Source organism: Algihabitans albus, assembly GCF_003572205.1.
GTDB classification, from domain to species: domain Bacteria; phylum Pseudomonadota; class Alphaproteobacteria; order Kiloniellales; family DSM-21159; genus Algihabitans; species Algihabitans albus.
This window is the reverse complement of sequence record NZ_QXNY01000006.1, coordinates 113575-169148: the sequence shown is the minus strand read 5'-3', so window position 1 is coordinate 169148 and position 55574 is coordinate 113575. Positions and strand designations below refer to the sequence as shown.

At 65.4% G+C, this 55574-nt stretch carries 53 protein-coding genes and 1 riboswitch (2 of these 54 only partly in view); of the genes, 17 read left to right on the top strand and 36 right to left on the bottom strand.

Going from position 1 to position 55574, the window contains the following annotated elements; all coding sequences use genetic code 11:
* Positions 1–471, bottom strand: partial view of an MOSC domain-containing protein gene (locus DBZ32_RS17575; protein ID WP_235830257.1) — the 5' portion only. 87 nt of this gene lie to the left of the window's left edge; 471 of the gene's 558 nt are visible here — the first part of the coding sequence; its start codon is at positions 469–471; its stop codon lies beyond the left edge, outside the window.
* Between the two features lie 11 nt (positions 472–482).
* Complete coding sequence (locus DBZ32_RS17570; RefSeq protein WP_235830256.1) at positions 483–1685, bottom strand: aminotransferase class V-fold PLP-dependent enzyme; 1203 nt, start codon at positions 1683–1685, stop codon at positions 483–485.
* Positions 1686–1774: 89 nt separating this feature from the next.
* Here DBZ32_RS17570 and DBZ32_RS17565 point away from each other — a divergent pair, with 89 nt between their 5' ends.
* Entirely contained in the window at positions 1775–2185 is a 411-nt protein-coding gene (locus DBZ32_RS17565; protein ID WP_162906821.1) for an ankyrin repeat domain-containing protein, read from the top strand.
* Here the strand turns inward: DBZ32_RS17565 and DBZ32_RS17560 are convergent.
* Both DBZ32_RS17560 and DBZ32_RS17555 read right to left on the bottom strand, forming a co-directional pair.
* Positions 2182–3069, bottom strand: coding sequence for a 2OG-Fe(II) oxygenase (locus tag DBZ32_RS17560; protein ID WP_208539289.1), 888 nt, complete (start codon positions 3067–3069; stop codon positions 2182–2184). The two genes, DBZ32_RS17565 and DBZ32_RS17560, sit on opposite strands and share 4 nt — an antisense overlap.
* 253 nt (positions 3070–3322) lie before the next feature.
* A complete protein-coding gene (locus tag DBZ32_RS17555) occupies positions 3323–4156 on the bottom strand; it encodes a lytic transglycosylase domain-containing protein (protein WP_162906820.1) in 834 nt (277 codons plus the stop codon).
* Positions 4157–4748: 592 nt separating this feature from the next.
* On the opposite strand from DBZ32_RS17555, the gene carB reads away from it, so the two are divergent.
* A complete protein-coding gene (gene carB / locus DBZ32_RS17550; RefSeq protein WP_119168545.1) occupies positions 4749–8009 on the top strand; it encodes a carbamoyl-phosphate synthase large subunit in 3261 nt (1086 codons plus the stop codon).
* A gap of 104 nt (positions 8010–8113) precedes the next feature.
* Positions 8114–8590 (top strand): transcription elongation factor GreA, encoded by a 477-nt coding sequence (gene greA, locus DBZ32_RS17545; RefSeq protein WP_119168544.1) that lies wholly within the window; start codon positions 8114–8116, stop codon positions 8588–8590.
* Here greA and bhcR read toward each other — a convergent pair.
* Entirely contained in the window at positions 8587–9438 is an 852-nt protein-coding gene (gene bhcR, locus DBZ32_RS17540) for an HTH-type transcriptional regulator BhcR (protein ID WP_119168543.1), read from the bottom strand. The genes greA and bhcR overlap by 4 nt on opposite strands.
* Positions 9439–9681: 243 nt before the next feature.
* Between bhcR and gcl the strand changes: the two genes are divergently transcribed.
* The 3 genes from gcl to DBZ32_RS17525 all read left to right on the top strand — a co-directional run bounded on the left by gcl (position 9682) and on the right by DBZ32_RS17525 (position 13418).
* Entirely contained in the window at positions 9682–11484 is a 1803-nt protein-coding gene (gene gcl / locus DBZ32_RS17535; RefSeq protein WP_119168542.1) for a glyoxylate carboligase, read from the top strand.
* 50 nt (positions 11485–11534) lie between these two features.
* Positions 11535–12332, top strand: coding sequence for a hydroxypyruvate isomerase (gene hyi, locus DBZ32_RS17530; RefSeq protein ID WP_119168541.1), 798 nt, complete (start codon positions 11535–11537; stop codon positions 12330–12332).
* A gap of 171 nt (positions 12333–12503) precedes the next feature.
* Positions 12504–13418 carry a 2-hydroxy-3-oxopropionate reductase gene (locus tag DBZ32_RS17525; protein ID WP_119168540.1) on the top strand — a complete coding sequence of 305 codons (915 nt, stop codon included), beginning with the start codon at positions 12504–12506 and terminating at the stop codon, positions 13416–13418.
* Between the two features lie 43 nt (positions 13419–13461).
* Here the strand turns inward: DBZ32_RS17525 and DBZ32_RS22570 are convergent, their stop codons facing one another.
* On the bottom strand, positions 13462–13971 hold the full coding sequence (locus DBZ32_RS22570) for an Lrp/AsnC family transcriptional regulator (protein WP_268877954.1): 510 nt from the start codon (positions 13969–13971) through the stop codon (positions 13462–13464).
* Between the two features lie 133 nt (positions 13972–14104).
* On the opposite strand from DBZ32_RS22570, the gene DBZ32_RS17515 reads away from it, so the two are divergent.
* Together DBZ32_RS17515 and DBZ32_RS17510 are read left to right on the top strand one after the other, a co-directional pair.
* A complete protein-coding gene (locus DBZ32_RS17515; protein ID WP_235830255.1) occupies positions 14105–15097 on the top strand; it encodes a mitochondrial fission ELM1 family protein in 993 nt (330 codons plus the stop codon).
* Between the two features lie 300 nt (positions 15098–15397).
* The gene (locus tag DBZ32_RS17510; RefSeq protein WP_119168539.1) at positions 15398–15763 is read left to right on the top strand and encodes a helix-turn-helix domain-containing protein; all 366 of its coding nucleotides are present in this window, start codon (positions 15398–15400) and stop codon (positions 15761–15763) included.
* A 15-nt stretch (positions 15764–15778) separates the two neighbouring features.
* On the opposite strand, the gene DBZ32_RS17505 is transcribed toward DBZ32_RS17510, so the two are convergent.
* The 4 genes from DBZ32_RS17505 to DBZ32_RS17490 all read right to left on the bottom strand — a co-directional run bounded on the left by DBZ32_RS17505 (position 15779) and on the right by DBZ32_RS17490 (position 20202).
* Positions 15779–16657 (bottom strand): FAS1-like dehydratase domain-containing protein, encoded by an 879-nt coding sequence (locus DBZ32_RS17505; RefSeq protein ID WP_119168538.1) that lies wholly within the window; start codon positions 16655–16657, stop codon positions 15779–15781.
* The gene (locus DBZ32_RS17500; protein WP_119168537.1) at positions 16654–17853 is read right to left on the bottom strand and encodes a CaiB/BaiF CoA transferase family protein; all 1200 of its coding nucleotides are present in this window, start codon (positions 17851–17853) and stop codon (positions 16654–16656) included. The genes DBZ32_RS17505 and DBZ32_RS17500 overlap by 4 nt, the downstream gene beginning before the upstream one ends.
* Before the next feature lie 173 nt (positions 17854–18026).
* Positions 18027–18710, bottom strand: a complete 684-nt coding sequence (locus tag DBZ32_RS17495; RefSeq protein ID WP_119168536.1) for an energy-coupling factor ABC transporter permease — start codon at positions 18708–18710, stop codon at positions 18027–18029.
* A gap of 56 nt (positions 18711–18766) precedes the next feature.
* Positions 18767–18978, bottom strand: a riboswitch (cobalamin riboswitch).
* Positions 18979–19035: 57 nt separating this feature from the next.
* On the bottom strand, positions 19036–20202 hold the full coding sequence (locus DBZ32_RS17490; protein WP_119168535.1) for an acyl-CoA dehydrogenase family protein: 1167 nt from the start codon (positions 20200–20202) through the stop codon (positions 19036–19038).
* 139 nt (positions 20203–20341) lie between these two features.
* On the opposite strand from DBZ32_RS17490, the gene DBZ32_RS17485 reads away from it, so the two are divergent.
* A complete protein-coding gene (locus DBZ32_RS17485; protein WP_119168534.1) occupies positions 20342–21052 on the top strand; it encodes a class I SAM-dependent methyltransferase in 711 nt (236 codons plus the stop codon).
* A gap of 92 nt (positions 21053–21144) precedes the next feature.
* Here the strand turns inward: DBZ32_RS17485 and dgcA are convergent, their stop codons facing one another.
* Together dgcA and dgcN are read right to left on the bottom strand one after the other, a co-directional pair.
* Complete coding sequence (dgcA, locus tag DBZ32_RS17480; protein ID WP_119168533.1) at positions 21145–22128, bottom strand: N-acetyl-D-Glu racemase DgcA; 984 nt, start codon at positions 22126–22128, stop codon at positions 21145–21147.
* Positions 22128–23132, bottom strand: a complete 1005-nt coding sequence (dgcN, locus tag DBZ32_RS17475; protein ID WP_119168532.1) for an N-acetyltransferase DgcN — start codon at positions 23130–23132, stop codon at positions 22128–22130. Before dgcN ends, dgcA begins: the two co-directional genes overlap by 1 nt.
* Before the next feature lie 256 nt (positions 23133–23388).
* On the opposite strand from dgcN, the gene DBZ32_RS17470 reads away from it, so the two are divergent.
* On the top strand, positions 23389–24765 hold the full coding sequence (locus DBZ32_RS17470; protein WP_235830254.1) for an MATE family efflux transporter: 1377 nt from the start codon (positions 23389–23391) through the stop codon (positions 24763–24765).
* Positions 24766–24777: 12 nt separating this feature from the next.
* On the opposite strand, the gene DBZ32_RS17465 is transcribed toward DBZ32_RS17470, so the two are convergent.
* From DBZ32_RS17465 to DBZ32_RS17430, 8 genes are all read right to left on the bottom strand, one after another.
* Positions 24778–25170 carry a hypothetical protein gene (locus tag DBZ32_RS17465; RefSeq protein WP_119168530.1) on the bottom strand — a complete coding sequence of 131 codons (393 nt, stop codon included), beginning with the start codon at positions 25168–25170 and terminating at the stop codon, positions 24778–24780.
* A gap of 336 nt (positions 25171–25506) precedes the next feature.
* On the bottom strand, positions 25507–27207 hold the full coding sequence (locus DBZ32_RS17460; protein ID WP_235830253.1) for a sensor histidine kinase: 1701 nt from the start codon (positions 27205–27207) through the stop codon (positions 25507–25509).
* A 9-nt stretch (positions 27208–27216) separates the two neighbouring features.
* On the bottom strand, positions 27217–28035 hold the full coding sequence (locus DBZ32_RS17455) for a response regulator transcription factor (protein WP_235830252.1): 819 nt from the start codon (positions 28033–28035) through the stop codon (positions 27217–27219).
* 25 nt (positions 28036–28060) lie between these two features.
* The gene (locus DBZ32_RS17450; protein WP_162906818.1) at positions 28061–28696 is read right to left on the bottom strand and encodes a hypothetical protein; all 636 of its coding nucleotides are present in this window, start codon (positions 28694–28696) and stop codon (positions 28061–28063) included.
* A 303-nt stretch (positions 28697–28999) separates the two neighbouring features.
* Positions 29000–29839, bottom strand: a complete 840-nt coding sequence (locus tag DBZ32_RS17445; protein WP_119168528.1) for an ABC transporter permease subunit — start codon at positions 29837–29839, stop codon at positions 29000–29002.
* Positions 29839–30792 (bottom strand): ABC transporter permease subunit, encoded by a 954-nt coding sequence (locus tag DBZ32_RS17440; RefSeq protein WP_119168527.1) that lies wholly within the window; start codon positions 30790–30792, stop codon positions 29839–29841. The genes DBZ32_RS17445 and DBZ32_RS17440 overlap by 1 nt, the downstream gene beginning before the upstream one ends.
* Before the next feature lie 22 nt (positions 30793–30814).
* Positions 30815–32011, bottom strand: coding sequence for an ABC transporter ATP-binding protein (locus DBZ32_RS17435; protein WP_119168526.1), 1197 nt, complete (start codon positions 32009–32011; stop codon positions 30815–30817).
* 37 nt (positions 32012–32048) lie between these two features.
* A complete protein-coding gene (locus DBZ32_RS17430; RefSeq protein WP_328587494.1) occupies positions 32049–33149 on the bottom strand; it encodes a polyamine ABC transporter substrate-binding protein in 1101 nt (366 codons plus the stop codon).
* A gap of 345 nt (positions 33150–33494) precedes the next feature.
* Here DBZ32_RS17430 and DBZ32_RS17425 point away from each other — a divergent pair, with 345 nt between their 5' ends.
* Both DBZ32_RS17425 and DBZ32_RS17420 read left to right on the top strand, forming a co-directional pair.
* Positions 33495–34769 (top strand): 3-deoxy-D-manno-octulosonic acid transferase, encoded by a 1275-nt coding sequence (locus DBZ32_RS17425; protein WP_119168524.1) that lies wholly within the window; start codon positions 33495–33497, stop codon positions 34767–34769.
* 108 nt (positions 34770–34877) lie between these two features.
* Entirely contained in the window at positions 34878–35363 is a 486-nt protein-coding gene (locus tag DBZ32_RS17420) for a YbjN domain-containing protein (RefSeq protein ID WP_119168523.1), read from the top strand.
* An 11-nt stretch (positions 35364–35374) separates the two neighbouring features.
* Here the strand turns inward: DBZ32_RS17420 and DBZ32_RS17415 are convergent, their stop codons facing one another.
* Both DBZ32_RS17415 and dusA read right to left on the bottom strand, forming a co-directional pair.
* Entirely contained in the window at positions 35375–36757 is a 1383-nt protein-coding gene (locus DBZ32_RS17415) for a serine hydrolase domain-containing protein (protein ID WP_119168522.1), read from the bottom strand.
* A gap of 136 nt (positions 36758–36893) precedes the next feature.
* The gene (dusA, locus tag DBZ32_RS17410; RefSeq protein ID WP_328587493.1) at positions 36894–37880 is read right to left on the bottom strand and encodes a tRNA dihydrouridine(20/20a) synthase DusA; all 987 of its coding nucleotides are present in this window, start codon (positions 37878–37880) and stop codon (positions 36894–36896) included.
* A 448-nt stretch (positions 37881–38328) separates the two neighbouring features.
* Between dusA and DBZ32_RS22695 the strand changes: the two genes are divergently transcribed.
* Complete coding sequence (locus DBZ32_RS22695; RefSeq protein ID WP_119168521.1) at positions 38329–38499, top strand: TIGR00366 family protein; 171 nt, start codon at positions 38329–38331, stop codon at positions 38497–38499.
* A 228-nt stretch (positions 38500–38727) separates the two neighbouring features.
* Here the strand turns inward: DBZ32_RS22695 and DBZ32_RS17400 are convergent, their stop codons facing one another.
* The 7 genes from DBZ32_RS17400 to DBZ32_RS17370 are packed head-to-tail and all read right to left on the bottom strand — an operon-like array spanning position 38728 to position 46870.
* Positions 38728–40701: a TRAP transporter permease gene (locus DBZ32_RS17400; RefSeq protein WP_119168520.1), complete on the bottom strand. Its 1974-nt coding sequence runs from the start codon at positions 40699–40701 to the stop codon at positions 38728–38730.
* A gap of 3 nt (positions 40702–40704) precedes the next feature.
* Positions 40705–41673 (bottom strand): TAXI family TRAP transporter solute-binding subunit, encoded by a 969-nt coding sequence (locus DBZ32_RS17395; RefSeq protein WP_119168519.1) that lies wholly within the window; start codon positions 41671–41673, stop codon positions 40705–40707.
* A gap of 32 nt (positions 41674–41705) precedes the next feature.
* Complete coding sequence (gene maiA, locus DBZ32_RS17390; RefSeq protein ID WP_208539287.1) at positions 41706–42350, bottom strand: maleylacetoacetate isomerase; 645 nt, start codon at positions 42348–42350, stop codon at positions 41706–41708.
* Complete coding sequence (locus DBZ32_RS17385) at positions 42350–43048, bottom strand: fumarylacetoacetate hydrolase family protein (protein WP_119168517.1); 699 nt, start codon at positions 43046–43048, stop codon at positions 42350–42352. The genes maiA and DBZ32_RS17385 overlap by 1 nt, the downstream gene beginning before the upstream one ends.
* A gap of 44 nt (positions 43049–43092) precedes the next feature.
* Positions 43093–44139: a gentisate 1,2-dioxygenase gene (gene gtdA, locus DBZ32_RS17380; RefSeq protein WP_119168516.1), complete on the bottom strand. Its 1047-nt coding sequence runs from the start codon at positions 44137–44139 to the stop codon at positions 43093–43095.
* Positions 44140–44150: 11 nt separating this feature from the next.
* Complete coding sequence (locus tag DBZ32_RS17375) at positions 44151–45728, bottom strand: benzoate-CoA ligase family protein (RefSeq protein ID WP_119168515.1); 1578 nt, start codon at positions 45726–45728, stop codon at positions 44151–44153.
* Positions 45725–46870, bottom strand: a complete 1146-nt coding sequence (locus tag DBZ32_RS17370) for an FAD-dependent monooxygenase (RefSeq protein ID WP_119168865.1) — start codon at positions 46868–46870, stop codon at positions 45725–45727. Before DBZ32_RS17370 ends, DBZ32_RS17375 begins: the two co-directional genes overlap by 4 nt.
* A 118-nt stretch (positions 46871–46988) precedes the next feature.
* On the opposite strand from DBZ32_RS17370, the gene DBZ32_RS17365 reads away from it, so the two are divergent.
* Together DBZ32_RS17365 and DBZ32_RS17360 are read left to right on the top strand one after the other, a co-directional pair.
* The gene (locus DBZ32_RS17365) at positions 46989–47408 is read left to right on the top strand and encodes an acyl-CoA thioesterase (protein WP_119168514.1); all 420 of its coding nucleotides are present in this window, start codon (positions 46989–46991) and stop codon (positions 47406–47408) included.
* Positions 47405–48148: an IclR family transcriptional regulator gene (locus DBZ32_RS17360; protein ID WP_119168513.1), complete on the top strand. Its 744-nt coding sequence runs from the start codon at positions 47405–47407 to the stop codon at positions 48146–48148. The genes DBZ32_RS17365 and DBZ32_RS17360 overlap by 4 nt, the downstream gene beginning before the upstream one ends.
* Positions 48149–48202: 54 nt before the next feature.
* Here the strand turns inward: DBZ32_RS17360 and DBZ32_RS17355 are convergent, their stop codons facing one another.
* Positions 48203–49039 (bottom strand): alpha/beta fold hydrolase, encoded by an 837-nt coding sequence (locus DBZ32_RS17355; protein WP_119168512.1) that lies wholly within the window; start codon positions 49037–49039, stop codon positions 48203–48205.
* 433 nt (positions 49040–49472) lie between these two features.
* Here DBZ32_RS17355 and DBZ32_RS17350 point away from each other — a divergent pair, with 433 nt between their 5' ends.
* The gene (locus DBZ32_RS17350) at positions 49473–50114 is read left to right on the top strand and encodes a TetR/AcrR family transcriptional regulator (protein WP_162906817.1); all 642 of its coding nucleotides are present in this window, start codon (positions 49473–49475) and stop codon (positions 50112–50114) included.
* A gap of 47 nt (positions 50115–50161) precedes the next feature.
* Here the strand turns inward: DBZ32_RS17350 and DBZ32_RS17345 are convergent, their stop codons facing one another.
* Both DBZ32_RS17345 and DBZ32_RS17340 read right to left on the bottom strand, forming a co-directional pair.
* A complete protein-coding gene (locus DBZ32_RS17345) occupies positions 50162–50743 on the bottom strand; it encodes a cupin domain-containing protein (RefSeq protein ID WP_119168510.1) in 582 nt (193 codons plus the stop codon).
* 36 nt (positions 50744–50779) lie between these two features.
* On the bottom strand, positions 50780–51520 hold the full coding sequence (locus tag DBZ32_RS17340; protein WP_119168509.1) for a dienelactone hydrolase family protein: 741 nt from the start codon (positions 51518–51520) through the stop codon (positions 50780–50782).
* 85 nt (positions 51521–51605) lie between these two features.
* On the opposite strand from DBZ32_RS17340, the gene DBZ32_RS17335 reads away from it, so the two are divergent.
* Positions 51606–52541 (top strand): LysR family transcriptional regulator, encoded by a 936-nt coding sequence (locus tag DBZ32_RS17335; protein ID WP_162906816.1) that lies wholly within the window; start codon positions 51606–51608, stop codon positions 52539–52541.
* Positions 52542–52715: 174 nt separating this feature from the next.
* On the opposite strand, the gene DBZ32_RS17330 is transcribed toward DBZ32_RS17335, so the two are convergent.
* The 4 genes from DBZ32_RS17330 to DBZ32_RS17315 all read right to left on the bottom strand — a co-directional run.
* Positions 52716–53525 (bottom strand): DODA-type extradiol aromatic ring-opening family dioxygenase, encoded by an 810-nt coding sequence (locus tag DBZ32_RS17330; protein ID WP_119168507.1) that lies wholly within the window; start codon positions 53523–53525, stop codon positions 52716–52718.
* A gap of 1 nt (position 53526) precedes the next feature.
* Complete coding sequence (locus tag DBZ32_RS17325; RefSeq protein WP_119168506.1) at positions 53527–53841, bottom strand: hypothetical protein; 315 nt, start codon at positions 53839–53841, stop codon at positions 53527–53529.
* Positions 53842–53942: 101 nt separating this feature from the next.
* On the bottom strand, positions 53943–54977 hold the full coding sequence (gene dmpG / locus DBZ32_RS17320) for a 4-hydroxy-2-oxovalerate aldolase (RefSeq protein WP_119168505.1): 1035 nt from the start codon (positions 54975–54977) through the stop codon (positions 53943–53945).
* A protein-coding gene (locus DBZ32_RS17315; RefSeq protein ID WP_119168504.1) for an acetaldehyde dehydrogenase (acetylating) crosses the window boundary here: on the bottom strand, positions 54974–55574 show its 3' portion. Its footprint extends 341 nt past the window's final position; the window shows 601 of its 942 coding nt (coding positions 342–942); its start codon lies beyond the right edge, outside the window; it ends in the stop codon at positions 54974–54976. Before DBZ32_RS17315 ends, dmpG begins: the two co-directional genes overlap by 4 nt.

Below are 55574 nucleotides of genomic sequence, written 5' to 3'. Positions count from 1 at the left end.
GACACCCATGACGCCGGCGAGGCGGATCAGGGCACCGTCGGAGTCGCGGTCCAGAACGGCCTTCATCAGGCCGGGCTGAAAGACATCGAGCTGGGCGCAGGGGTTGCGCAGGCCGGTGACCTCGACCAGCGCCTTCTCGCCGATCCGAAGCCGCGCCCCGGTCGGCAGGGCGAGAAGGTCGAGATTTCGGGTCGTGACGTTTTCGCCGATATCGCCCGGCTTCACGCCGAAGCCCCTGCCCGCCAGGACGTCGAACAGCTCGGCATGAACCAGATGAACCTGGCGCAGGTTCGGCTGACCGGCGTCGCGTGCCACGCGGGAGCGATGCTTGACCGTGGCGCCCTTGTGCGCATCGCCCTCGACGCCGAGGCCGGCCAGCAGACGGATCTCCGGCCGCAGGGTCTTGCTGAAGCGATGGCCGGCACGGGCGGCGACCGCCACAACTTCGGCAGCTTTCATCTGCAACGGCATCTTCCAGGCTCCTAGAGGGCCGCGAGAGCGGCGATCAGGCGGTCCATCTCCTCGGCGTCGTTGTAGTAGTGGACGCTGGCACGGACCAGGTCCGGCAGGCCGCGCCGGGTGGCGTCGAGCAGCGTGCCGTTGGGATCGCTGACGGAAAGGTTGATCGCCTGGTTGCGCAGCTTGGCGGCAACGTCGCTGGCCTCCCGGCCTGCAATGGTGAAGGTGCAGAGGCCGCAGCGCGTCTCGCCAAGATCCGTCACCTCGATACCGGAGACGGCCCCCAGGCGCTCGCGCAGCTCCGCCGCCAGGGCCGTCACGCGGGCCTCGATGGCCGGCAGGCCCAAGTCCAGCGCGTAGTCCACCGCCGCGCCCAGGCCGAGGACTGCGGCATAGTTGAACTCCCAGTTCTCGAAGCGGCGGGCGCCGTCGTACCAGACGAAGCGGTCCGGGGCCTCCCAACGGGCCGACCGCAAATCGGGAAAGGGCGGGTCCAGCCGCTCGAGCAGGCTGCGCCGGACATAGAGAAAACCGGTCCCGCGCGGCGCCCGCAGATACTTGCGCCCGGTCGCCGACAGCAGGTCGCAGCCGATGGCCTCTACGTCGATATCCAACTGACCCGTAGATTGGCAGGCGTCGAGCAGGAAGGGAATGCCCTTGGCGCGGGCGATCCGGCCGACCGCCGCCGCCGGATTGACCAGACCGCCGTTGGTCGGCACATGGGTGATGGCGATCAGCTTGACCTTGGGGTCGATCCGGCGCTCCAGTTCCTCCAGGTCGACCTGCCCGCTGGCGTCGCTCGGCACGGCGACCACCTCGATGCCGCGGCGCTGCCGCGCATGCAAATAGGCGATGTAGTTCGAGGCATATTCAGCTTCGGCCGTCAGAACCTTGTCCCCCGGCTGCCAGTCGAAAGCCTGGAAGGCCAGGTTCCAGGCCACCGTGGCGTTCTCGACCAGCGCGATCTCCTCGGCACCGCAGTTCAGCAGACGGCCGATGGAGCCGTAGACGCTGTCCAACCGCTCGGCGGCCTCGGCCCTGGCCTCGTAGCCGCCGATCTCGGCCTCGCGCCGCAGATGGGCGATCTGCGCCTCGACCACCGGTGTCGGCATCAGGGCCGCACCGGCGTTATTGAAGTGGGCGACCTTGGCACAGCCGGGCGTCTCGGCGCGCACGCGGGCAAGATCGATGGACTCCATGACGCTCGCGGTCGAAGTTGGACTCATAAGGCGGTGCTCCCGTTGCCGGCCTGCGCTTGACGCAGGGCCGTAGGCCTGGGAATAACCGGAAAGAGCTTTTGGAGGAAACCGTCGCGATGGCAGAGAGCCCTGACCTCTTTCACTTTCTGGAGAGGGGCGAGACAGACGCGCTCTTCGCCGCGCTGGACGAGGCCGGGGCGGCGGCCGACAAGGACGCGTCTTCGAGCGTCAACGCCCGCGACCGCTGGGGCTGCAGTCTGCTTTACTACGCCGCCGGCAAGGGCGATCCGGTCCTGGTCGAGGGCCTGCTGGAACGCGGTGCCGAGGTGGAGCGCGCCAGCGACGCCGGCAACACGCCGCTGATGATCGCCGCCGCGCGCGGCCACCTCAAGATCGTCAAGCGGCTGCTGACGGCCGGTGCCGACGTCGCACACAGCAACCGCTGGGGCTTCGACGCCCACAAGTGGGCCGACTGGTGCCCCAACGCGACAGAGGTTCAGGCCGAGCTTTTCGCCGCCAGAAGCTAGCTCTTCAAACGCCGGACCCAGGTCGCGGCCCGGTTGACGACGGATGCAGGAAGGTGCTTGCGCATCCTGCTTTTCACACGGTGCTGCAGGGAGGCAGCATCGTGTTCGTTCGTCGCCACCCACTGCACATAGTTGGTGTAGTCGATATCCGCCTTGGTCTCGTCCGTCGTGTAGTAGTAGGTCGCCAGAGAGTTGCGGCGCAGGCCGTCCGGACAGGCGAGCGGATGCGGATGGCCGTGGAAGGAGCGCCGGCCCGTGAAGAAAACCGCCATGCGGTTGAACAGGGGTTCGATCTTGGTCACGCAGGCGCTGGCGTCCTCGTTCCAGAGCTCCAGCGCGCCGCCGTACTCCGGCTTCCAGTCCGGCGTGCAGTAGTAAAGGCAGTTGATCACCTGGGACATCTTCTTGTCCGGGTGGCGCGAGGCGTCGACGTGCACCATCAGGCGGCCCCCCCGGCCGGTCGAGTGCAGACCGCAGCCGTGGAATCCCGGATCGGGGGACAGAAACTCGATCCCCGTCAAACGGCTGAGGAAGTCGCAGAAGACGCCGGACTGCAACCCGTACATCACATGGCGGATGTAGGGCGGAAAGGTTTCCTCATTGCCCGTGGTCAGCTTCTCGATCCGGCGATCGTTGCTGTGTTTCGCGTCCCCGGGCCCCGTGAGACGCCAGCCTGGATAGGCGCTGTCCGGGAAGGTCGAGGCGATCCGCCGGGCCACCTCGAGCGGCAGGAAGTCGTCGATGACGACGTGAGGAAAGGGCTTGGCGCTCTGAAACGCCTCGGCATGCCTGAGACCAAGGTCCCGCATGGCCTCTCGGGAAAAGTAGAAGAAGTCGGAACTCGGCTTCGCTTCCGATGGAACGCTGACATCGACGGTCGCCACGGCTGCATCCCCCTGCGTGCTTGTGCGCTTAATTGCGCAGCTTATGGTTGATGATACAGCGAAAGATTGTCTTTATTCAATATTTGAATCGCATTGCGTGAAAACCCCACGCCTCGCGCGGGGTCGGGGAGGCCGGTACGGGCGGCGACAGCCGTTGGCCTGGACCTGACCTCGCCCGAAGCCTTTCGACAGACTGGTCGATCGGGCCGGAGTCACCCGTCGGGCCGGGCGAACGACCGCCGGCTTGGCGGCCTTAACGGATGGCGCCGGGAGCCGCCTGATCGGCAAGACCGGCCAAATGCGCGTCGAGCGAGACGGCCGACGCTTGGGCCTTCGCAGCCTCGCGCGCAGCACGGCGGGCTTCCCGCGCCGCCTGGGCGGCGAGGCGCTTTTCCTCGTTCCAGTAGCGGAACACCTTACCGCGGTAGCGGTTGGCGAAAGCCGGCGTGGCGGAGTGATAGCGCCCGATGGCCTTGGTCCAGCTATTAGTCTTGGCCCGCAGATCAGTCAGAAACTTCGCCGCATAGGCGACATTGAAGGCCGGGTCGAAAGCCTGCGTGATCGACTCGAAGGCATCGGGATGGAAGTGCAGATTGATCTGCATGCAGCCAACGTCGATGTTGCGCACCCCACGGGCCTTCAGCGACTCGACTTCGGCGATGGCGGCGGCCTTGGTCGGCAGATAACGCCCCTTGCCCTCGGCCATGACCGTCCAGGGCCAGGCAAGATGTGCCTGCCGCTCCCGGCTCCAACGGCCCGACTCGGTGCGGGAAAGGGCGGTCAGCAGGTGTTTCGGCAGATTCAAGAGCTGCTCGGCCGCCGCGATGTTCCGGCCGCAGAGCTCCCACGGCGAAAGCGGCTGAACATGAGGGATGCCGCCAGGGACCGGCCCGGGACCCTCGTCTGCGACTCCGGCAGGAATTCCGCCGGATTTCGGCGCTTCGAGGGTCGCCAAGGCGGGAGTCGCCAGGGCAGCGGTGGCGCAGGCGAGGGTCAGCGCCAAAAGGCCCCGTCCGATCGGTGTTCGGGTCTGTGGTCCGATCTGTGGCTTGAGGCCGAATGGAAGTCCAAACGTGAGGCCGAGCATGGTCTTCTCCCGGATCGCGGCGCGCGTTTTCGAAGAAACCGCAGCAAACCGCGTGCCAATCTCCGTTCGGTTCCTGCCAAATCCAGGCGTGTCTCCGCCAAACCCTTGATTCGCCATATTTCTGCTGCATTGCAGCATGCGACGGTGGCAATGGTGTTCTCTAAATGCCACGTTACAGAAAGAGAATTTCAGCTAGATCAGCGTGATAGCTTTTTCCCTTGCCAAGTCGACGGACGAAGCCCAAATTGTGCAGTGCGACATGGGCGGCACCGTCCGCTGCTGCTCTGTCGTACGTCTCTAAGGGCGTTTCCTCCCTAAACTTGGGCCGTGCCTTCTGGCACGGCCCTTTTTTCTTTGGTGCCTCGCAGGTTTCCTTGGGCTGCCCGGCCGGACTCTCGCTCTTGCCTCTTCCCAAGCGCGCGCGCGCATGGCATAGGCCTGCCTTCAGCACAGACCAACCGATTTCGGGCTCCTGCCGGCGCGGCGAAGCGCGCTTCCGGCGAGGGGCCCTGCGAGCGCGACCAGCCCGATCCGAAACCGCAGCCTGACCTGAAATTCCTGCCTGTCCCGAAACACCTGCCGCAAAGACCTCATGCCGAAACGTACCGATATCCAATCCATCCTGATCGTCGGAGCCGGCCCCATCATCATCGGCCAGGCTTGCGAATTCGACTACTCCGGCGCCCAGGCCTGCAAGGCCCTGCGGGAGGAGGGTTACCGGGTGATCCTGGTGAACTCGAACCCAGCCACGATCATGACCGATCCCGGTCTGGCCGACGCCACCTACATCGAGCCGATCACGCCCGAGGTGGTGGCCAAGGTGATCGAGAAGGAGCGGCCCGATGCGCTGCTGCCGACGATGGGCGGACAGACGGCACTGAACACCTCGCTCGAGCTGTTCCGTAGCGGCGTGCTGGAGGAGTACGGCGTCGAGATGATCGGGGCCGACGCCGACGTGATCGACAAGGCCGAGGATCGTCAGCGTTTCCGCGAGGCGATGGATGCCATCGGCCTGAAGAGTCCCGTCAGCGTCGTCATCACCGACTATGAGGAAGCGGTGGCGGCCTTGGAGAAGACCGGCCTGCCGGCGATCATCCGGCCCTCCTTCACGCTCGGCGGGACAGGCGGCGGGATCGCCTACAATCGCGAGGAATTCGAGGAGATCGTGCGCGGCGGCCTGCGCGCCAGCCCGACCAACAGCTGCCTCATCGAACAGTCGGTTCTGGGCTGGAAAGAGTACGAGATGGAGGTGGTCCGCGACCGCGCGGACAACTGCATCATCGTCTGCTCCATCGAGAACATCGATCCCATGGGCATCCACACCGGCGACTCCGTAACGGTGGCGCCCGCGCTGACGCTGACCGACAAGGAATATCAGCTGATGCGCGACGCCTCGATCGCCTGTCTGCGCGAGATCGGCGTGGATACCGGCGGCTCCAACGTGCAGTTCGCGGTCAATCCGGCCAGCGGCGAGCTGGTGGTGATCGAGATGAACCCCCGGGTCTCGCGCTCCTCCGCCCTCGCCTCCAAGGCGACCGGCTTCCCGATCGCCAAGATCGCGGCCAAACTGGCCGTCGGTTACACCCTGGACGAGCTGACCAACGACATCACGAAAGTGACGCCGGCCTCCTTCGAGCCGACCATCGACTACGTGGTCGTCAAGATGCCGCGCTTCACCTTCGAGAAATTCCCGGGCTCCGAGCCGTCGCTGACCACCTCCATGAAATCGGTCGGCGAGGCGATGGCGATCGGCCGCTGCCTGCAGGAGGCGCTTCAGAAGGCGCTGCGCTCCATGGAGACGGGTCTCGAAGGCTTCGACGAGATCGAGATTCCGGGTACGCGCGGCCCCGACGGCAGCCTCGACAGGGAAGCGGTTGCGATCCACCTGGCAAAGCCCCTGCCCGACCGGGCCTTGAGCGTGGCCCAGGCGTTCCGCGACGGCCTGAACCTGGAGCAGATCCGGCAGGCGACAAAGTACGATCCCTGGTTCCTGCGCCAGATCGAGGAGATCGTCGCAGCCGAGGCAGTCGTGGTCCGCGACGGCCTGCCGGAGGACGCTCTCGGGCTCCTGCGGCTCAAAAAAATGGGATTTTCCGACGCGCGCCTGGCCAAGTTGACCGGTGTCGACGTCCAGGTGGTCGCGGCCGCCCGGCACGCACGCGACGTGCGCCCCGTCTACAAGCGGATCGACACCTGCGGCGGCGAGTTCCCCTCGTTGACCCCCTACATGTACTCGGCCTACGAGGGCGACGGCTGGGCGCCGCCGGCCTGCGAGGCCGAACCGACCGACCGCACGAAGGTGATGATCCTGGGCGGCGGCCCGAACCGCATCGGCCAAGGCATCGAATTCGACTACTGCTGCGTCCATGCCGCCTACGCCCTGAAGGAAGCCGGCTTCGAGACCATCATGGTCAACTGCAACCCGGAGACGGTCTCGACCGACTACGACACCTCCGACCGTCTCTATTTCGAACCGCTGACCGCCGAGGACGTCATCGAGATCGCCCGCGCCGAACAGGCCAAGGGTACCCTCAAGGGCGCCATCGTGCAGTTCGGCGGGCAGACGCCGCTGAAGCTGGCCGAGGACCTGGAGACCGCCGGAATTCCGATCCTCGGCACCTCGCCGGATGCCATCGACCTGGCCGAGGATCGGCGCCGCTTCCAGCAACTGCTCAGGACGCTGGAGCTGAAGCAGCCGGCCAACAGCACGGCCACGACGGTCGAGGAGGCGCGCAAGGTGGCCGCCGAGATCGGCTATCCGGTGCTGCTGCGCCCCTCCTACGTGCTGGGCGGGCGGGCCATGCGCATCGTCCACGACCAGCAGGAGTTGGACGACTACATCGCGACCGCCGTGCGGGTGTCCGGGCGCAATCCGGTGCTGCTCGACAGCTACCTTTCGGATGCCATCGAGGTGGACGTGGATGCCGTCAGCGACGGCGAGGAGGTCTATGTCGCCGGTATCATGGAGCACATCGAGGAGGCCGGGATTCATTCCGGCGACTCGGCCTGCGCGCTGCCGCCTCACTCGCTCTCGACCGAGATCCAGACGGAGATCGCCCGGCAGACGCGCCTGCTGGCGAAGGGACTGGAAGTCGTCGGCCTGATGAACGTCCAGTTCGCGGTGCGCGGCGGCGAAATCTACATTCTGGAGGTCAACCCGCGGGCCAGCCGGACCGTCCCCTTCGTCGCCAAGGCGACCGGCGTCCCCATCGCCAAGATCGCCGCGCGCGTCATGGCGGGCGAAAAACTGCGCGGCTTCGCCATCCCGGAAGCCAAGCGCCGTCACATCGCGGTCAAGGAAGCCGTCTTTCCCTTCGCGCGCTTCCCCGGCGTCGACGTGGTGCTGGGGCCGGAGATGAAGTCTACCGGCGAGGTGATGGGCCTCGACAGCGACTTCGCGAAAGCCTTCCTCAAGGCGCAGCTCGGCGCCGGCGTCGAGCTGCCGCGCAAGGGCACCGCGTTCCTGTCGGTGCGGGACGAGGACAAGCCGGCGGCGGCGAAGCTGGCGGCCGAGCTTTCGGATCTCGGCTTCGACATCGTCGCCACCAGCGGTACGGCCGCGTTCCTGGCCAACCAGGGTCAGCCGGTCGAGGCGGTCAACAAGGTGCGCGAGGGCCGGCCCCATGTGGTCGACCGCATCATCGATGGCGGCGTGCAGCTGGTCTTCAACACCACGGAGGACGCCAAGGCGATCGCCGACTCCTTCTCGATCCGACGGACGGCCCTGACGAACGGAATCCCCTACTACACGACCATTGCGGGTGCGGATGCGGCGGTACAGGCGATCGCGGCCCTGAAGTCCGGCCAGCTTGAAGTCGCGCCTCTACAGTCTTACTTTGTGGGATCGTTCTGACCCCCTACTGAGCGCCTCTGAAAGAGTGGCGCGCGGATGGGTTTCTTCTGTCAAAATACCCCCTTTTCGAACGGACAACGCCACTTCTGGTGACAGGTATCGCCATGACCGAGAAGTTTCCCATGACCGCCGAAGGCTTCGAACGCCTGGAGGTGGAACTGAAGCAGCTAAAGACCCAGGCCCGCCCGGACGTGATCAAGGCGATCGCCGAAGCGCGCGAACACGGCGATCTGTCGGAGAACGCTGAGTACCACGCCGCCCGCGAGCGCCAGTCCTTCATCGAGGGCCGGGTGGGCGAGTTGGAGGACAAGATCAGCCGCGCCCAGGTCATCGACCCCACGAAACTGTCCGGCGACACCGTCAAGTTCGGCGCGACCGTCACGGTTGTCGACGAAGACACCGACGAAAAGATGACCTATCAGATCGTCGGCGAACTGGAAGCGGACGTTAAGGACGGCAAGATCGCCGTCACCAGCCCGATCGCCCGCGCACTGGTCGGCAAGACGGAAGGCGATTCCGTCGAGGTCGCAACGCCGAAGGGCGCCAAGGCCTATGAAATTCTTAAGGTTGCCTTCATCTAGCTTGGGCTGCCGCCGGCTCCGACGTCGGCGTCCGGCCAGCGGCCCCCCATGGCCTGCGTGATCTCCTGACCGGCTGCGCGGACGCGCGGGCCATAGGTTTCGGCGCGTGCGTCCGTGACGCGCACGGAAGGGCCGGAGACCGACACACCGCCGATCGGCTCCTCGAACTCATTGAACACAGGGGCTGCGACGCAGCGCATGCCGGGATTGCGCTCCTCGTCATCGATGGCGAAGCCGCGTCCCCGGACAGCCGTCAGATCGTCGGCAAGCGCCGCCGCGCTGGTGAGAGTCTTCTCCGTGAAGCCCTCCAGTCCGCAACGGGCAATCAGGCGCTCCACCTGTTCCGGCGCGCGGTAGGCCAGGATAGCCTTGCCGATCCCCGAGGCGTGATAGGGACTGCGGGTTCCGGGACGAAAGAAGGCACGGATCGCCTCGTGCGTCTCGACCTGACTGACGAAGACCACCGCCTCCTCGTCGGCAACCGCAAGATTGGCGGTTTCCCCGGTCTCCTGCATCAGGAGCTGGATAACGGTCCGTCCGCGCTCGACCAGCTTACGGCGGCGCAGGAAGGTCGTGCCCATGCGGAAGGTCTCGACCCCGACGAACCAGAGCTGATTGATCTCGTCGAACTCGACCATGCCGTGTTGCTGCAGGGTGGTCAGCATGCGGTAGGCCGTCGAGGGCGCCAGACCGGCCGCGTCGGAGACCTCGGTCAAGGACAGACCGCTGCCTTCCGAGACCAGCTTCAAGAGCGTAATGGCGCGATCCAGAGACTGAACCTTGCCCTGCCCGGCCCCGCCTTCTTCGCTGCGTGGCCGGCCCCGCGACCGCTTTCCGTGAGTCGCCATGAAACCCTCCCCGGACGCCGAACAGGTCGAGTCTAACATTGGAAAAAATTTTTACTCACCGGAAAACGAGAAATCTGAAAAATGCGTTTTCCATGTCGATTCAATGCCTAACGTGATTTTTCCAATATATGGAAAAGTTTTCTGAAAAAATTGCAACGCCCACAAAGCCTCTCCATAATCCAGGCAACGTTCACAAGGCCGGAGCGTCGCACCCGGCCGAACACGACCTGGGAGGTCACGACCATGACGAGGATGCGCGCCGTCGACGCTGCGGTTCTGGTGTTGGAAAAGGAGGGCCTGACGACGGCTTTCGGGGTGCCGGGAGCCGCCATCAATCCGCTCTACTCCGCGATGAAGAAGCAAGGGGGGATCCGCCACATCCTGGCCCGGCACGTCGAAGGGGCTTCCCACATGGCCGAGGGCTTCACCCGCGCCAAGGCGGGCAACATCGGACTGTGCATCGGAACCTCCGGGCCGGCGGGTACCGACATGATCACGGGCCTCTACTCGGCCATCGCCGACTCCATTCCGATCCTCTGCATCACCGGCCAGGCACCGCGCGCGAAGCTGGACAAGGAAGATTTCCAGGCGGTGGACATCGCCGCCATCGCCGCGCCGGTCACCAAGTGGGCGGTCACGGTGATGGAACCCTACCTGGTGCCGATGGCCCTGCAGAAGGCCTGTCACCTGATGCGCTCCAGCCGGCCCGGTCCGGTGCTGGTCGACCTGCCGGTCGACGTGCAGCTCGCCGAGATCGACTTCGATATCGAGACCTATGAGCCCCTGCCCGCATTCAAGCCCGCCGCGACCCGCCAGCAGATCGAGAGGGCGCTGGAGATGGCGCAAACGGCGGAGCGTCCGGTCATCGTCGCCGGCGGCGGCATCATCAACGCCGACGCCAGCGATCTGCTGGTCGCGTTCGCGGAAATCACCGGCATTCCGGTGATCCCCACGTTGATGGGCTGGGGCACGATCCCCGACGACCATGACCTGATGGCCGGCATGTGCGGGCTGCAGACCAGTCACCGCTACGGCAATGCCAACTTCCTCGAGTCCGACTTCGTGCTCGGCATCGGCAATCGCTGGGCCAACCGGCACACCGGCTCGATCGAGACCTACACCAAGGGCCGGACCTTCGTGCATGTCGATATCGAACCGACACAGATCGGCCGAGTCTTCGCGCCCGACTACGGCATCGTCTCCGACGCCGGGGCGGCGCTCGAGACCTTCGTCGAGGTGGCGCGGGAGCGGGCCGCGGCGGGCAACCTCAAGGACCGTAGCGACTGGGCGGCGAGCTGCCTGGCGCGCAAGCGCACGCTGCAACGCAAGACCCACTTCGACCAGATGCCCCTCAAGCCCCAGCGCATCTACGAGGAGATGAACGAGGCCTTCGGGCGCGACACCTGCTACGTCACCTCAATCGGCCTGTCGCAGATCGCCGGGGCCCAGTTCCTGAGAGTCTACAAGCCGCGCAACTGGATCAACTGCGGCCAAGCCGGTCCGCTCGGCTGGACCCTGCCGGCGGCGTTGGGGGTGCGGGCCGCCGACCCGGAGCGCGACGTCGTCGCCCTGTCCGGCGACTACGACTTCCAGTTCCTGATCGAGGAGCTGGCGGTCGGCGCCCAGCATAAGCTGCCCTACCTGCACGTGGTGGTGAACAACGCCTATCTGGGACTGATCCGCCAGGCGCAGCGGAACTTCGAGATGGACTTCGAGGTCAGTCTGGCCTTCGACAACATCAACGGCCGGGCGGAGGACGAGGCGACCGCCGCCTATGGTGTGGATCACGTCGCCGTCGCGGAGGGACTGGGCTGCAAAGCCTTGCGGGTCAGAAGTCCGAACGAGTTCCAGGAAGCCTTCGCCCGCGCCAAGGCCCTGATGGCCGAGCATCGGGTGCCGGTGGTGATAGAGTTCATGCTGGAGCGGGTGACCAACATCGCCATGGGCACGGAGATCGACGCGATCAAGGAATTCGAGGACACTCTGGATCTGCCTGCGGAAGACACGCAGGCCGAGGCCGGGAAGATGCTCGAACCGGCCGAATAGCGGTGTTCGACAAGGAAAGAAACCGAAAAGACACATAAGGGAGATCCGTCATGCCCAAGTTCGCGGCCAATCTGAGCATGCTCTTCACCGAGCTCGAGTTCCTGGAGCGGTTCGCCGCCGCCGCGGCGGCCGGCTTCGAGGGGGTGGAATACCTCTTCCCCTACGACTTTCCGGCCGGGGACCTGGCCGCCAGACTGAAGGAACAGGGGTTGACCCAGGTCCTTCACAACCTGCCCGCCGGCGATTGGGGGGCGGGCGAACGCGGCATCGCCGTCCTGCCCGAACGGACCGAAGAGTTCCGCGCCGGCGTCGAGCAGGCCATTGCCTACGCCACGGCTCTGGGCTGCCGCCAAGTCAACTGCCTGGCCGGCATCGCGCCGCCCGAGGCCGACCCGGCGGAGCTGGAGGCGACCTTCGTCGCCAACCTCGCCTACGCGGCGGAGAAGCTGGACGCGGCCGGGATCAAGCTGCTGATCGAGCCGATCAACACCCGCGACATCCCCGGCTTCTTTCTGAACCGCACGCGGCAGGCGCTCGACATCATCGCGAAGGTCGGCTCCCCGAACCTCTTCTTGCAGTACGACATCTACCACATGCAGATCATGGAGGGCGATCTCGCCCCGACGCTGTCGGCTCACCTCGACCGCATCGCGCATATCCAGTTGGCCGATACTCCGGGCCGGCACGAGCCCGGCAGCGGCGAAATCAACTACCCCTTTCTCTTCGCCCATCTCGACGGCCTGGGCTATCGGGGATGGATCGGCTGCGAGTACAAGCCGGCGGCCGGCACCGAAGCCGGGCTCGGCTGGTTGCGCAGCGCTATGGCCCAGACGGCGGCCGCGGCCTAGACCGGAGAGCGATCAGGCGGACCCACTGGGTCGGTCCGGCGATTCCGTAGACTCCGATCCAGAGTCGAAAGATCAGAGTCCGTTTCTGACGATCGGCGGAAGCGAACCCGCTTTCCCCTACCGCGATCGCGCACTAGAAACAGAACAAGCCTCGTAAGGGAGACGTCCAAAATGGAAAAAATCGGTTTTATCGGCCTCGGCATCATGGGCGCGCCCATGGCCGGCCACCTGCTCGACGCCGGCTATGCCGTCGCCAGTTGCCTGCACCGCTCGCCGGCGCCACAGGAGCTGCTGGACAAGGGCCTGACTATCCTGGACGACGCCAAGGCAGTGGCCGCCGCCAGCGACGTCATCGTCACCATGGTGCCCGACACGCCACAGGTCGAAGCGGCCCTATTCGGCGCGAAGGGCGTCGCCGAGGGGCTGAGCGCAGGCAAGCTGGTCGTCGACATGAGTTCGATCTCCCCGATCGAAACCAAGGTCTTCGCCGAGAAGATCGAAGCGCTCGACTGTCACTATCTGGACGCCCCGGTCTCCGGCGGCGAGGTCGGGGCCAAGGCCGCCAGCCTGACCATCATGGTCGGCGGGCCGCAAGCGGCCTTCGACCGGGCCAAGCCGATCTTCGAGACCATGGGCAAGAACATCACGCTGGTCGGCGGTAACGGCGTCGGCCAGACCACCAAGGTGGCCAACCAGATCGTCGTGGCGCTGACCATCGAGGCGGTGGGCGAAGCTCTGGTCTTCGCGTCCAAGGCCGGAGCCGATCCGGCCAAGGTGCGTCAGGCGCTGATGGGCGGGCTCGCCGCCTCGCGTATCCTGGAGGTGCATGGCGAGCGCATGATCAAGCGCACCTTCGATCCCGGCTTCCGGATCGAGCTGCACCAGAAGGACCTGAACCTAGCTCTGCAGGGCGCGAAGGCGCTGGGCGTCAGTCTGCCGAACACGGCGACGGCCCAGGAGCTGTTCAACGCCTGCGCGGCGAACGGGGGAGCCGCCTGGGACCATTCGGCGATGGTCAAGGCTCTGGAGCTTCTGGCCAACCATCCGGTCGCCGAAGAGGGCAAGGCGGCGGAACAGGCAGCGTGACGGACGGCTTTTGACGCCCCTTCCGATCCCTGTCGACCTCCGCCTAGACCTCGTCGAACTCCTCGGCGGCCAAGGGTGCGTTTTCCGCATCGATCGGCACGCCGGGGCGGTCGACCGCCGAGCGAATCACCTGCAGCGTCAGCACCGTCGAGACGTGCGGAGCCGCCGTCAGCTTCTGGGTCAATTCGTTCTCGTGCGCCGTGTTGCGCGCCACCAGCTTGAGCGCGAAGTCGTGCGGCCCGCGCATCATGTGGCACTCGCGCACCTCCGGCCAGCTATCGACTTCCTGTTCGAAGGTGCGCAGAACCGATTCGTTCTGGCTGTCGAGTCCGACAAGCGCTAGGAACATCACTTCATAGCCGAGCGGTTCGGTCGCCACGTCGGCGTGGTAGCCACGGATGAAACCGCCTTCTTCCAGCGCACGCACGCGGCGCAGGCAGGGTGGAGCGGAGATGCCGGCGCGCTTGGCCAACTCCACGTTGGTCATGCGTCCGTTTTCCTGCAGGTCACGCAGGATGCGCAAATCGATCCGGTCGAGCTTGACCCGGCGCACGGCCACTAGCCTCCCAAGGTGATGGTGTGAAAAAACGAAAGAACTTGGCCGCCTTGCGGCTTCTCTGCGCAAGGATATTACCCATGACGGTCTGCTGTTCAAGGGCAGATCGCACAGGGGGAGCGGTGGCGGCGTGATCTCTGAAGGACCCGGTGGCACGGCCTCCTGCTGGGTCGTTACCGATGGGCGGAGCGGAATCGAGGTCCAGGCGCGCGGCCTCGCCGAGGAACTGGGCACGCGCCCCGTCATGAAACGACTGACGGCCCGCAAACCCTGGGTCTGGCTGCCGCCCCGCTTCTGGATAAACCCCTTGAACTGCGTCGCCGTGCGCGAGGGCGGACCGCTGACGCCGCCCTGGCCCGACATCGTCATCAGCACCGGCCGCCGCGCCGCCGCCGTCTCGGCGGGCATACGGGCGGCGGCACGGGCGGGGGGCGCACGAACCTTCGCGATCCACATCCAGCGGCCCTATCAGCCGCTCGACCGCTTCGACCTGGTGATCGTACCCCGCCACGACAGGCTGGAGGGCCCGAACGTGCTCGCTACCTTCGGCGCGCTGGGCCGCGTAACGCCGGATCGCCTCGCGGCGGCCAAGGACGCGTTGGCGCCGGAACTGGGGTCGCTGCCCCACCCGCGCATTGCAGTCGCGGTGGGCGGAACCAACAAGGTGTTCAAGATGGGTGTGCCGGAAGCCGAAGCCCTCGCCGGCCGACTCCGCCAAGCGCAGCGGCAGACCGGCGGCAGTTTGCTTGTCACAGTCTCACGCCGCACCGGCCCGGCCGTCATCGAAACCCTGCGCCGAGCGCTGAACGACCTGCCCGGCCGGCTCGACGACGGCAGCGGGGCGCAGAATCCCTACTTCGCCTTTCTCGGCACGGCGGACGCGGTGGTCGTGACTTGCGATTCCGTCAACATGGCCTGCGAGGCCGCGGCCACCGGCAAGCCCCTGCACGTCTTCGATCTGCCCGGCGGCTCGGCGAAGTTCGCCCGCTTCCACGGCGATTTGCGCGATGCCGGCATCGCGCGCCGCTTTACCGGGGAAATCGGGCACTGGGACTACCGGCCGCTTGCGGAAACATCCCGCATTGCGAGAGAAGTTCGCCCCCTCATAAACAGTAAACCCTAGCTGTAGAGCACCGGCATCCGCCCGAATAGCGTGTGGGACCGACTCGAAAATCGTATGTGATAGGCCATTTAGGGGATACCCCTTAGCGTGGTGGCATCACAACTTTGACACACCATGATTGTGCAACCCTACGTATTCTATCCTTAATGGCACTGGGGATTTGTTTGTCGATTATAAATCGGCTGAACATATCGCTTTCGCCGGTTGTCGAGCGGAGAAGATCCCGGCCAGGTAGAGTGCCTGCCGCAGACCAGTCGACCTCCGGCGCGCCGCAACCGACCACCGAAGGGTTATTCGAGCATGTACCACCCGACCGACGTTCATATCGGCCGGCGCCTTCGCGAGAAGCGCGTGGCCCTGGGCATGAGCCAGTCGGCACTGGCCGACAAGCTCGGGATTACATTCCAACAGGTACAGAAGTACGAAAGCGGCGCCAATCGCATGGGCGGCAGCCGCCTTTGGGACGTCGCCAACGTGCTGGGCGTGGCCGTCGGCTACTTCTTCGACGGCCTGAGTAGCAGCGGCGGCAAACCCATCGCGCAGAAGGACGACCTGCCGCTGAGCCGCCAGACGCTGGAACTCGCACGGGCGATCAACGCGATCCCCGAGGGCGATGTCCGCGATCAGGTGGTCAAGCTCGTCAAGGCTTTCGCGAAGACCGCCTGAGGCGCCGTCGGCAGGCTAAGGCGCCGCCCAGTCGACGCGACCCTGCATGCAGAGGCCGCGGCTCGGGCCTTCGATCCAAAGCTCGGCGCCGGTCTCGTCCGGCGTGCCGCAGACGACGAAGGGCGCGGTGTCGAAGACTGGCGCCAAGGCCCGGAACCGGAAGGCGCCGATGCGCTTGCCGGGCGCGTTTCGGCGCGCGAGATCGACCATGCAGGTCGCCAGCAGCGGACCGTGAACGATCAGGCCGGGATATCCCTCGACGCCGGTCGCATAGGGCCGGTCGTAGTGGATCCGGTGACCGTTGAAGGTCAGCGCGGAGTAGCGGAACAGCAGCAGCGCGCTCGGCAGGATCTCACGGGACCAGACGGCCTCCCGGTCGCTCGGCGCGCCGGGCCGCCAGGCTTGGCCGGGCTTCGCCGCCTCCCGGTAGACGATATCATGCTCCTCCTCCAGCAGCGGGCCGGCCGGGTCGCTGACGATATGGCGCAGGGTCACGAAGGCGAGTTGGCCGCTGCGACCCTGTTTCACCTCGATATCGGCGATCTCCGACTGCCTGGTCAGGGCCAGTCCGATGCGGATCGGGCGCAGCCAGGTCAGACGGCTGCCGGCCCACATGCGGCGCGGCAGGTCGATCGGCGGCAAGAACCGGCCTTTCGCAGCATGGCCGTCCGCTCCCGTCCCGGAGAGGTCCGGCACATCCCAGAAGTAGATCCAATGCCAGAGCTCCGGAAGCGCATCGCCGAGGGAGAGCGACGCCTCCGGCGACTCCAGCGTCGCCTGCAGCGCCGCCGCCCGATCCAGACCGGCGGTATCGTGCCGGACATGGATACGGCCGAGCCAGTCCCGCAGGTCCAACGGTACCGCGCCGCCGTCTTCGCTCACCTGCTCGCTCATCGAACGGTCTCCCCTTGCGCGGCCGCGTCCCGCGGCGCCGCGGCCTGCCCTCGCTCGGCGGCGAATTCGCGGCGCAGGGCGGCGCCCTGTTCGTCCAATGCCGGAACGGAGCCCAGGTTCACCGCTTCGCCGACCAGCCGGGCCGGCGGCGCCACCAGATCCAGATCCCCGGCCGGCGTCGCCACCACCGCGCGCCGAAGCTGCGGGTGGCCGGCGAGATCGGCCAGGCTGTTGACCCGGCCGTAGGCGATCTTCGCCCGCTCCAGCCGCGCGACGACTTCGGTCCGCTCGAGGCGCCCCCAGACGGCGGCGATCTCCGCGTCGAGGGCCGGGCGGTTCGCGACCCGTGCGGAGGTATCCGCGAAGCGCGGATCGCCGGCAAGATCCGGACGCTCCAGAACCTCCACGCAGAAGCGATGCCATTCCCGCTCGTTCTGGATCGACACCACCACCTCGCCATCGGCCGCCGCATAGGCGCCGTAGGGCGCGATGGACGGGTGGTTGAGCCCGACGCGGCGGGGCGCCTGGCCGCCGTGGCTCTGCTGCAGCAAGGGCACGGTCATCCAGTCGGCCAGAGCGTCGAACAGGGACACCTGGATCGCCTTGCCGCAGCCGCTTCCGGCCCGCTCCAGCAGTGCCTCCAACACCGCCATATAGCCATACATGCCGGCAGCGATGTCGCAGACCGAAACGCCGACGCGCCCCGGTCCCGCCGGATGGCCGGTGATCGCGGCAAGGCCCGTTTCGGCCTGGATCAGCAGGTCGTAGGCCTTCATATCGCGATAGGGACCTTCTTCGCCGTAGCCGGAGATATCCAGGGTGATCAGCCGCGGATCGGCCTCGCGCAGGGCCTGCGACCCGATTCCCAGCCGTCCCGCCGCGCCCGGCGCCAGGTTCTGGATGAAGACGTCGGCGCGGTCGATCATGCGCCGCAGCACCGCGAGGTCTTCGGGGTCCTTCAGATCGAGCGCCACGGACTCCTTGCCGCGATTGAGCCAGACGAAGTAGGCGCTCTCTCCCTTCGCGGTCCGGTCATAGCCGCGCGCGAAGTCGCCTTCCGGCCGCTCCACCTTGATGACGCGGGCACCGGCATCGGCCAGCTTGCAGGCACAGTAGGGCGCGGCCACGGCCTGTTCGACCGAGACCACCAGCAATCCCTGCAGCGTCTTGCGGCCCGGCCTCTCGTGGGGCGTCACGGCCTCCTCCCCTAACGGTCTCGCCGTCTATCGCGGCAGGTCACTCTAAGCCCGGCGAGGGACGACGCAAAGCCGCTGCGGGATCGGAGCCAGGAGGGGACACCGACCGGGAGACGCGGAACGCCTCTTCTCCTCAAAGCCAAGCGCCGTGCGGCGTCGGGAGGCGCGACGGCTCAGGTCGCCGGGTGATAGAGGCGGCGATACAGCAAGCCGCTCCCGACCAGAGGCGCGAGTACTTTGGCACCTGCGAGAACGGCGAGGTCGGCGAGCGGTTCGACCAGTACAATCAATGCATAAGCCGCCCCGAAGGACAGGACGTTGGAGACATTCTCGCCGCCGAAGCCCTGACCGTAGAAGGCCCAGAAGGCCACCCAGGCGATGATACCGCCCTGATAGGCCGAGGACAGCGCGAGAGCCTGCCAGTACTTGATCTCCACATAGGGCGTGTGCGCGGGAATGATCCGCTTGGCCAGGAGACCGATCAACCAGAGAGGCACGATCAGCGTGGTGGCGTTCATCGCGTACTGCGGCAGGTCGCCGGGCGCGAACAAGAGCCCCTGTAGCAGTAGCCCCGCCGCCAGACCGATCGCCGCCGGACCGGCGCCGAAGATCAGATAAAGTGTCGAGCCAAGGATGAAGTGAACTTCCGACACGCCCACCGGATAGTGCGGGAGGACCTCAAAGAAACAGAAGACCAGCGCCGTGGTGGCGATGGAGCGCGCCACGAGCGCGACGGCACCGCCATCGTTCCGAAGCGTGTCCAGCGCCATTTTTGCCGCGAGCCCGACGGCAACCGCGCCGGTTCCATAGCTGAGCGCGATCTTGGCGCCGTCGACGACACCGGGTTCGATATGCATGCTTCACTCCATCCTTGCCGCACCCACCGTGCGGGAGACTTGTCGATGGCACCGACCGGTGCCGGTTCAAGATGGCAGGTCTCCTGGCTCGCGGCTCGGCGCTTGTCCGCCCTTCCCGGCCGAACGGCCAGTGGATCTGCGGAGTCTGCTCGCCACTCACAGTTGCGGGGGCAGCCACGGCCTTGCCGCCCTCTCGGACGGCGCACCGTGTTCCCTATTACTCCGCCTCGCCGACCGGTCCGGCGGAACCATCGGGAGAGTCCTTAGAGCAGGCGAAGTCCCTCAGCAAGTCGTTTGACCTTTGCCGGATCAAGGGTCTCCCAGCCTAGTAGCTCTTGGGCAGGCCGAGCACCTGCTGACCCAGATAGGCGAGGATCAGGTTGGTGGAGATCGGCGCGACCTGATAGAGCCGCGTCTCGCGGAACTTGCGCTCGACGTCGTACTCCTCGGCGAAACCGTAGCCGCCATGGGTCTGCAGGCAGACCTCGGCGGCGGCCCAGGAGGCCTCGGCCGCCAGCAGCTTGGCCATGTTGGCCTCCGGCCCGCAGGCCTCTCCGGCGTCGAACTTGGCCGCCGCCTCGCGCACCATGCCCATGGCCGCGCGTAGCTGCGCGTAGGCCTTGGCGAGAGGAAACTGGACGCCCTGGTTCTCTCCGATGGCCTTGCCGAAGACCCGGCGCTCGGTCGCGTAGTCCCGCGCCTTGGTAACGAACCAGCGGCCATCGCCCAGGCATTCGCTGGCGATCAGGATCCGCTCGGCGTTCATGCCGTCGAGGATGTAGCGAAAGCCCTCGCCCGCCTCGCCGATCAGCGCCTCGCCGGGCACGTAGAGGTCCTCGAAGAAAACCTCCGTGGTGGAGTGGTTGAGCAGCGTGCGGATCGGCCTGATGACGACGCCCCGGCCGACGGCGCCGCGCAAGTCGATCAGGAAGACCGACAGGCCCTTGCCGCGCCGCGCGACCTCCTCCTTCGGCGTGGTGCGCGCCAGCAGGATCATGAGATCGGAATGCTCGGCCCGGCTGGTCCAGACCTTTTGACCGTTGACGCGGTAACCGCTGCCGTCGCGCGTCGCCGTGGTCGAGAGGTCGAGCGTGTCGCTGCCACTGGTCGGCTCGGTCACGCCGAAGGCCTGCAGGCGCAGGGCGCCGCGCGCGATCTCGGGCAGGTAGGTCGCCTTCTGCGCGGCGCTGCCGTGCCGCAGCAGCGTGCCCATGGTGTACATCTGGGCATGCGCCGCGGCGGCGTTGCCGCCGGAAGCGTGGATTTCCTCCAGGATCGCGCAGGCCGCCGCCAGCGGCAGGCCGGAGCCGCCGTAGTCTTCCGGAATCACCGCCGCGAGATAACCGGCCTCCGTCAGCGCCTGCACGAAGTCCGCCGGATATGCGCGCTCCCGGTCGCAGGCCCGCCAATAGGCTCCGTCGAATCGAGCGCAGAGCGCCCGCACCCCCTCCCGGATATCGCCGTAATCCTGACGTCCGAACCCGATCTCCATCGTCGCTCCACCCTACTTTCCGACCTTACTTCCCGACCCTCGTCGAGCCTCGTCCCCGGTCCGGCGCCGGTACAACCTTGATGAGACGACGGGTCGCGAGGGATAATAGCCCGTCTTCCTACAGCGAGCGCGAGGGACCATGAAAGCCGGAGTGACCATGACCGCCCCCCAGCGCCGCCATCGCGACGTTCTGGTCGAGAAAACGGTCCCAACCGGCAAGTCGGCCCTGGACATCGGCTGTGGCGACGGCGGGCTCGTCCGGGTTCTGGCGGGGGAAGGCGCGCTGGCGGTCGGCCTGGAGGTCTCCGAAGCCCAGCTTCGCAAGGCAAGAGCGGCCGAAGCCGTTCCGGGTGCCGGCTATCTGGCGGGTCAGGCCGAACATCTGCCTTTTCCCGACCGCCACCTGGATCTCGTGATCTTCTTCAACTCGCTCCACCACATCGCGCGCTACAAGATGGATCTGGCGATCGAGGAAGCGGCGCGGGTGCTGAAACCCGAAGGTCTGCTCTACGTCGCCGAGCCGCTGGCCGAGGGTCCTAATTTCGAGGTCATGCGGCACTTCGACGACGAAACGGACGTACGCGCCGCCGCCCATCGCGTCGTGCAACGGGCCGCGGCCGAGCGGCTTTGGCAGGAGTTGGAGGAAGAGGTCTACCTGACCAGCGCCGCCTATGCCGACTTCGCGGCTTTCGAGGAAGAGATGCTGCGGATCGATCCGACGCGCCGCCAGGCCTTCGTCGAACATGCCGCCATCGTGCGGGAAGAATTCGAGACGCACGGCGCGCGCGACTCCAAGGACCGGGTTCGCTTCGAGCAACCCATGCGGATCAACCTGCTGCGGCGGTCCTAGAGCGCGATCGTCTCAGGCGGAAGCGCTTCGCTTCCGCCTGAGACGTGAATCGCCCTCTCAACTGATGGTGAGAGTAGGATTTCACTATCTCGCTACCCCCAGAGCTCCGGCGCGGGCGGCTGAATCACGCTGCCGTCGATCCGCAAAGGCGGGTCGCGGTCCTCGGCCAGTAGCAGGGGACCGTCGAGATCGACCACCTGGGCACGCTGGGCCGGCAGGGTGGCGGGCGCCATGGCAAGCGAGGTCGCCAGCATGCAGCCGACCATCACGCCGAATCCAGCCGCCTCGGCCTCCGCGACCAGGGCCAGCGCTTCCGTGAGGCCGCCGGTTTTGTCGAGCTTGACGTTCACCATGTCGTAGCGGCCACGAAGCTGCGGCAGCGAGCTGCGGTCGTGGCAGGACTCGTCCGCGCAGAGCGGAACGGGCCGCGGCAGAGCGGCCAAGGCCTCATCGGCGCCAGCCGGCAGGGGCTGCTCGACCAGGGTTACGCCGAGCCGGGCCAGTTCGGGTGCAAGCCGCCCGTAGGACTCCGCGTCCCAGCCCTCGTTGGCGTCGACCACCAGCTTGGACGCCGGCGCGCCGGCCCGGACCGCCTCGACCCGCGCCAGATCTTCGGGCCCGGCCAACTTCAGCTTCAGCAAGGGGCGCCCGGCATTGGCCGCCGCCGCCGCGCCCATCGCCTCGGGCGTATCGAGCGAGAGGGTATAGGCGGTCGTGAGGGCACCGGGCTCGGCCAGGCCGGCGAGCTGCCAGACCCGGCGGCCCGCCTGTTTGGCCTCCAGATCCCAGAAGGCACAGTCCAGGGCGTTGCGTGCCGCTCCCGCCGGCAGAGCCTCTTGCAAGCCCCGCCGATCCAGATCCCCGGCCTCCAGAACGCCACGCAGGCCCTCGATGGCCGCCACGACGCCCTCGACGCTTTCGCCGTAGCGGGCGTAGGGCACGCACTCGCCCCGTCCCGTCCGACCCGCCGCCGCCAGCTCGACCAGCACCACCTCGACGGCCGTGCGGCTGCCGCGGGAAATGGTGAAGCTGCCGCGAGTCGGGAAGGACTCGCGTCGAACGGTCAAACCCGGCATCAGGCGCCCTGCAGCCGGTCGGCGATGGCGGCGACTCCGGTGCGGACCGGATCGACCGCCGGCAGCCCGAAGTCGTCGCTCAGTTTCTTCAACAGGTCGTCGCCGGCCTCGGCCGAGAGGCCGGAGGTGTTGATCGCGACCCCGACGAAGGCGGCCTCCGGGTTGGTCAGGCGCGCCGCCTCCAGATTGCGCTCCATGCAGAGCGCGAGATCCGGCAGGGGATAGTGCGGCAGGCCGCGCATGTGGCCGCGCGTCGGCTCGTGGCAGAGCACCAGCGCATCCGCCTGGGCGCCGTGCAGCAGGCCCATGGAGACACCGGCGAAGGAGGCGTGGAACAGCGAGCCCTGCCCCTCGACCAGATCCCAGTGATCCGGTTCGTTGTCGGGCGACAGCCATTCCACCGCACCGGAGATGAAATCGGCGACCACCGCATCGATCGAGACGCCCGAGCCGGCGATCAGGATGCCGGTCTGGCCCGTCGCCCGGAAATCGGCCTTCATGCCGCGCCGGCGCATCTCGGCCTCCAGCGCCAACGTCGCGTACATCTTGCCGACGGAGCAGTCGGTGCCGACCGCGAGCAGTCGCTTGCCGGGTCGTGCCTTGCCGCTGCCGACGTCGAAGTCCTCGGTCGGGTGACGCACGTCGAACAGCTGGCGGCCATGCTGCTCGGCGGCGGCCTTGAGCATGGGCACGTCCGCGAGCTTCTTATGCAAGCCGCTCGCGAGGTCCATGCCGAGCTGCAGCGCACGGTCCAGCACGTCGATCCACTCGGTGGAGATCCGGCCGCCCCGATTGGCGACGCCGACGATCACGGTCTTGACCCCGGCCTCGGCCGCTTCCTCCATGGTCATGTCGGGCAGCCCGAGATCGGCCTGGCAGCCCGGCAGGCGGAACTGGCCGAGGCACCAGTCCGGACGCCACTGAGCCACGCCCTGGGCGGTCTTTGCGGCCAACTGATCGGGCGCATCGCCCAGGAAGAGAAGATAGGGATGGGCGATTTCCATCGCGCAGACAGCCTCCTTTCGAATTCGCGGCAGAGCGCCGCGGCGCCCGAGACGGCAAGCCCAACGGGCGCGCAGTAGGGTCGCGGGCCCGCCGCTTGTTGCCCTCCGAAGACAGCGACTATGCTCCGCCCGACGTCCTGACACGAAACCGCCGGCACGGACAAGCGCATGTTCGACAATCGTCTCACCTTGCGAGACGTCATAGACGATGATCTGGCGGCCACCGCCCGCCGGCTTTTCTGGCGGGGCCGCAGGATTGCCCGCTGACCGAGGCCGCTCCGAGGCGGTCCCACCCACCCCGCTTCCCGGTGCGCCCGACCGGGGCTGGAACCGTCGGGTCCTCCGGATCGCCGGGCCGATCATCCTGTCCAACCTCTCGGTCCCACTTCTGGGCGCGGTCGATACGGCGGCCATGGGACACCAGCCCGACGCCGCCTACCTGGGCGGGGTCGCGATCGGCGCGCTCTTCTTCAGCTTCATCTATTGGGGCTTCGGCTTCCTGCGCATGGGCACGACGGGCTTCGCCGCCCAGGTCCATGGCGCCAGCGACGGCGACGAACTGGCCGCCACCCTGCTACGCCCCCTCGCGATCGGGGCCGGCCTCGGCGCGCTGATCGTGATCCTGCAGGCGCCGCTGGCCCGCCTGGCCTTGGAGCTGATGGATCCCGGAACCCAGGTGGCGCAGCTCGCGCGCGACTACATCGACATCCGCATCTGGGGCGCTCCGGCGACCCTGATGCTCTACGCGATCCTGGGATGGCAGCTCGGGGTTCAGCGCCCGGCCGCCGTCCTGCTGCTGCAGCTCCTGCTCAACGGCAGCAACATCGCGATCACCCTGCTGCTGGTGGTCGGGCTAGGCTGGCGGATCGAGGGCGCAGCCACCGGCACGCTGATCGCGGAGTACATGGCCCTGGCCTTCGGGCTCTGGCTGGCGCGGCGGGCACTGAAGGACCTGGCGGCGCGGGTCGATTGGTCTCGCCTGGGCGACCGGGTCCGGCTGGTCGCCCTGCTTCGGGTGAACACGGATATCTTCATTCGCACCGCCTGCCTGCAGGTGGTCTTCGCCCTCTTCGCGCGCAGCGGCGCGCAGTTCGGCGAAGCCACGCTGGCCGGCAACGCGGTGCTTCTGCAGTTCCAGTCCTTCCTGGCGTTCGGATTGGACGGCTTCGCCCATGCCGTGGAGGTGCTGGCCGGCAGCGCGGTCGGCGCCAGGAGCCGCCGGGCCTTTCGCAGCGCCGTGACGGTCTCCAGCATCTGGGCGCTGGCCTTTGCCGGTCTGTTCACGCTGATCTACGCCCTCGGCGGACCGATGCTGATCGCCCTCTTCACGGATCTGCCGGAGGTGCGGGCGGTGGCGGGAGCCATGCTGCCCTGGATCATCGCATCGCCGCTGATTTCGGTCTGGTCCTATCAGCTCGACGGCATCTTCATCGGCGCGACACGGACGGCGGCCATGCGCAACGCGATGATCCTGTCGCTGATCGGCTTCCTGGTCGCGGAGCGGTTGCTGACGCCGAGCTTCGGCAACAACGGCCTCTGGGCCGCTCTGCTGATTTTCATGGGGCTGCGCGGCCTTACGCTCGGGGCGTACTACCCCGGCCTCGAACGCAGTCTCGAGAAGAAGCGGATTTGAGGAGAAGCAGGCTTACGCAGCCTGAGGCAGGAGATCCACCAGCGAGGTCGCATCGGCGGCATGAAGCGCCATGTCGAGCAGGCCGTCGGTCAGAAGATCCAGTTCCCGGTGCACCATCGCGACCCGGGCGGACGAGAGCAGATCGTAACGCTGCTCGCTGATCAGCACTCGGGTCAGCTCCTGACCGATCCGCGCCTCGATGACGCTCTCGCAATTCGGTCCCGCCGGGCGCGGCCCGATGTAAAGCACCACCAAGCCAAGGCCGACGCGGTGCTCGGCAAGGAGCATGTCGCTGCGCAGGGTCTCCGCGAGATCCCGGCAGTCCAGAGGACCGCAGGCCAGATCGACGCGGACGGCGGTGGCCACCAGACGCAAGTCCGCCAAGCGTTCTACGGCCCGCGTCACGGCACCGCCAGAGCTGTAGGAGGATCGCGATGCCGGAAGGGGTGCCGGCCGGACTAGGGGGTAGCCCGGCCGGCCATTGGGGGCGTCGAGAGCGTGAACGACCGGTTGGGTCACGGTGGCTGGTGAAGTGACTATCCGCGCCATTTCGAGTCTTCGTCCCAAGTCTTTGGGCTCTTGGAGCGTCGGCCAGATTTGGAGGGGTCCGGTCGCTCTCTCGCCGCAGGTGCAAGAGAACTGTAAAACAGGGAAACACGGCCTAGGTGTGCCAAAGGTGTGACAGCATTGCGGAGGGAGGGGTCACATAAAACTTAACGAAAGATTAAGATAAACAAATAGTTAATGCGCCACGGGAAGGCGCATCGTGACCTCCAATCCGCCATCCCTAAGGTTGCGCGCCGAGACATCGCCTCCTACTGCTTGAAGGTTACGGCGGACGATCCAAAGTCCGATCCCGAGATGCGCTCCGCTTTCGCCGTTCGAGGCGCCGTTACCGCTCGCGGCCTCGGCCGTCTGCTCCTTGGCGGCGGCCAGCAATTGCGGCGTGCCGTTCATCTCTCCACGCAGCGAAACGTAGCGCTCGAAGATATGTTCGAGCTGCCCGTCCGGCACACCGGGCCCGCGATCGCGCACGATCAGCTTGGCGATGCCGTCCCGCATTTCCAGGATCACGTCGATCAGCTCGCCCTCCGGTGACACCTCGACGGCATTGTCCACCACGTTCTCGATCACGGTCTCGAGCAGGTCCTCGCCCGCGCGCACGATGACGCCGGGCTGCAGGCGTGCCGCGAACTTCAGACCGCGCCGCTCGTAAGCCTCGGCATAGGCGCCGAGCATACGCTGGGCCAGGTTCGAGAGGTCGATTTCCTGATTCGGCGGATCGAGCAGCTCGGCCGTGGTTTCCTCAAGCCGCCGGGCCGAGTTCACCAGATGATCGAGCCGGTCGATCGAGGTTTCCAAGACCTGCAGCGCGCGACGGCCTCGGGTCGATTCCTCGGGAATCAAGCGGTGCACCGGCTCCAGCGACTGCCGCATGATGGCGATCGGCGTCTTGAAGGCATGGGCGTTGTCCTCGGCCGCGCGGCGGATGTCGTCCGCCGAAGCCTGCAGCGAGCGCGTCAGGCGGTCGAACTCCTCGGCTACAGGACCCAGCTCGTCGACCCGGTTGGCCGAGGCGAAGGACCCGGCGTCGCGATGTCCGGTCCGGATCTCCCGCGCCAGGCGCTGGAAGCGCATCAGGTTGCGCCAGATCAACAGAAAGACGCCGAGGGTGAGCACGGCCATGCCGACGTAGATCAGGACGGCGGTGCGAACCTCCCAGGTCTGCCAGTAGGGCTGACCGATCGAGGTTCCGAGAAAGGCGCCGGAGTTCACGGTCACCACCGCCCAACAGCCGAGCGGGGTCGTGATCGGCGTGATCGAGGTCAGCAGCTCGATCTGGCCGTCCGGGTTGCGGTGGCGCAGCGCCACCGGCATCTCGCCTTCGCAGGACTCGACGAGGTTGTCGAGAACCCCGCGCTCGATCAACTGAGCCCGCTCGGCCTGCAGGACGGCGGGCGGAACCGGCGGATCGTTGGCGACGAAGTAGAATCCCTCCACGCCGGACTCCTGTTCCGGCTTGAAGAGAACCTTGATCCGAGTGTCTTCCGTGCCGAGCCGCCCGACGGCTCCAGGCAGTTCGCGCAACGGCGAAGGGTCCGTGCGCTCAAGCAGCGGGTTCAGGTTCTCGGCCACCAGACGGCCCTGCTCGCGGACGGACTCCAACAAGAGCCTCTGCTTCTCGGCATCGGCCTGCTGGAAGACGTCGTAGAGAATGACCGGAACGAGCGTGAAGACGAGAAGCAGAACGACCAGCTTGCTGACCAGCGAGCTGACCATGCGGCGCGGGCGCTTTTCGGTCCGTGGACGCGCCTCGCTCCGCGCAGGAATGGGGCTGGGAGCCCCGGCATCACGGGCAAGCGTGCTGGGCCTGTCTTCATCTTCAAGACCCACCACGGCGGCGCTTTCGTCGCGCCCGTTTGCCTCCGCCAGGGCTGCCATGGGCCTCCTTTAGGCGAGACCGCCGAGCGTCCCGGCCCCCGGGCCGTCACTGCTCTCCGACGGATCACGCCAGCGGTAGCCGAAGCCCGGGTAGTTTTCGATCTCCTCGAAGGTATCGTCGACGTCGCGGAACTTCTTGCGAATGCGCTTGATGAAGGCGCGCACGTTGGCGCGATAGCCATCCGCGCCGTAGCCGGCCACGAAGTCCTTGCCCCGCACCAGGTCGTAGATCTGCCGATAGGTGATGTCCGCCCCGGTCCGCGCCGCCAGGAAGTGGACGATGGCATACTCGGTCAGGGTGAGATCGACCTGATGGCCGTCCCAGAAGGCGCGGCGAATATCGGTGCGCAGCTCCAGCTTGCCGAGACGGAAGATCTTCGCTTCGCTCTCGGACTGGGTCTGGCCGCCCTGGGCCTTGGTCCCCTCGGTGATCAGCTTGAGGCGCTGGAGGATGATCGACAGGCGACGCGACTTCTCGATGAAGTCGACGGCGCCGAACTTCAGGGCCGCTTCCTCGTAGATCTGGTCGCTGAGCACGGTCAGGAAGATCACCGGCACCTCGACCCGCGCCTCGCGAAGACGGCGCAGGACGCCCAGGCCGTCCAGGACGGGCATGCGCCAGTCCAGCAGCACCACATCCGCTTCGCAGTCCTTGCCCAGCAGGTAGGCCAGAGCATCCTCGCCGTTGTCGAAGTCGGCAACGTGATACCCCTCCTCGGAGAGGTTCAGCCCGAGAGATTCCCGGAATAGATCGTCGTCGTCGACCAGGACGACGCGCTTGGCAAAACTTTCTTCCGGAAGGCTTCGCAGGGCCATGGCTTGATTCATATCTTTGTACTCCCGTCGGCAGTCTCTAGTTCGTCGACGGTGCCGCACCCGCGGTGCGCGGCACTTCACCCGATACGGCCGACAAGCCTGGGCGCAGCTGTTCTGCAGCGCCGGATCTTCCGTCCTCTTCGACAGGCTGGCGGTTTTGAGCGAGCAGCGCCGTGAAACAGCGCTGCGCCGACTGATCGCTGGGGGTAGGCTCGACCACCTCATAGGCGAGCGCGCGGTATTGCTCACCCCCAACTTGAGGATAGAAGAAGATACTGAGTACGCAGTCGGGACCATTATAGGACCAGATCTGAGCGGGCGGCTGAACCTCCTGCAGTGTCGGGCTGCCGAGCAGGGCTTCCAACTGATCGAAACCCAGACCGACCAGCGTCCCGACTTCGGTCGCGGTTTCCACCGCGCCGAGCGGCGCAGACATCGGCGGCGCCAGCGCGAGACCGTCCGGCGGCTCCGGCCGGCGCGGCGGCAGCGGCGGCGACCCGATAAAGGACGAAGACGGCAAATCGCCGATCAGAGGGTCGATATTCGTGTAGTCGCGCTCGGTCGGAACGTCGTCCCCGGGCAGACGGAAGGCGGCACAGGCCGCCAGCAGCGGCCCCAGCAGGCACAGCAGAGCCACTGCCCGAAGAGGGCTAGCGTCTGTCGTCTTCGCCATCTGCGGGCCGTGCTTCGACATGCTTCGCCCCGTCATTCGCTTGCCGCCACTGCGGCAGCACCGTTTGGGCCCGCGTCCGTCTCATCGCGCGCCCTCGAATTCGTCTGGTATTGGCCGCCGGCCGCTTTCTGTCACATCGCCAGCGGGCAATTTCACACCAAACAAATACCTCCACTGGGCGTGGCTGTTCTGTGACAAAGATAGGCGGCGCCTGCCCAAAGGGCCAGAGTTTCGCCGCATTTTAGCTTGTGACGAAAAGAAGCCATCTCCAAAAGTGCCACCGCGACTGCAACTTTTCGTCAGCTAGTCATGGGCCTGGAGTGCCTGTTGCGCGTCACGGGCGCGGGCCTTTTCCTGGCGGCTCATCATCACCCCGGCGATGACGACGAAGAGTGTGACAATCAGAATGATGATGGTGGCCAGAGCGTTGATATCGGGACTGACGCCTAGCCGCACCTTCGAGAAAATCACCATCGGCAAGGTCGAGGAACCGGGGCCCGAGACGAAGCTGGCGATCACCAGATCGTCAAGCGACAGGGTGAAGGCGAGCAACCATCCGGAGATCAAGGCCGGGGCGATGATCGGCAAGGTAATCACCAGAAAGACCTTGGCCGGACGCGCGCCCAGGTCCATCGCCGCCTCCTCGACCGAATCGTCGAGGCTCGAGAGACGCGACTGCACGATCACCGCGACGTAGGCCATGCAGAAGGTGATGTGGGCGATGGTGATGGTGTCCATGCCGCGGCCGGACGGCCAGCCGATCAACTCTTCGGCACTGACGAAGAGCAGCAGGAGCGACAGGCCGGTGATCACCTCCGGCATCACCAGAGGCGCGGAGACCATGCCGGAGAACAGCAGCCGCCCCCGAAAGCGTCCGAAGCGCGCCAACAGCAGCCCCGCCAAGGTCCCGAGCAAGACGGCGGCGGTGGCCGTCACCACGCCGATCTGGAGCGAGAGCAGCGCCGCCTCGAGCACCTGTTCGTCGCGCAGCAACTCCCCATACCACTTGGTCGAAAAGCCGCCCCAGACCGTGACGAGCCTGGACTCGTTGAAGGAGTAGACGATCAGCGAGAGGATCGGCCCGTAAAGGAAGGCGAAGCCGAAACACATGGCCATCAGCAGGAAGGTCGACCGCCGGCGCATCAGGCCCGCTCCCCTTGCTTCATCTGGTAGCGCTGAAAGATCATGATCGGCACGACCAGCAGCACGAGCATCGCGATGGCCACGGCCGAAGCGACGGGCCAGTCCCGGTTGCTGAAGAACTCGTTCCAGAGCACCCGCCCGATCATGAGGGTGTCGGGTCCGCCGAGCAGAGCCGGAATCACGAACTCGCCGACCGCCGGGATGAAGACCAGGAGGCAGCCGGCCACGATGCCGGGAAGCGACAGGGGCAGCGTCACGGTCAGGAAGGTCTTCCAGGGCCGGCAGCCCAGGTCGGCCGAGGCCTCCAGCAGCGAAGGGTCGAGCCGCTCGAGATTCGCGTAGAGCGGCAACACCATGAAGGGCAGGTAGGAGTAGACGATCCCGATGTAGACCGAGAAATCGTTGTAGAGCAGCGGAAGAGGCTGATCGATCACGCCTAGCCCGAGCAGCAGGTTGTTGATCAGGCCGTTGTCCCTGAGGATCCCGATCCAGGCGTAGACGCGCAGCAGGAAGGAGGTCCAGAACGGCAGGATAATCAGCAGCAACAGCACGTTGCGCCAGGCGGGACCCGAGCGTGCGATGCCGTAGGCCATGGGATAGCCGATCAGCAGGGCGATGACGGTCGAGATCGCCGCAATCTTCACGGAGTTGAGATAGGCCACGGCATAGAGCGAATCGGTCAGCAGAAACAGGTAGTTCCCGAAATTCACCGTGACCTGGTAAAGGCCGTAGCCGAGGTCCTCGAGCAGCTTGAAGGGCGGCCGCGCGATCGCCGCCTCGGACAGCGAGATGGCGAAAACGATGACGAAGGGCAGAAGAAAGAAAACCGCCAGCCACAGATAGGGCACCGCGATGACCAGCCCGCGTCCGGCGCGAGACCCCAGGAACTCTGCGAGGCGCCGCGCGAAGCCTTGCCGGCTCGCCTGTTCGGCTTGGAGGGCGTCGTCGAGCATCGCGGCGGGCGCTCCCCGGGCGTCAGCTTGTCAGGATGACGCCGGCGGCGCTGTCCCAGGTGAGGACCACATGATCGTCCCAGTCGACGTCCCGGCGCGCGGAGCGGGTCCGGTTCGGCGCCGTCGCCTCGATCATCCGGCCGTTGGCCAGACTCACGCGGTAGATCGTCTCGCTGCCCAGATAGCCCAGGCCCTCGACGACCCCCCGTGCGGCATTCCGCTCCGGCAAGGCGCCGCCGCCGTCCGGCCGGATGACGATCTTCTCCGGCCGGATGGCCACCCAGACCTTCTGCCCCTCCTGAACGGAGTAGCCGTGATCGATCTGGAGCTCGCCCTGCAACTCCGGACAATCGACCGCGACGAAGTCGTCGGTCTCGTAGCTGACGCGGCCTTCGAAGAGGTTGATCGAGCCGATGAAGTCGGCGACGAAACGGTTGCCGGGAAACTCGTAGATCTCGCTGGCCGTCCCGACCTGCGCGATCCGGCCCTCGTTCATCACCGCGATGCGGGTCGAGAGGGTCATGGCTTCCTCCTGGTCGTGGGTCACGACCACGAAGGTGATGCCGACCTCGTCCTGAATGTTCATCAGCTCGAACTGGGTCTGCTCGCGCAGCTTCTTGTCGAGCGCTCCCAGAGGTTCGTCGAGCAGCAGCACCTTGGGCCGCTTCACCAGAGCGCGCGCCAGGGCCACCCGCTGGCGCTGGCCGCCCGAGAGCTGGTGCGGCTTGCGCCTCGCGAAGTCGGAGAGCTGCACGAGGTGGAGCGCCTCGCTCACCCGGTCCCTGATTTCGCCGCGCGGCAGGCGCTCCTGCTTCAGGCCGAAAGCCACGTTGCGCTCGACCGTCATATGCGGAAAGAGGGCATAGGACTGAAACATCATGTTGACGGGCCGGTCGTAAGGGGCGATGCCCGCCATGTCGCTTCCGTCGATCAGGATCTGCCCGCTGGTCGGCCCCTCGAAGCCGGCCAGCATGCGCAGCAGCGTGGACTTGCCGCAGCCGGACGCCCCCAGCAGGCAGAAGAGCTCGCCGCGAAAGATCTGAAGGCTGACGTCGTCGACCGCGACGAAATCGCCAAACTTTTTCGTCACCCCGCGAATGTCGATGAAGGGAACCGCCGAGGGATCCCGCCAGGGCTCGTCCGCGAGGTCGACCGGAGGCCGGCGCCCGGCCTGTTGGGCTCCGGACTCCTGATTCACCGCGTCCTCAGCTTGAGTCATCCGGCGATCCGCCGCCTATGCAGGTCGGTCGAGCGCGCTAACGGCCCGTCTTCACACGGGTCCAGGCCCGGGTCTCCAGCCGCTTGTAGCGCGGGCTCTTGACGGCGGCGGCGAAGAGCTTCTCCTGCACCGCTTCGCTCGGGTAGATCGCGGGGTCCGTCCTGACCTCCTCGATCACCAGGTCCTTCGAAGCCGGCACGGCGTTGGCGTACCAGACGTAGTTGGTGATGCCGGCGATGTTCTCGGGCTCCAGCACGAAATCGATCCACTTGTGCGCGTTCTCGGCGTTGGGCGCATCGGCGGGAATCGCCAGCATGTCGAACCAGACCAGCGTGCCCTCCTCGGGGATGAGGTACTGGATCTCGACGCCGTTGCCGGCCTCCTCCGCGCGGGCCGCCGCGATGAAGACGTCGCCCGAAAATCCCATGGCCACGCAGATGTCGCCGTTGGCCAGGTCGTTGATATACTGAGAGGAATGGAAGTAGCGGACATGCGGCCGGATCTTGTCGAAGTGCGCCGTCACCTCCTCCAGGATCGCGGGGTCTTCGTGATGCGGGTCGTGGCCCAGGTAGTTGGCGACCACGTCCATAACCTCGTCGGCCGAGTCCAGAACGGTCACGCCGCAGGAACTCAGCTTGGCGACCGTCTCGGGATCGAACAGCAGGTCGTAGGAGTTGGGTACTTCACCGAGAATCTCGGTCACCTTCTCGACGTTCACGCCGATGCCGTTGGTGCCCCACTGGTAGATGGCGCCATAGAGATTGCCCGGATCGGCGGCCTGGACGCGCTCCATCAGCGCCGGGTCCAGGTTGGCGAGATTGGGAAGCTTCGCCTTGTCGAGCTGCTGCAGCGCACCGGCCTGGATCTGGCGCGCCAGGAAAGGCAGCGCCGTGGGCACGACGATGTCGTAGCCGGAGTTGCCGGCCAGCAGCTTGGCCTCGACGACCTCGTTGTTGTCGTAGACGTCGTAGGTGACCTCGATCCCCGTCGCGGCCTCGAAGTCCGCGATGGTGGTTTCGCCGATGTAATCGGACCAGTTGTAGATATTGAGCTGGCCTTCCGCCTTGGCGGCACCGGCGCTTCCGGCCATCAACGCCAGGCCGGAGGCAAGCAAAAGCATTCTTTTGGTGATCTGCACCTTTCCCAACTCCCGTGTCTGAGCCTCACCCGCGGCGGCCTGTTCGACGCCCGCTCGCTGTCATTAATTGGCGGCCATTCAGCACGGCGGGGGGCGCCCTTGTCAATCGCACCAGGTCCCAGAACCAGCCATGCGGCGGCACCGACCGACGCCCCTGCGACGGTTGCACCCGGCTCCGTTCCGCAGGCCGTCCGACGGCATGCTTGCGGATATCCTGGCTTACATCGGCGACGGTCAGTAGAAAGGCCCAATCGATCCGAACCCGGGTCGATCCACATCCGGTTCTCAGAATCCGGCCCCTCCACCCCGGTGCCCGCAGTCGCACCGCCGGACACCCGTCTCGCGATGCTCGCCACCGCCGCTTTCACCGCTTACCGATTGGCCTTCCGCCTGGCACGCCCCTACCTGCGGCGGGTCCTCGCGCGGCGCGCCGCCGCCGGCCGAGAGGAGGCCACGCGTCTGGGCGAACGCTGGGGCCGGACCGGTCAACCGCGACCGCCGGGCGACATCATCTGGATTCACGCGGCCAGCGTCGGGGAAACGGTATCCGTCGTGCCGCTGATCGAGCGCCTGCGGGAGGATCGGCCGCAGACCCATATCCTCTTGACGACGGTGACCACCACTGCCGCACGCCGGGCCGCGGCCCTGCTGCCGAGCGGCGCCCTCCATCAGTATCTGCCGCTGGACGATCCGGGCGCCGTGCGGCGCTTCTTCAATCACTGGCGTCCCGCGGCCGGCATTCTGGTCGAATCCGAGATTTGGCCGACCTTGATCCGAGCCGCCAAGGCACGCGGTCTGCCCCTGGCCTTGGTGAACGGCCGGATCTCCAGCCGGTCCGCCCGAAGCTGGTCCTACGCGACACCGCTGATCCGCGATCTCCTGAGCAGCTTCGACGTCGTCCTCGCCCAGACGCCAGGAGATGCCGAACGGCTGAGCCGTTTGGGAGACCGCCCGGTCGCCTGCCTAGGCAACCTGAAGTTCGCCGGGCCGCCCTTGCCCGTGGAGTCATCGGAGCTGGAAGCCTTGCGCCGGGACTTGAAGGAGCGTCCGGTCTGGCTCGCGGCCTCCACCCACCCGAGCGAGGAAACGGCCGTCCTCTCCGCCCATCGGTCGCTGGCCCCGGACCACCCCGGCTTGCTGACCGTGATCGTGCCCCGCCATCCCGAGCGCGGGCGCGAGGTGGCGGCCGAGGCCGAAGCGGCCGGATTGTCGGTGCAGCAGCGCAGCGGCGGCGCTCCACAGGCAACGGCGGAGGTCTACGTCGCGGACACGCTTGGCGAACTCGGGCTCTGGTATCGCCTCTGCTCCATTGCCTTCGTCGGCGGCTCTTTGGTCGACCGTGGCGGTCAGAATCCTCTGGAAGCGGCCCGCCTCGGCTGCGCCTTGCTGTTCGGACCCCACGGCGAGAACAACGCCGCGGCGGTCGCCGGCCTGACGCGGGTCGGCGCTCTGGAGCAGGTCGGCGATGCCGAGGAACTGACCGCCGCCCTCGGGCGATTGCTGGAGAATCGCGAGCTGCGCGAAGCCCGCTGCGCCGCCGGCCAGACCTTTACTCAGGCACAGGCGCACATCGTCGAGGATGTGCTGACCGCGCTGGAGCCGCTGTTGAAAAAGATCTAGCGGGCCGCCGCGGTCACGCTTCCTCCACGCTTGCTTCCTCGATGCTTCCTTCCGCGGCCAAGACTATGCACAATCCAGGTTTGTACTGTGCTTTGGGGGAGGCCCGAGATGCGGCTTTTGCTGTTCTGCGCTTTGATCTTCTGGTCGGTATCGGGGGCGGCCAGCCTTGCTCAACAACCCACCGCGCCCGTCTATACGGAAGTCTCCGGCGAGCAGCTGGCGACCATCCTGACGGACGAAGGCTACAGGGCGAAAGTCAGCGAGGATGACTACGGCGACCCGGTCATCGAGTCATCCGTGGGAGGCACATCCTTCCGGATCATCTTCTACAACTGCGACCTGGGCTCGGAGGGTTTCTGCGAAGACGTGATGTTCCGCGTCGCCTACAGCCTGCCGTCCGGCATCGATCTCGAGACGATCAACGCCTGGAACGAGGACAAGCGCTTCAGCCGGGCGTGGCGCGACGACGAAGACGATCCGATTCTCGAGCAGGACCTGGACTTCGCCGGCGGCATCACGCGCGAACGTGTCGTTACCAGCCTGAGCGTTTGGGAAAGCTCCGTCGGCCTGTTCGAAGACCACATCGACTGGTAGCCGCCCGGACGTCACGCCTTCTTCGTCTGCCGGCGCAGATCGCGGCTCATCGCCGCTTCGCTCAGGAGTTGCACGCCCCCGATCCAGACTTCGCGGATCGCCCCGTCGGGACCGCGCAGCAGTCGCGCCCCCTCGCCAGGACTCTGGAGCCCGCCGGCGAGCCGGATGCGGCCCTTATCCGGTCCCGTGACCGCGATCTCGCTGGCGTCCAGGAAGGGGTTCACGCCGGCCGGCGTGGCGATCTTCACGTGATTCTTCATCGCGACCAGATCGCAGGCACCCCAGAGGCCCCACCAGCGCCCGCTCCAGCCCTGCGTTTTCTTGGAGGGACCGCCGTGGGTGGCGAAGGTCCGCAGGATCTGTACCGCCCCGCCGGCCCAGAGATTGGCGAGCCCATCGACCGCGTTGGTGCAGAGCGACAGGCAAAGGTCGCGGCCAGGTAGGACCAAGGTGCAACTTATGGTGCCGGGAAAGGAACCGCTGTGGCCGAACCAGTCCCAGTCGCCGACCTTGCCGCGCAGAATGCCGAGGCCGTAGGAGCGTTCTATGCTGGAATGGGGATCGCGCCAGAGCGCGTGAACCATCTCCCGCCGGCTGGCCGGCGACAGAAGGCTGTCCGTCGCGGCCGGGTCGAGAGAGGCGAAGAAGCGAGCCAGGTCGGCGGCGGTCGAGACGAAGCCGCCGGCGGCCGCTAGGCTTCTGGTCTCGGCTTCGTTCGGCACCACCACGCGCCGGCCGAGCAGCAGTTTGCCGCTATGCCCCCTGGCGAAGGGCACCGACTTGGCGGGCGGTCCGTCGGGCTCGGTCTCCTTCAGCCCCGCGCGCTGGATCACTTCGCGGCGAATCCAGTCGCCGAAGGACTCGCCGGTGACCGCCTCGATCACCAGACCGAGCAGGGCGTAGCCGTGGTTCGAGTACTTCAACTGTGTGCTGCCCTCGATCACCGGCGGCTTGGACAGGGCGGCGCGCAGGGCCTTGCGGTCGGGAAAGGCGCGCCGGTTCATCCAGTGACCGGAATCCTCGCCATCGCGGACCAGACCGGCGCTGTGCGACAGCACCTGCATCAGCGTGACCTCCGCCACCTTGGGATGCAGTCCCTCGACGTAATCGCCGACAGGGTCGTCGAGACGCAGCTTTCCAGCCTCGCGCAACAGCAGAATGGCGCTGGCCGTGAAGGTCTTAGAGTGGGAGGCGGCGCGGAAGCGATGGCGGGGCGTCAACGCGCGGGTCTTCGAGAGATCGGCCTGGCCGAAGGCCTGCTCCCAGATCACCTCGCCCTTGTGCGCGACCGCCAGGGAACAGCCCGGCTGTTCCGTCGCGCGCATTTGGAACTCCAGCCACTGCGGCAGGTAGTCCAGGGCAGCCGATAGCCATGCGGGTCGGGCGCGCGCCATCTTGTTCGCTCTTTCGTCCGGGAAGTTGGGGCGGTACCGGAGATCGGAAGTCCCGATGGTATATCGCCGACGAACGACCGGCAAAGCATCGTGACGCGAGGGCCTCGTCTAAAAATCAGCAGACACTGGAGAGGGTTCAGGCGGCCAGCCGGCGGGCCAGCGCCTCGGCCACCGGGGCATAGGCGAGGTCGAGGATCTCTGGCCCCGCGTCCTCCGAACGCATGCGTTCGCTCAGTTCGCGCCGCCAGGCCCGCGCGCCCGGCAGACCATTGAAGAGGCCGAGCAGATGGCGGGCGATGGCCTTGGCCGGCACGCCATCCTGTCGCTGCCGCTCGATATAGGCTTTCATTTTCTCGAGCACCGCCTGGCGCGTAGGGTCCGGACCGTCGTCCCCGAAGAAGCGGCGGTCGACCTGGGCGAGGACCCAGGGGTCCTGATAGGCGGCCCGTCCCAACATCACGCCGTCGACCTGTGCAAGCTGGGCCTCGGCCTGGTCGAGATCGGTGAGACCGCCGTTCAACACGACCGTCAGGTCCGGCCGCTCCTGCTTCAGCCGCTGCACGACGTCGTAGCGCAGCGGCGGGACCTCCCGGTTCTCCTTGGGGCTCAAACCCTGGAGCCAGGCCTTGCGGGCATGCACGATGAAGGTCTCGGCCCCACCCTCCCCGGCGACCACCTCCACGAAGCTGCGGAAGTCGGCGTAGTCGTCCTGCGCGTCGATGCCGATCCGGCACTTCACCGTGACCGGCAGCCGGGTCGCCGAGCCCATGGCCGCGATGCAGCGCGCCACCAGCGCCGGCTCCGCCATCAGGCAGGCGCCGAAACGCGCGTTCTGCACGCGGTCGCTCGGACAGCCGACGTTGAGATTGACCTCGTCGTAGCCCCAGGCCTCGGCCAGGCGCGCGCAGTCGGCCAGGGCCGCCGGATCGCAGCCGCCGAGCTGCAGCGCCACCGGATGCTCGGACGGATCGAAGGCCAGAAACCGCTCCGCCCGGCCATGCAGCAAAGCGCCGGTCGTGATCATCTCCGTATAGAGCCGGGCACGCCGCGAGATCAGGCGCAGGAAGTACCGGTCATGCCGGTCCGTCCAGTCCATCATCGGCGCCACGGAAAATCTATGCAATTGATCTTTCACGATTTTTCGGAACACCAAAGCATTGAGCCACACCGAAACTAGCCCATCTTGAGCTGAATTGCACACCTGTGGACGCCTTGTGATCTCTCGGTGCGCGCAGGGCCGCAACCACCTTGACCCATGTGCCCCTCGGGCCGTTGGCGCGTCCAGATCCGGCGAAAAGCCGCTACGCCTCCGAGACTGTCCGGACCATCGTGACGCCCAGCTCCGGGCCTTGGAAATGGAGTGCCGTGCGGACCACGGCGAGAGCATCTCTGCACACAGGCCGGAGGACATAGCGACCTTCGGCGACTTAATCGACCTGCACGTTACCGATCTGCAAGAGGTCAAGAAGCCGTTGCGCCGCTCGAAGGCCACGCCCTGCGGCGGCTGAAGGAGCAGTTGGGCCCGGCGGCACTGGGATCGGAGTTCTCCTACATCGCCAAGGTCATCACCCATGCCACCGCCGTGCACAGCATCGACGTTTCCAAGGAACAGGCCGTTCTGGATCATCCCGCTCTTGGCCATTGCAGGCCTGCATATGCGAGAGATCATGGGCTACTGCTTCATGGTCTTCTTTGCCGCCAGGCTCGTCCTGAGCGGGGCACTCCTGATCATCGGGGGCTAACCGATACCGTCCAGCCGGAGCCTCGCCTTTGACGGGTCTTCGGCGATCCTGAGCAGCGACATCCGATGGGTCCGATCCGACCGGAGAGAATGAGAAACTGGCAGAGTAGTAGAACTCAGGCAGCGAAAGACGTCGCCGCGCCCGTTCAGGGCTCATGTTCTGCGCGGACCACAAGAGCATGTCGGGAGGATCTGGCTTCGCAGGGCAGGATCGTCAACACCCTATCGACTAGGGGCGTTTCCGCGCTCGGGGCAGAGCCGCACCGCTTGCGCCAGGAGTGAGCCTGCCGGCCGGACGCCAAAACGACCCGGCCACATAGACGGCGATCCCAAACAGCAGGCCAAGCGCATTGACGACGAGCCCCTGGGGCTCGGTTTGCGGATAGAGCAGCAGCGCGCCCGCCAGAAGGAAGCCGATCCGGCGCAGCGGTTCCGGCGAGCCGGCGATCCAGCCGACCGAGGCTGCCGATATCAGATAGACACCGGCGGCGGCGGCGGCCACGGACCAGAAGATATCGCCCGGCTCGCCGATCATCAGAAGCGTCGGCGAGAGCACGAAGAGGAACGGGACGATATAGGCCGACCAACCGTAGCGCATGGCCGTGACGGCCGTCTGCATCGGCCGCGCATCGGCAATCGAGGCGGCAAAGAAGGCGCCGATCCCGACCGGTGGTGTGACCATCGACATCATGCCGAGATAGAAGATGAAGAGGTGGGCAGCGATCGGCTCCACCCCGCTCTGCACCAGCGACGGCGCGATCAGAACGGCGAGCAGCAGATAGACGCCGACTGTCGGCATGCCCATGCCCAGGACGAGACAAACGGCCGCGGCAATCAATAGCAGGAGCAGAAGATTGCTCCCCCCAAGCGCCACCAGCGAGAAGGTCAAGGCGAAGCCCAGGCCGGTAATGTTCAGAACCCCGATGATGAAACCGGCGGCGGCGGCAATCATGACGATGTCGATAACCGAACGCCCGGTATCGGTGACGGCGCCAAGAATGGCCGTCAAAGTCATGCGGTTGTGATAGCCCTTCAAGAGACCGACCGCCAGGGCGACGGCGCAGCCCCAGAGCGCAGCCGTCTCCGGCCGTTGTCCGAACCAGAAGAGCGCAGCGACAATGGCGGCAAAGGGCAGGATGAAGACCCACCCGCGCCCGGCCACCGATCGCGTCTTGGGGATCTCCTCCCCATCGACCACGGCAATACCGTCCCGCGCCGCCTGCAGATCCACCTGAACGAAGACAGCGAGGTAGTAGAGAACCGCCGGGATGATCGCGGCTATGACGACGTCGGAATAGGGTTTCTGCAGGATATCCGCCATCAGAAAGGCAACAGCCCCCATGACCGGCGGCACGATCTGCCCTCCGGTCGAGGCGACTGCTTCGATCGCGGCCGCTTGATGCCGCTTGTATCCCGACCGGGTCATCATGCGGATGGTGACAACTCCGGTCGCGACGATGTTGGACACCACGACGCCGGAAATGGACCCGAACAAGCCGGAGGCGACGACAGCGATCTTCGCAGAGCCGCCGCGTCGGCGGCCCATCAACCCCATGGCGATGTCATTGAAGAAGTCGGCGCCGCCGGACTTCAGCAGAAGTTGACCGAAGAAGACAAAAGCGATGACGACCGTGGCCGCGACCATAAGGGTCAAGCCGAACAGCCCGTTCGCATCGAAACCGAGATAGATCAGAAGCCGCTCGGGCGCGACGAAGCGCGTCTGCAGGTCCCCAGGGATCTGATGGCCGAGGAGGCCCAGCGCCAGAATCGTGAGAACGACGACAACCAGCATCCAGCCGGTCGTCCGGCGCAGGCCCTCCAGCACGAGTACCAACATAACGACGGCAAGCGCCAAGCCTTCCACCGGCAGATTCATCTGCTCGGCAACGAGCCTGGGATAATCGAAGGCGATCCATAGCCCTCCGGCAAGACCGGCAGCCGCCAGCATCCGATCGACCATGGGCAAGCGTGACGGTCGGGAGAGGAAGACCAGCCCGAGCGAGAGGGCGAGAACGACGGCCAGGAACTGTTCCGTATAGAGACCGTAGCCGAACCTCGCCGGTAAATCGCTGGCCCAGGCAAGTGCGACCAAGGTGAGTGCGAAAGCCAGCAGCCCCGCGCTGCGGTCAGTCAAGCGTTTGGCGACCGGTTCGGCAGTAGCGGAGTCTGCGGCTGCGGAGGCTGCGCCGGGGCGGCGTGCCATCGTTCAAAAAGCTCTCTTTGCGACCGCATTCTCCTCGAAGAAGCGGACCGCACCCGGATGGTAGGTCGCACCGGGGTAATCGACATAGGCGGCCTCGACCGAGAAGGCACGCAACGGCGGATAGGCCTCGCCAAGCGCGTCCTCGGCCTCGGCCATTGCGGCCAGGAGTGCATAGACCGTCTCGTCGGGTACATGGGCCCCGGCCACCAGGACATTGTCCCAAGTCACCATCATCATGGGCGCCTCGATCCCGACGCGATAAGGCGCAGGTGTCACCTCCGAAAGGTAGAAGGCAGGACGCACCGCCTGAATGCGCTCAAGAGCTGCCGGGTCGCTGTCGATCTCGAGGAAGCGAACGCCATCCACGGCCGCATCGACCTCGGCGACCTTGGGTCCGCCAACGGCGAAGAAGGCCGCATCTGTGCGGCCGGAGACCAGGTCGTCGGAACCGCGGATCAGGCCTGGAACCGGAACGCCGACGACATCGTCGTAGGTCAGTCCGCCAGCCGTCAAAATCGCGGAGACATGAGCGTTGGCAATCGGAAACGCATTCCATCCAGAGGAGACGCGCTTGCCCTTCAAGTCGGCAATTCTGTCAATTCCCAGGTCTTCGCGAACGTAGAGGCCAACGGGCAGCGCGTTGAGCTTGGCGACGACCCGGAGCTCGCTCTGTGCGTTGTCCCGGTAGTCGGCCTCCCCGGCAACGGCGACGATGACATCGTTGATGTCGTTGATAGAGAACTCGGCAAGTCCCTGATGGACAGCCTGCATCATGGCCAGGTTGCCGCCGTAAGGCTGCACGACCATGCGGATGTCGCCGTGTTCCCGCACGGCACCGGCGATCACGTTTCCCATGGTGTTCCAGACCGAGCCTTGCGGCAGCGTCGCGATGGAGACGGTCTGCGCCACGGCAGCCCCCATGGAAAGCGTCAGCGCAAATGCGCCGCAGATAAGCGTCCTCACAAGTTGCATGTTTTCCTCCCTCGGAAACTGAACTGCCCGCGCTATTCCGCGTCAGGCTGATTGTTGGGCGCCGCCGCCTCGAAAGCCGGAAGCGCCATGCAGGCATCGAAAATCCTTTGGATCGTCGGATAGTCGGCGATGGAGACGGAGAAACGCCGATTGCTCAGGACCTGGCCGGCGAGACAGATGTCGGCCAAGCTTGGCGATTCGCCATGGCAGAACTGTCCTGTCTCTGGCTCCTGCGAGAGGCGTTGTTCAAGCGGCGCGAAGGTCTCGGACACCCAATGGCGGAACCAAACTGCAACAGCTTCCTCGTCGGCACCGAGAACCTCGGACAGATAGCGCAGCACACGAAGATTGTTGATGGGGTGGATATCGAGCGCGACCGCCTGCGCCAGACTCCGGACCCGCGCGCGCGCCCAGGGGTCGCTCGGCAGAAGCGGTGGCTCGGGATTGGTTTCCTCGAGCCACTCGATGATCGCCAGAGACTGGGCCAGAGGACCCTGCGGCGTCTCGAGAGTCGGCACCAAGCCTTGCGGATTGAGGGCAAGATGCCGGCTGTCGCGCTGTTCGCCCTTCCGCAGCGCATACGGCAGATAGGCGTAGTCGAGGCCCTTCAGGTTCAGCGTGGCGCGGACCCGAAACGAGGTGGACGACCGAAAAAAGTTGTGCAGGACGTAGCCCATCACAACGCCGGCCCGATCGGCGTCCGGATCTCGCCGAGTCCCTCGACCCCACCGGTGATGATATCGCCCGGCACCACGGGGCCCACGCCAGCGGGCGTCCCGGTCATGATCAGGTCGCCGGGCGCAAGAACAATCGAATGGGACAGGATCGAAACGTGCTCCCTGACCGACCAGATCAAGTCAGCAAGATCTGCGTCCTGCTTGATCTCGCCGTTGACCGCCAACCAGATGCGACCCTTCTCGACCGACGGAACCTCGAACATCGGCGTCAAGGGTGCGATGGGTGCCGACAGATCGAAGGCCTTGCCGAAATCCCAGGGCCGTCCCTTGTCGCGCGCCGCTAGCTGCAGGTCTCGCCGTGTCAGGTCGATTCCGACGGAGGCGCCCCAGAGATGATCAAGGACCTGATCGGCCGGTATGTTCCGGCCTCCGGTTCCCACCGCGACCACAAGTTCGATCTCGTAGTGGAAGTCTTTCGTCTCCGGCGGATAGGGGATCTCCTGGTCGTTATCGACAACGACATCCGCCGGTTTGGTGAAGAAGAAGGGTGGTTCGCGATCCGGGTCCTTGCCCATTTCGCGCGCATGAGCCGCGTAGTTGCGGCCAACGCAGAAGATACGACGCACCGGGAATCGAGCCGCAGAGTTGCGCACCGCGACGGAGGCCTGAGGCGGCGGAGCGATCACGAAATCGGTCATAGTTGGAACTGCCCTCGAGGTTTCGAACTGCTGGCGCGCTATCGTTACTGATTGCCTCGGCGTTCGCGCCAAAGGCCAAGCTTCTCTTGTACCGGGCGGTCGGAGTAGCTGAAGAGCACGGCGTCCTCCGCAACCTCGTGCACCACCTCCCGCCAGGACGGCACCACGACGACATCGCGCGGGGCCCAGGTGAAACTTTCGCCGTCGATTCTGATGCTGCCGCACCCCTCGACCCCGACGAAGACCGTGGCATCGGTCGAGCGGTAGGGTCGCGTGACGAAGCCCTTCGGCAGCAATTGGAGACAGGTGCCGATGGTCGGCATCGCCCAGCCGCCGTCGAGGGGATTGACGTAGCGCATCTTCAGCCCGTGCCAGGGATCCCAGTCGTCACGGGCACGCAAACTCTCTAGCGCTTCGCGCGAGCGCTCGTAGGGATAGTTGAAGACCGGCGAGGTCGGCGTTGTTTTCTCGAAGCCGACGGGCAGCATGTTGGTGCCGAAGCGGGCCAGGCTGTCGCCCTCCGGTTTGCTGAGCGGCTGTTCGTCCTCGCCGAGAGCCTCGGCGAAGGACGCATCGAGAAACTGGACAATGGGAATGTCCAAGCCGTCGAGCCAGAGCACTGGCGTGTCGGAGGTGTTGCCGTGATCGTGCCACTCCCAGTTCGGCGTGATAATGAAGTCGCCGAAGTGCATCTCCGTCTTTTCGCCGCCGACCGCGGTGTGGCCGCCCTTTGCCTCAAGCACGAAGCGCAGCGCCGATTGGCTGTGGCGATGCGCCGGCGCAACTTCGCCCGGCATCACAAGCTGGACGCCGCAATAGAGCGATGTCGTGACCTTGGAGGTACCCTTCAGGCCAGGGTTCTCCAGAATCAGTACGCGTCGTTCGGCCTCTTTCGCCGTGATGAACTCCGCTGCCTCCATCAGGCGCGCCCGCACGGCTTCGTAGGTCCACTTGAAAGCGACGCAGGGGCTCTTGGGTTCAGGCGTGATGATCCCAGCCATTACGGACCAGAGCGCGCGCAGATTCTCCGGCTCGATCTCCTGATAGAAGGCATCGCGCGTCGCGGTGTCGGCGGAAGGCTGGGACCCCATGGCGGTCTCCTTCAGGCGCTTGCAGGGTGAGAGAGGTTGAGACGACGGAGCGCCTGCCGGTCGATCTTGTCCGTACCGGTCTTCGGCAGGCTGTCGACGAAGACGACCTCGCGCGGGTACTTGTGCGGCAGCAGCTTCGTTTTGGTGTAGACCTTGAGTTCCTCGGCCAACGCGACCTCCGGCTCGATCCCCCGCGCCGGAGCAATCCAGGCCTTGATGGTCAAGCGTTTGTCCGCCATCTCCACGGCCTGGACACAGGCTTCCTGGACCTTCGGGTGTTCGTTGAGAGCGAGCTCGATCTCCAACGGATAGACCCACTGGCCCGAGACCTTGACGAGATCGTCCGCACGGCCGCGAAAGAAATGGAAGCCGTCTTCATCGCGAACGAAGCGGTCGCCGGTGTGAATCCATCCGTCCTTCATCGTTTCCGCAGTCTTCTCCGGCCGGTTCCAATAGAGCTCGGCACCCGAGAGGCCGCGTACCGCCATTACGCCCTCTTCGCCGACGGCAGCCTCCCGCCCCTCGGGGGTCAGCAGCCTCACTCCGTAGCCAGGCACCACGCGTCCGGCCGAACCGCTCTTGCGCAGCTTCGCGTCGTTGGAGAGGTAGATGTGCAGCATCTCGGTGGAGCCGAGACCCTCGACAATGTCCAGTCCGAAGCGCTGCTGCCAGGCCGTCGCGATATCGGCCGAAAGGACTTCCGCTGCGGAGATACAGAGACGTACCGACGAGAGGTCCGCCCGCTCCGCTGTCTCGTCCCGGGCGAGCGCGGTATAAAGCGTCGGCAATCCGAAGAGCAGCGAAGGCCGGTGCCGCGCGATCTGTGCAAAGATGGCCGCGGGCTGGGGCCGACCCTGCATCAGTAGGGTCGCCGCACCGCAGGACAGCGGGAAGACGACCGAGTTGCCGAACCCGTAGGCGAAATAGATCTTGGGAACCGAAAAACAGATGTCGTCCGGTCCGATCTTGAGGATGTGCTTGGCGTAGGTCGCGGCGATGTAGGCCGTATCCTCATGGCGGTGCACGACCCCCTTCGGTCGGCCGGTCGAACCGGACGAGTACATCCAGAAGGCCATGTCCCGCCGCGAGGTCGGACTTTCGGCGAGTTCGGCGGGGGCGTCGGACCAGGGCGGCGTCGCCTCGGCCACAAGCAGCGTTCGACAGGCGCTCTGCGTTATCCCCGCTTCGGAGACGAGATCCCGGTAGGCTGGCGAGACGACAGCGGCAACCGCACCGCTGTCCTCGGCAAAGAATCGGATTAGGTCGGGCGGAGAGAGTGTGTTGAGCAGAACGGGTACGAGGCCGGCGCGCAGCGCCCCCATAATCGCTGCCGGGTAGGCCGGTTCGTCGTCCATGATCAGCAAGACGCGCTCGCCGGGCCGAGCTCCGGCGGCGAGCAGTGCGTTGCCGATACGCGCTGCCTCCTCGGTCAGCCGGCGGTAGGTCCAAACGCCGCTATCGGCGATGATGGCCGGCGCGTCTGCGCGTTGCTGGAGGTTGTCCCAAAGCAGGCGCGACGCGTTGTATGTCTCGGGAAGCGAGAACCCGACCTCGGCGGCCAGTTCGGAAAGCGTCGGTGCGGCACTCATGCCGCCAGCTCCAGATCGATGCCGCGCGTTTCGAGTGCGGTCGTGAAGCCGGGCGCCATCGCGCGCAACCGATCGGCGTCGAGCCGCCCGGCACGCCGGATGTAGCTGAGTGCAAAGCGCCAGGGATCGAGCGCCATATGCTGGTCGAAGTCCTCGTACCAGGCCGATGAACGGCGCGCGGCCGAGACGATCTTCTCCAGGATCGGCTGGCGCGCGGCCTGGTAGGCAGGCAGCGCCGACGCGATATCCCAGTCGTGGCTTTCGAGCGCGCGGATCAGAGCGATGACGTCTTCCAGCGCCAGGCGCGTTCCGGAGCCGATGGAAAAATGCGCGGTATGGAGTGCGTCGCCAACCAGGACGCGATTGCCGCTGTACCAGGTTCGGCAGGAGAGGTCCGGAAAACGGCGCCAGAGGGAGTTGTTGGCGATCAATCGGCCACCGTCCAAGGCCTCGGCGAAAAGACGCTCGCAGACGGCGCGGTAAGCCGGCTCTTCCATCTCGGCGAAGCCGGCACGCTGGAAGCTCTCCGACGTCGTCTCGACGATGAAGGTGGAGCGCCCCGGCGCATAGGCATAGTGATGGGCGTTCATCGGACCGTACTCTGTCTCGACGAACGTCTGGGTCAGCGCCTCGAACTCCCGGTCCGTGCCATACCAGACGAAGCGGTTGGTCCGATCCTGCATTTCTTCACCGAACGGCTCCGGTGCCGAACGTCGCACCAGCGAGTTCAAACCGTCGGCGCCGATCACCAGGTCGGCCTCGGGCAGCGTCTCCAGAGACTTGATCCTGGTTTCGTAATGCGGCCGAACGTCAAACTCGGCAGCGCGCGCCTGCAGCAACTGCATCAGCTCCAAGCGGCCGATCCCAGCGAAACCGACACCGTCGATGACGATCCGCTCGCCGCGATGGACGATGGCGATATCCGACCAGCGCTTCATATGCGGCTCGATCAGATCCGCCGTCTCGGGATCGTCCTCTCGAAGAAACGCCAAGGCCTGATCCGAGAAGACAACGCCGAATCCAAAGGTCGCGTCTGGGGGATTCTGCTCGAAGACCGAAACCTGCGCGTCGGGACGCGCACGCTTGATCAGGATGGCGGCATAGAGGCCCGCTGGGCCGGCGCCCATGACGACCGTTCTCACCTTGTCCTCCCTGTTGGCTGCCACGTTGTGGGTCTCTCCCGTCGTGGCTATCCATTTTCATAATTAATTATGCTATTCGTAATTTTGTCAAGAGGTGGAGTGCCGGAAGGAGGGCAAGATGACGTCGTACGTTGCACGCAGGAGAGTCGACTGGGGGGACTGCGACGCCGCAGGAATCGTTTTTTATCCCAATTATTTCAGATGGATGGACAGCGTGTTCCATGAACTGACCGAGCGCGCCGGTTTCGATCAACGGCGGCTTCGAACGGAGTTCTCGCTGTCGGGTACGCCGCTGATTGACGCCGGCTGCAGCTTCAAGGCGCCCGCCAGCTACGGCGACGATCTGGAGATTTCCGTCGCCGTGACGCGGCTCGGCGAGAGCGGTCTCTCCCTGCTCTATCGCTTCGCCTGTGGTGACCGCGATGTTGCCGAGGGCCGAGAAGCGCGCGTTTTCGTCAAGAGCAGTGGCTCGGGACTTGCCAAGGCGCCGATTCCAGCTTCATTACGCCTGAAACTGGAGGGATTTCATGCGAGATGAAAGTGCCGGACGATAGCGCCGGGCGGGGCCGCAGCGTGCAGTCCGTGGAGACGTCGGTCCGCATTCTGCGCGCCGTCGCCCGAGGTGGCGGCCCGATGTCGTTGTCCGACATCGCAGCACAGGTCGAGATGGCGCCGGCAAAGGTTCACCGCTACATGGCGAGCTTCATTCAGGCCGGCATGATCGACCATCGCGGCAGCGGCAAGTACGACTTGGGATCGGTCGCAGCCGAGATCGGCATGGCGGCGGTCGCCAGGATTGACGTGGTCAACCGCGCCGCCGACAGTCTGCCGGCGTTGGTCGACGAAACCGGCTGCACGGCGATGCTGGCCGTCTGGGGCACGCGAGGACCGACGGTGGTGCGTTGGGAACGCGCCGCAACGCCGCTGGTCAGCATCCTGGGGATCGGGTCGGTGCTGCCCGTCACCCGCTCGGCCACCGGCCAGGCCTTTCTCGCCTACCTGCCCGACCGGGTGGCCGATGAGGCGGTCCGCAAAGAAGTCGGACCTGGCGACATGACCGATATCCAGGCGATACGCCGCAGGGTTCGCGCACGCGGACTGGCAACGGCGGATCAGAACTACATTCCGGGTCTTTACGCGCTGGCCCGGCCCGTTCTCGATCTGCAAAGCAACGCGGCAGCCGTCGTCACGGTGATCTCCACGGACCGCTCGCTTCTCGACGAAAACGGCCCTGCCTGGCAGCAGATGATCGCCTGGCGGGACGGCAGCCAGAGCTGACAGACACGTGATGCGGCCCCTTGATGCGGCGCGGTCAAACGAAGGGCCGGGAACCTAGGCCGCGGCCTTCTGAAAAAACCGCATGGTGAGTTCGCAAAAGGCCTCGGGATACTCGATCATGACCCAGTGACCGCACATCGGGAAAATGTGTCCCTCCGCCTGTTCGATCTTGCCGAGCGCGTCGTAGGCCTTCTCGACCTTCACCATGATGTCGTTCTTCCCTGCAACGACCAGCGTCGGCGCGGTGATCCCGGCCAAGTCTTCGCGGGAGTATTCCAAGCCGTTGGTGCCGGCCCATTTCATGATCGCCTTGTAGGCTGCCTTGGCATCGGGCCGCTGCGACATCTCGAAGCGATAGTCGATCATTTCCGGCGTTGCTTCGTAGTCGTAGGTCAGCGCATCGACGATGCGTTCCATCCCGGCCTTGGTGTCGTCGAAACCCAGCACCGCGCCCAGGTTCGGGCGGTTGTCGATCATGTCCTGCGCCGAGACGTTGATCGCCGCCCCCATCAGCACGAGGCTCTTGACGAGATCGGGACGTTCGATGGTCACGCCGCAGGTGGTCGAGCCGCCCATCGAGTTCCCGACCAGATGCACGGGGCCCTCGTCCAAGACTTCGATAAAGGCGGCGAGGTGCGTGTTGCGCGTGGCCTGCGTGTAGTCATAGACGCTGGGGTCAGGCTTGTCCGAAAGCCCGAAGCCCGGCATGTCGTAGGCAACAACCCGGTACCGCTCTGCATAAACGGGTATGTTGGTTTCGAAGTTTGACCGCCCGTCGGCGCCGGCACCGCCGCCGTGTACCAGGACGAGGGGCTCTCCCTCGCCGCGCTCGACATAGTGCGTGCGGATCCCCGCAGCCTCGACATAGCGGCTCTCGAACTGTTCGAACACGCTCTCGCCTCCCTTTCATGTTGGCTGCCGTCCGGCAAGATCGCGAGGCACCCTCTCTCCTTCTGCGCATCGCATCGGGAGATACGGTCACTGGCGATCAGACGAATGGCAGGCCATATTTTGTTCGTTCGAATAATTTCTTGGCCCCACGTGATTTGTCAAGAATTTTTATTCAATCGAACAATTTTTTGAGAGCGACAAGGCCTGTCCAGCATCGCTGCGTTGACCGCCATACACCCCCCGTATATCCCTCCTTATCGGGGACGTTTCAGAGAGTGACGCCGCGCTGTCTGGCGTCGTTCAGTCTTCGGTCCATGCAAACACTGCCGGCAAGAAACCTGAACGAAAGTCGAATGCCATGAAGCCAAGTCGGAAACCGCGCAAAACCGGCAAATCGGCCGCCGCCAAGTCCGACAGGTATTTCGTCGATCCAGTGCTGCTTCAGCGTCTGAGATTCGCGCCGGAACCGCAATTCCGTCAGGAGCGCGCCAAGCGCTCCCAGGAGCAGATTGTCACCGCCGCCCTGCAAGCCTTCATGGAGAACAGCTACGATGGCGTCTCTACGCACGACATCGCGCAGCGCGCGAAGGTGACACAGGGCCTGATCACCTATCACTTCAAGTCGAAGGAAGGCGTGTGGCAAGCCTCCATGGACAAGTTCTTCGGTGACTTCCGTAACGAGCTTGCGAACCGCATCTCCGAACTGAACGACATCGACGATCCACTGTTCTACAAACTGGTCATCCGTCACATCGCCCGCTGGCCGAGCCAGCACCCCTTCATGACTCAGTTCATGGCTGAAACCGGACGCCACCATCGGGACCGGATCGCCTGGATCGTCGAGCGCCACATCCGCCCCGTCTACCAAGTCCTGGGTGAGATCCTGAATGCCGGCAAGTCTCAGGGCATCATCAAGGATTTACCGACGCTGAATCTCCATTATCTGCTCATGACAGCCTCTTCAGTATTTTCGCTGAGAGAAGAGATCCTGCTGCTATCCGACATCGATGTTCAATCAGCGGAGTTCATCGACGAGCACACCGAAACGATGGTGAAGCTCTTTATCGAGACATAGCCGCTGCGGCCGTATGGTTGCCGCGATCCAGTTGCCGGCGCTGCGCTTCAGTCCGAATGCGGCACATTGCCTTCGACCATGTGAAACATCCGTCCGACCGGCTCTTCCCAGATGAGATTGCGCTCCATCGCGCGGGCCGGCATGTCCTGGATGACGTATTGGATCGCTAGCTCGGAACCGGTGTTGACGTGTTCGTGGAGCGCCCAGGGCGAGCAGGCGAAGGTATCGCCCCTTTGCCATTCGAACTTGTGTCCGCCGACCACCGAGTACCCCTCGCCTTGGATGATGTGGTAGAGGGCATAGGAATTGTGGCGGTGCGGGACGATGTGCTCGCCCGGATTGATGGCCTGAATGCCGAGGAAGATCGACGGCAGCACGCCTCCGGCTTCGCCGGTATCGGCGTTGACCAGCGCGATGAAACGGCGGTCGGCGCGACGCAAGGGATCGTGGGCGACTTCCTCCAGACGCGGTTTCAGGTCCGACCAACGCCAGTAGGCCGGACGAATGTTGTCCTTGACCAGAAAGGGATAGTACTCGTCATCGGTCATGAAACGTGCCCAGGGCGTGACCTCGGTCGGCTCCATGTCGTGGCCTTCAATCGGCGGGCTCTTGTGCTCAACGTCACTCATCGTCCACTCCCTTGTTTGCCGTCTTGCAGGTGAGTCTCACGGTCGGCCGAAACCGCCGACGTACCAATCGAGGAACGTCAGCGTACGGCGCCACGCCTCGGCTGCGGCGACCGGCCGGAACACCGGGCGAAAGTCCTCGTCGAAAGCGTGCGGCGCGCCGCGGTAGGTACAGATCTCGAACGTCTTTTGGCTGCTCCGAAGAGAGGCCTCCAAGGCGTCGACCTCCTCGGAAGAAATCAATCGATCCGCGGTTCCGAAGTGACAGAGCAGCGGTGCCTTGAGGTCGTCCGCCCGCTCGAGTGGCGAGGTGGGTTTGTCCTGGGAGGTCTCGCCGTAGCGAACGGTTCCGTAGTAGTTTACGGTCGCAGCCAACCCATCCTGCTCGCAGGCTGCGAGGTACGCGTACATTCCGCCGATGCAGAAGCCGAGCGTGGCGATACGATCGGGCACGACCCTCGGATGCCGGCGCAGTTGCGCGACTGCGGCATCGATGTCGGAGAGCACCCGAGGGTCCGGAAGTGCACGCACGGCGGCGCCGATCCGCTCCGGCGTCGAGACGTCCGGAGCTTGGCCTTCGCGGGAGAAGTAGTCGAGAACGACGACTGCATACCCGCGGCTCGCCAAACGCTCGGCGACTCGCGTCACGTAGCGGTTGACGCCAGCGATCGCCGGAAGCAGCAGAACCGCCGGTGCAGGCATGAGGCTGCCGACCGGTTCCGCGAAGAGAGCCGTGAGCTCTTCTCCGCGCGCTTCGTTCTTAAAGGAAAAGTCCTGCACCGCACACTCCCTGTTGTCTTCAGGGAGGATAGAGGCTCCAGCGCTATTGACTAGACGGCTGACATGAATGCCGTATCTTCACAACATGAATACCAAAGACTTCGACTTGAACCTGCTGCTGGTCTTCGATGCGGTCCGGCGCCATGGCACGGTGTCCAAGGCGGCCGATGCTCTGGGATCGCCCCAGTCGACGGTTAGCAACGCCTTGAGCCGGCTTCGGACCGCCTTTGCCGATCCGCTCTTCGTGCGCTCGGGCAATGGAATGCTCCCAACGCCCTTCGCCGAGCAGATTGCGCCCCTGGTTGCCGAAGGTTTGAAGTCCATCGACCTCAGCCTGAGGCAGAGTCCGGGCTTCGACGCCCAGACGGCGCGACGAGAGTTCACGGTGATCATGAGCGATATCGCCGAAGTCGTGGTGCTGCCTCGGCTGCTGGATGCCTGCCGCGAAACCGCTCCTGCCATCAGCTTCCGCACCCAACAGATGCCGATGAACGAAATCCTCGGCGCCCTGCGCTCAGGCAGTGTCGACCTTGCCCTTGGCTTCATCCCGCAACTCAGGGGCGCGATGCGGCAACTGCTGTTCGAAAGCAGCTACGTGGTGATCGCCCGGCGCGCGACAGGCAGCGCCAGGATACCGATGGACCGCGCCACCTTCCTGCAGCGACGACATGCCGTCGCGATCCTGCAAGGAACCGGACACAGCATCGTCGAGCGCACCCTCAGTCGCTTCGGCTTGGACAACCAGATCGGCGCGCGCGTGCCAAACTTTCTTGCACTTCCGCCAATCGTCGCCTCAAGCGACATGCTCGCGACCGTTCCGCGCCCCCTCGCACTCCTGATGCAAGGCATCGCTAAGATGGACATCTACGAGCACCCGCTGCCGCTCCGGCCCTTTCCGGTGACTCAGTTTTGGCACGAGCGCTACAACTGGGATCCCGCCAGTCGGTGGCTGCGCGAAACACTGCGCAGGGCGGTCGCCGGCGTCTCTCTCCTGCACGGCGGGGGTCGCAGAAGAAGATAGCCGCCGGGCCGCAGTAGACCGGCGGTTTCGCACGACAGGCGGGAGCGGCAAAGGGCACCCTCTTGCTCCAGAGCCTTCGGACCCTTGCCCTGCTCTCTCATAGAGTTGGAGAGCGATTCACGTCGAAGGCGGAAGTGTATCGCTTCCGCCGCGTCCGCCTGCAACGATCGCGCTCTAGACGTGCATCTCGATTGCTGCCATTCCCGTCAGCCAGGCAGGCATCGCTTCGTAGAAGATCTTGCGCCCCTTCGCGCCGTCGACCGCACCGGCCATGACCAGCCAGTTGAGCGTCTCCAACCCGCCGTTCCCTGCGCGTTCGAGGATCTCAGCCGCTTCCAGACCGGCCACATCCTCCGCCTTCCCGGACTCGAAGCAGCCGAGCACCCAGGAGTCGTAGTCGACGTTGACTTCCCCCATGCGCGGTATCGCCAGCCAATGGGATAGACCGCCCGTCCCGACCACGACGATACGCTCGTCCTCGGGCCGATTGGTCTCGATGGTCTTTCGCAAGGCCTTGCCAAGCGCATAGCAGCGCGCCGGCGATGGGCAGGGCCGCATATGCGGGTTGGTCATAAAAGGCACCACGGGGATACGCCCCTGCGGCGAGAAGAACAGGGCCGGAATGCTGAGGCCGTGATCCGGGCGCAGCTGGCGGAAGAAGCCGATGTCGAAGCCTTCCTCGGCGGCCGTTTCGACCAGGGAAACGCCGAATTCGGTATGGCCCTTAAAGGGTTTCTGGGGCACGTTCATGTCCCCATAGGGTGTGTACTCGTTCGCAAGGCCGACCGCGAAGGGCGATTGCAGGGCCGTCCCGTGATTGTACATGTGATCGTTCGTCACGATCAGGATGATGTCCGGTTTCAGCGCGGCGATCTTCTCACGGATGGACTTCAGCCCCGCGAACACGCGGTCGGCCTGCTCCTCCACGCCCTTGCGTTCCATGAGAATGTGCGACGTCGCAAAAGCCCCTACGATCCTACCCATCTCAAAACGCCTCCATCTCGCGCAAGTAAAGCTGATCGACCGTTACGTGGTTTCGCACCTGCTCGTTCACGACGAGAGACCACTGCATGCAGAGGATCGGATGAACGCCCAGGGCGAGCATGCTGGGAGGAGCCCCTTCCCGCAAGGCCGCCTTCTGCTCCTCGCTCAGCCCGTAGTCGCTGAAGACCGCCTCCAGATCCTGGGCCATGCGCTCCTTTAGGCCCGGCACGTGATGGACGTCTTCAATCATTTGCTGAACACGATAGACGGTACTGTCTTCCGTACAGCCTCCTGGCATCTTTGGTTTTCTTGTCATTGGCTCTCCTCCCTTCGGTGTTTGGCCGCTTTCCCTCTCTATCGTCGGAGTGAAGAGTCCGCGGCGCCTCCAGTCGCCGGCGGCAGAGCTCGGTTCTCGGTCTAAGACGCACGCTCGCGCTGCTTGACGAGATCAAGAGCCACGTCGACGATCATGTCCTCCTGTCCGCCCACCATCCGCCGGCGCCCCAGTTCGACCAGAATCTCTCGCGCATCGACGCCATACTCCTGGGAAGCCTTCTCGGCATGCCGCAAGAAGCTCGAGTAGACCCCGGCATAGCCCAGCGTGAGCGTTTCGCGGTCAACCCGAACCGGGCGATCTTGAAGAGGACGCACCAGGTCCTCGGCCGCGTCCATCAGCTTGAAGAGGTCCGTGCCGTGCGCCCAACCGTAGACGTCGGCGGCCGCAATGAAGACCTCGAGCGGGGCGTTGCCGGCGCCGGCGCCCATACCGGCCAGCGAAGCATCCACTCTCCTGGCGCCGTGCTGCACAGCCGCAATCGAGTTCGCGACCCCGAGGCTCAAATTGTGATGTGCATGAATGCCACGCTCGGTCTCAGGCTTTAGCAGACAGTCGTACGCATCGAAGCGCTCCGCCACGCCGTCCATCGTGAGCGCCCCGCCGCTATCGGTGACGTAGACACAGTGGACACCATAAGATTCCATCAGCTTCGCCTGCTCGGCGAGGTTCTGCGGCGTGGTCATGTGAGACATCATGAGGAATCCGGAGACGTCCAGTCCCAGGCGCAGCGCCTCCTCGATATGCTGCCGGGAAATGTCGGCTTCCGTGCAGTGCGTCGCGATTCGAACCGAGACGACGCCAGCGTCCCTTGCGCATTTCAGATCTTCTATCGTGCCGATCCCGGGCAGCAGAAGCGTCGTGAGCCGCGCATGCTTCAGAGAGCTGGCGGCGGCATCGATCCAGTTCCAGTCGGTACTGGCACCGAAGCCGTAGTTGAGGCTCGACCCGCTGAGGCCGTCCCCATGGGACACTTCAACTGCATCGACGCCGGCTTCGTCGAGCGCCGATGCAATCTCTTTCACCAGTGCAACGGAGTACTGATGGCGAATGGCGTGCATGCCATCGCGCAGCGTCACATCCTGGATGTAGAGTTTACCTGCCGCCTTGCTGGTCATGAGACCGCCTCCGCCTGTCGCAGTTCTACAAGCCGCTCCGCGGTGGTCAGGGCCGCAGAGGTCATGATGTCGAGGTTCCCGGCATAGGCCGGCAGGTAGTGCGCGGCCCCTTCGACCTCCAGGAAGGCCGAGACCTTCAGACCCGTGAAGGCGCAGTCGAGATCGGGAATGTGAAGGGGCTTGTTATCGCCGATCCTCTCGAACTGAACCCGCTGCTTGAGGCGATATCCGGGCACGTAGGTCTGAACGTCCTTGACCATAGCCTCGACGGACGCCTCGATTTCGGTCTCCTCGGCCATCTCGGTGAGGCAGAAGACCGTATCGCGCATGATGAGCGGCGGCTCGGCCGGATTCAGAACGATGATCGCCTTTCCATGGGCTGCCCCCCCGACCTCCTCAATCGCCTTCGCCGTCGTCTCGGTGAACTCGTCGATGTTCGCACGCGTCCCCGGACCGGCCGATTTCGAGGCGATGGAGGCAACGATCTCGCCATAGGCGACCTTGGCGATCCGGCTGATGGCAGCGACGATCGGAATCGTCGCCTGACCGCCGCAGGTCACCATGTTCACGTTGGACGCGGTCAGATGTTCGTCGAGA

Bases quoted from the DNA above. Each gene is read 5' to 3' on its own strand.
- carB (WP_119168545.1), top strand. From the start codon at position 4,749: ATGCCGAAACGTACCGATATCCAATCCATCCTGATCGTCGGAGCCGGC.
- DBZ32_RS17450 (WP_162906818.1), bottom strand. From the start codon at position 28,696: ATGGCGAAGACGACAGACGCTAGCCCTCTTCGGGCAGTGGCTCTGCTG.
- DBZ32_RS17490 (WP_119168535.1), bottom strand. From the start codon at position 20,202: ATGGAGATCGGGTTCGGACGTCAGGATTACGGCGATATCCGGGAGGGG.
- DBZ32_RS17460 (WP_235830253.1), bottom strand. From the start codon at position 27,207: ATGGCAGCCCTGGCGGAGGCAAACGGGCGCGACGAAAGCGCCGCCGTG.
- DBZ32_RS17330 (WP_119168507.1), bottom strand. From the start codon at position 53,525: ATGGGTAGGATCGTAGGGGCTTTTGCGACGTCGCACATTCTCATGGAA.
- DBZ32_RS22695 (WP_119168521.1), top strand. From the start codon at position 38,329: ATGCCACCGCCGTGCACAGCATCGACGTTTCCAAGGAACAGGCCGTTC.
- DBZ32_RS17435 (WP_119168526.1), bottom strand. From the start codon at position 32,011: ATGACTCAAGCTGAGGACGCGGTGAATCAGGAGTCCGGAGCCCAACAG.
- DBZ32_RS17445 (WP_119168528.1), bottom strand. From the start codon at position 29,839: ATGCGCCGGCGGTCGACCTTCCTGCTGATGGCCATGTGTTTCGGCTTC.
- DBZ32_RS17570 (WP_235830256.1), bottom strand. From the start codon at position 1,685: ATGAGTCCAACTTCGACCGCGAGCGTCATGGAGTCCATCGATCTTGCC.
- DBZ32_RS17325 (WP_119168506.1), bottom strand. From the start codon at position 53,841: ATGACAAGAAAACCAAAGATGCCAGGAGGCTGTACGGAAGACAGTACC.
- greA (WP_119168544.1), top strand. From the start codon at position 8,114: ATGACCGAGAAGTTTCCCATGACCGCCGAAGGCTTCGAACGCCTGGAG.
- dgcN (WP_119168532.1), bottom strand. From the start codon at position 23,132: ATGGAAATCGCCCATCCCTATCTTCTCTTCCTGGGCGATGCGCCCGAT.
- DBZ32_RS17455 (WP_235830252.1), bottom strand. From the start codon at position 28,035: ATGAATCAAGCCATGGCCCTGCGAAGCCTTCCGGAAGAAAGTTTTGCC.
- DBZ32_RS17395 (WP_119168519.1), bottom strand. From the start codon at position 41,673: ATGCAACTTGTGAGGACGCTTATCTGCGGCGCATTTGCGCTGACGCTT.
- DBZ32_RS17415 (WP_119168522.1), bottom strand. From the start codon at position 36,757: ATGGCGCGCGCCCGACCCGCATGGCTATCGGCTGCCCTGGACTACCTG.
- DBZ32_RS17505 (WP_119168538.1), bottom strand. From the start codon at position 16,657: ATGAGCGAGCAGGTGAGCGAAGACGGCGGCGCGGTACCGTTGGACCTG.
- DBZ32_RS17495 (WP_119168536.1), bottom strand. From the start codon at position 18,710: ATGCATATCGAACCCGGTGTCGTCGACGGCGCCAAGATCGCGCTCAGC.
- DBZ32_RS17385 (WP_119168517.1), bottom strand. From the start codon at position 43,048: ATGACCGATTTCGTGATCGCTCCGCCGCCTCAGGCCTCCGTCGCGGTG.
- DBZ32_RS17420 (WP_119168523.1), top strand. From the start codon at position 34,878: ATGCGGCTTTTGCTGTTCTGCGCTTTGATCTTCTGGTCGGTATCGGGG.
- DBZ32_RS17400 (WP_119168520.1), bottom strand. From the start codon at position 40,701: ATGGCACGCCGCCCCGGCGCAGCCTCCGCAGCCGCAGACTCCGCTACT.
- DBZ32_RS17565 (WP_162906821.1), top strand. From the start codon at position 1,775: ATGGCAGAGAGCCCTGACCTCTTTCACTTTCTGGAGAGGGGCGAGACA.
- gtdA (WP_119168516.1), bottom strand. From the start codon at position 44,139: ATGGGGTCCCAGCCTTCCGCCGACACCGCGACGCGCGATGCCTTCTAT.
- DBZ32_RS17335 (WP_162906816.1), top strand. From the start codon at position 51,606: ATGAATACCAAAGACTTCGACTTGAACCTGCTGCTGGTCTTCGATGCG.
- DBZ32_RS17510 (WP_119168539.1), top strand. From the start codon at position 15,398: ATGTACCACCCGACCGACGTTCATATCGGCCGGCGCCTTCGCGAGAAG.
- DBZ32_RS17365 (WP_119168514.1), top strand. From the start codon at position 46,989: ATGACGTCGTACGTTGCACGCAGGAGAGTCGACTGGGGGGACTGCGAC.
- DBZ32_RS17525 (WP_119168540.1), top strand. From the start codon at position 12,504: ATGGAAAAAATCGGTTTTATCGGCCTCGGCATCATGGGCGCGCCCATG.
- dgcA (WP_119168533.1), bottom strand. From the start codon at position 22,128: ATGCCGGGTTTGACCGTTCGACGCGAGTCCTTCCCGACTCGCGGCAGC.
- gcl (WP_119168542.1), top strand. From the start codon at position 9,682: ATGACGAGGATGCGCGCCGTCGACGCTGCGGTTCTGGTGTTGGAAAAG.
- DBZ32_RS17360 (WP_119168513.1), top strand. From the start codon at position 47,405: ATGAAAGTGCCGGACGATAGCGCCGGGCGGGGCCGCAGCGTGCAGTCC.
- maiA (WP_208539287.1), bottom strand. From the start codon at position 42,350: ATGGGCTACGTCCTGCACAACTTTTTTCGGTCGTCCACCTCGTTTCGG.
- DBZ32_RS17375 (WP_119168515.1), bottom strand. From the start codon at position 45,728: ATGAGTGCCGCACCGACGCTTTCCGAACTGGCCGCCGAGGTCGGGTTC.
- DBZ32_RS17425 (WP_119168524.1), top strand. From the start codon at position 33,495: ATGCTCGCCACCGCCGCTTTCACCGCTTACCGATTGGCCTTCCGCCTG.
- DBZ32_RS17345 (WP_119168510.1), bottom strand. From the start codon at position 50,743: ATGAGTGACGTTGAGCACAAGAGCCCGCCGATTGAAGGCCACGACATG.
- dmpG (WP_119168505.1), bottom strand. From the start codon at position 54,977: ATGACCAGCAAGGCGGCAGGTAAACTCTACATCCAGGATGTGACGCTG.
- DBZ32_RS17440 (WP_119168527.1), bottom strand. From the start codon at position 30,792: ATGCTCGACGACGCCCTCCAAGCCGAACAGGCGAGCCGGCAAGGCTTC.
- bhcR (WP_119168543.1), bottom strand. From the start codon at position 9,438: ATGGCGACTCACGGAAAGCGGTCGCGGGGCCGGCCACGCAGCGAAGAA.
- DBZ32_RS17485 (WP_119168534.1), top strand. From the start codon at position 20,342: ATGAAAGCCGGAGTGACCATGACCGCCCCCCAGCGCCGCCATCGCGAC.
- DBZ32_RS17555 (WP_162906820.1), bottom strand. From the start codon at position 4,156: ATGCTCGGCCTCACGTTTGGACTTCCATTCGGCCTCAAGCCACAGATC.
- hyi (WP_119168541.1), top strand. From the start codon at position 11,535: ATGCCCAAGTTCGCGGCCAATCTGAGCATGCTCTTCACCGAGCTCGAG.